Below are 57671 nucleotides of genomic sequence, written 5' to 3' on the forward strand. Positions count from 1 at the left end.
TAATGAACGGCCTTTATATCCAAACGCACGCGCCAATGTTGCGCGTCGCGGTGCCTTACGGATTGCTGTCGTCTCGACAATTACGCAAACTTGCGTCGGTGGCGCGCGACTATGATCGCGGCTATTGCCATTTTACGACACGCCAAAACGTTCAATACAACTGGCCGGAACTTTCCCGAGTACCCGATTTACTCGCAGAGCTCGCGACCGTGCAAATGCATGCGATTCAAACCAGCGGCAACTGCCTGCGCAACACCACCTCGGATCATTTGGCAGGCATATGCCGGGACGAGATAGAAGATCCGCGCCCTTATTGCGAACTTATTCGGCAATGGACAACCTTGCACCCGGAGTTCGCCTATTTACCGCGTAAATTCAAGATCGCGGTCAGCGGCGCGGGCCATGATCGCGCCGCCGTGCAATTCCACGATATCGGGGTCTACCTGATAAAAAATGAGCAGGGTGAAACCGGCTTTAGAATTTTGGCGGGTGGCGGCTTGGGCAGAACGCCGATTATCGGTCAAACCGTCAAAGGCTTTCTGGAGAAAAAGCATTTGCTGTCCTACCTGGAAGCCATTGTGCGGATTTACAACTTGTTTGGTCGGCGCGACAACAAATACAAGGCCCGCATCAAGATCCTGGTCAAGGAAACCGGATTGGAAAAATTTACGGCGATGGTCGAGGAGGAATGGCTCAGAATCCGCGATTCCTTGGTGCTCGGCGACGAGCGTATCGAGGAAATCAAGGCCCAATTCGCGCCGCCACTCTACCGCGACTTTACCGGCGACGATACCGGCTTTTCGGCGAAACAAGCCGAGGACGGCCGTTTTGCGAAGTGGGTGAAGCACAATACCGTCGAGCACAAAATCCCTGGCTATCGCGGGGTTTACGTGTCGTTGAAAGCGCCGGATTCGCCACCCGGCGACATTACCTCGGAACAACTGGACGCACTGGCCGAGCTTGCCGATCGCTACAGCTTCGGCGAAATCAGAAGCACGCACCGGCAAAATCTGGTGCTGGCCGATGTCGAGCAAGCCAGTCTGTACCAACTCTGGCGGCAATTGGACGCGCTTAAGCTAGCCACGCCGAATATCGGCACCGTCACCGATATGATCTGCTGCCCAGGACTGGACTTTTGCTCGCTGGCCAACGCCGGATCGATCGGCGTGGCCAAGGAAATCAACGAAGCCCTGGATGATATCGATTACATCCACGACATCGGCGACCTGAAGATCAATATGTCCGGCTGCATGAACGGCTGCGCCCATCAAAGCGTCGGCCACATCGGCATTCTAGGCGTCGACAAGCATGGCGAAGAGTGGTACCAAATCACGCTCGGCGGCTCGTCGGAAAATGACGCGGCGATCGGCGAACGCCTGGGTCCGGCAATCGCCAAAGCCCAAATTACGGCCGCGATCACAACGATACTCGATGTCTACTTGCAACTGCGTCAGGAAAACGAAGCTTTTCTGCAAACCGTCTACCGCGTTGGCCTAGAACCATTCAAAGCAAAAGTTTATGCAAATCATTAAAGACCGTACATTAACCACGGACGCCTGGCGGTTTCTCGCTGACGATGCCGAGATCCCCGGCGATAGCGACGTCACCGTGACTCTTCAACGCTGGCTGAATGATAAAGCCGTCCTTTCCGGCCGGACAGGTCAAACCGGCGTGCGCATCGAGCCCGATGACAATATCGGCGACCTCGCCGGCGACCTACCCAATTTGTCGCTGATCGAGGTGGATTTCCCAACCTTCACGGACGGCCGAGGCTTTTCCCTGGTCCGGTTGTTGCGCGATAAATACGGGTACAGGAGCGAAATCAGGGCTGTCGGCCAATTTTCGGCGGATCAGGTTTTTTACCTTTCCCGCGTGGGCGTTGACACTTTCGCGCTAGCGGATGAAGCGCAAGCCCAAGTCGCCTTGGCAGCGTTTAACGATTTTAGCGTTACCTATCAACCCTCGGCTCGTTGAAGCCACCCACACTACTACTCGGGGCGGACGTTTAAACGCCGCGCCGTAAACAAACAAAAACCCGGCGACCTCTCGGCCAGCCGGGTTTTTTATGCGACTACGCAGCCGCCTACTTCTTGATGATGGCGATGCCTTTCAGCAAATTCAGCGCCTCATGCAACGGATAGTCACGCACTTCGGTTTCAGTGTCGCTACCGTCTTTTTGCAATACGTCCTTGGCGTCTTCCTTATCGTCCTCGTCCGCTTTTTTATCCGGTTTCGCATTCCCGTTGGTCAAATGGTGGGTCAAATCAGCCTCCTTGATCGACTCCAATTTGGCCTTATCCAACGCCTCCAGCTTGAAGCGGGCCAGCGTGACGTCGGGTTCGATACCTTCCGCCTGGATGGATCGACCCGAAGGCGTGAAGTAACGGGCCGTTGTCAGCTTCACCGCCGCGCCATTGCTGGTAGGCAATATGGTTTGCACGGAACCCTTGCCGAACGATTTTTCACCCATGATGATCGCGCGCTTATGGTCTTGCAGCGCTCCTGCGACAATTTCGGATGCCGAAGCCGAGCCGCCGTTAATTAGCACGACGATGGGCGCGCCGTTAATAACGTCATCCGGCGTCGCATTAAAACGCATTTCAGAATTCTTGATTCGGCCTTCGGTATAGACGATCAGACCGGATTCTATAAAGGCATCGCTGACATCGACCGCGGCGTTCAACACGCCGCCGGGGTTATTGCGCAAATCCAACACCAAGCCTTTCAGCGGGCCTTCGTTTTCTTTCTTCAATTCGTCCAGTGCGTCCAGCAGGCCTTGGCCGGTGCCCGATTGAAAACTGCTGATCCGCAAGTAGCCGTAGTTTTTCTCCAGCAAACGGTTTTTGACGCTTTTAACCTTAATGATGTCGCGGGTCAGCGTAAATTTCAACGGTGCTTCCTCTCCTTCGCGGATGACCGTTAGCACGATGTCGGTGCCCGGTTCGCCGCGCATCACTTTCACGGCATCCGCCAACGTCATTCCCTTGACCGGCTTGTCATCCAAGCGAACGATCAAATCGCCCGCCTTGATGCCGGCCTTTTGAGCCGGCGTGTCGTCGATCGGCGAAACCACTTTGACAAATCCGTTCTCCATCCCGACCTCGATGCCCAGCCCACCGAATTGACCGGTCGTGCCCTCTTGCAGCTCTTTATATTCCTCGCTGGCCAGATAAGCCGAATGCGGATCGAGGCCGGACAACATGCCGCGAATCGCATCCTCCAGTAACTTTTTATCGGATACCGGTTCGACGTAATCCTGTTTAATCCGCCCGAAAATCTCGGTGAAGGTTCTCAACTCGTCGAACGGCAACGATTGCAGGTCGTCGGCCTTGGCCGCCGCCGGCGCGGGCTTTTCCGCCCAAACGCTGCTGCACAAGCTAATCGCCGAACCTAAGATAAAGCCGACCAGTAAAATTAAAAGATTTCTGTTATTTAACATTTGTATTAAAGCTCCAACGACCTGATTCCTGTAAATAGATTAACCCTTGGCTGGCTTCCGGCACCACTGTGCTGGGTCGACGGGCCGGCCTTGCTTCCTGATCCCAAAATACAACGCCGCCTGAGAACGTCCGCCGCTGCGCCCAACCGAAGCCAAGACTTCGCCGGATTTGACATGATCGCCAACACTCTTGTGCAAACTTTGGTTGAACGCGTACAAGCTTAAATAGCCGTGCCCGTGATCGATGATGATCATCAATCCGTAACCGCGCAGCCAATCGGCATAAACAACCCGGCCGGCGGTAATTGCCCGAATTTCGGCGCCTTCGGGCGCACTGATTACCACGCCATCCCAGGTGGTTTCGTACCGACGTGACCCGAAATGCTCGACGACCGCGCCTTGCACCGGCCAAGGCAACCGACCTTGCAACTCCGGGAAGGGTTGACGCCCCGCCTCCGGTTCCTTGACGGAGCGAATCTGCTCCGGAGGTTTTCCAGGCTGTTTGAGTGGGCTTGGTGCCGGAGGTTCCGGCGCTGGCGGGGCAACTCTCTCGGCATTATCATCAGTTTTTTGCAACGATGCCACCAACGCCTGTAATTTTTTCTCGTCGCCGATTAAACGATCCAATAAATGCCGCTTTTCGGCGTGTTCTTTTTCCAGGCTCGCCAATAATTGCTCGCGCTGGACTTTCAGCGTCCGCATGGACTCGGCCTCCTCCTGTTTCTTCTCGAGCGAGACTCGCAGCAGTTGGGATTCGGTGTCGTTTCGCGCTTCTAACTGCCCGAGAATCCGGCTATCCTCCTCGATCGCGTGCAGTTTCCGTAAGCGCGCCTTGCCGATATAGTCCGAATACACCCGCATCCTCCCAGACAGAGCCGGGTCACGCTGGTTCAGCACGACTTGTAAGCCTTTACTGTCTCCGCCCATCGCGTAGACCGCACGGATCAATCCCGCCAATCCTTTTTCCTGACTACGCAGATCTCTTTGAGTGTCGGCGAGTTTGGTTCGTATCTCTTGCAGCGATTGTTCATGCGCCTTGATCTCCACGCGAATAGTGCGTAACGCATTGGCAGCCTCGCCATATTGCCGTTCCAGTTTTTGCAGTTGATCTAGCAATCGACTTTTTTCCGCTTCCAGCTCGCGTACGTCGCCGCCAACGTGTTGAATCTTGTCATGGATCTCGGCCAAATCTCGGCTATCGGTATTCTCGGCACAAACCGGAATTGCCAAGCTCAATCCTGCCAGAAGAATCGACAAACGCAGGCAAACACGCATGGTTCAGGCCATAACCCGAAAAAGATAGGACGCTCGCATCAAAACAGGCGCGCTCGGCATATGTTCCCGAATATTAGGCGCCATCCTCGCCCCTTGCCGTCCAACCGGAAGCCAAAATCCCCGCGGTTTTACACTTCACCATTCATGGACCATTTATCTGTAACGAAAAATCGCGCCGCCATTTAACGGATTTGCACGAAGACTATATTTTGGCAGCCATGAGCCAAGGTATTGAATTCGAAGGCTCACTCTGTTAGATTTGCACGCCTTTGACTGCTGCGGTTTCTGGCGATAGGCCAAAGGCTTGTGCTTCGGCATTATACAGCACAGAGATGGTGTCATCGCTTGAAAGCACCTGACTCGCCGCCCAATTCTTAGCTCATTTCGGGATCAATGGAAGAAATAGACCACAGCAATTCCTACGACGACCAGGACATCAGTCGCGCCGCCTGCTGCTTGAAAGCGATGTCTCACCCGTTACGCCTCAAAATTCTTTGCGTGTTGGGCAGCAACTCAATTAGCGTCCAGGATATTGTGGAGCAGGTCGGCACCAGCCAGAGCAACATTTCCCAGCATTTGGCCATTTTGCGGGATAAAGGCATCCTTGATTACAAAAAGGAAGCAAACCGCGTTTACTATTTTATCGACGACGAACGCGTAATACACCTGATCCAAATGATGCGCAGCGTGTTTTGCAGCACTTGAATTTTAGTTTCCGAAACCTCAATAGAATTTAACGATGGACCAATATATCGAATTTGCCACCAACCACTATTTGCTTGCCTTTTCGCTGGTCTGCGTCATTTTTTTGCTGATCCAGGATTTGATTTCCAACTCGTTCAATAAATTCGAAAGCATCTCCCCGCTGATTGCGGTGACCAAGATGGACAATACCAACAGCGTGGTGGTGGATGTCCGGGAGTTGAACGAATTCGGCAAAAGCCACATCGAGAACGCCATTAACATCCCATTAGGCAAACTGGAGGAGAAGCTGGCCTCGCTGGAAAAACACAAACAACACCCGGTAATCGTCACCTGCCAAACCGGCGCGCGTTCGGCGGCGGCATGCAAGACGCTGACCAAGGCGGGTTTCGAACAAGTATTTAACATGACCGGCGGAATGCAATCCTGGGAAGACTATAAACTGCCGGTCAAAATTAGCAAAACTCAATCCTAACCCACAACACCGAAGGGAAACTCATGGCCGAAATCAACGCCCAGACCGACAAGCAGTTCGTCATTCAAAAGATTTATACCAAGGACATTTCTTTTGAAACCCCCAACGCGCCGAAAATCTTTACCCAGAAATGGGAACCCACGCTGGACTTGAACCTGGGCACCCATGTCAACGCGATAGACACCTCGGTTTACGAAGTGTCGCTGACCTTGACGGTTACCGTCAAAGTGGGCGAGGCCACCGCATTTTTAGTTGAAGTCAATCAGTCGGGCATTTTCATGATCGCCGGATTCACCGATCAGGAAATGGGGCCGATGCTAGGCAGCTTCTGTCCCAACATTTTGTTCCCTTACGCTCGAGAAGTCATTTCCGACTTGGTCAGCAAGGGCGGCTTCCCACAATTGATTCTGGCTCCGGTCAATTTCGACGCGCTGTATATGCAGCAATTACAACAAGCTCAAGCTCAGCAAGCTCCTGAAGATAAAACCTTAAACTAAGCCGTTTTAATGCCGCCCGCGATCAGCATATTCGGTGCCGGTTCATGGGGAACGGCTCTGGCGATTCAAGCCGCCAGAAACGGCAGCGCCACCATGCTGTGGGCTCACAATCCACGGCATGTGGCCGACCTAAATACCGATCGGCAAAACCGGCGCTATCTGCCGGACAAACCGTTTCCGGCCAACCTGGCCGTCACCAGTAATCTGAAACAGGCGGTTGAATTCAGCGACATTTTGCTGATATCGGTTCCCAGTCACGCGTTCCGGAACACTTTGACCGCAATCAAGCCGATGCTAGACGAGTCGCCGAAAATTGCCTGGGCGACTAAAGGCTTTGACGGCGCGGAAGGTGCGTTACTCAGCGATGTTGCCGCCGACGTTCTGGGCCATGGCGCGGCGACGGCGGTACTATCGGGCCCAACCTTCGCTCGGGAAGTCGCCGACGACCTACCCACCGCACTCACCGTTGCATCGATTTCCGAACCTTTCGCGGCCGAACTGGCCGGAATTCTCCACAATCAACGCTTTAGAGTTTATACCAGTACCGACATCGTCGGCGTGCAAGTCGGCGGCGCGTGTAAAAATGTCCTGGCGATAGCGGCCGGCATTGCCGACGGCTTGGGTTTTGGAGCGAACACGCGCTCCGCGTTGATTACCCGCGGCCTTAGCGAAATTATCCGCCTCGGCATTCGCTTGGGCGGCCAGCCGGATACCTTCATGGGTTTGGCCGGTCTGGGCGATTTAATTCTAACTTGCACCGACGACCAGTCGCGCAATCGCCGCTTCGGATTAGCCTTGGGACAGGGTAAGAGCCAAAGTCAGGCGCTGGCCGACATTAATCAGGCCGTGGAAGGTATCTCCGCCGCGCGCCTGACCCAGACTCTCGCACAAAAACATCTCGTCGAAATGCCCATCACCGAGCAGGTTTACAACGTATTGTTCAATCAGCTCGCTCCGCTACAAGCCGTTCAAAATCTGCTGGGTCGTAATCCGAAGTCGGAATATTGACCTGTCGCACCGACCTCCCGGTCATCAATACGCAATTCATTTTAAAAACAGGGGTATTACGCCCCACGGATTGTGCGTTGCCTAACAAATTCCCGTTAAGGTTTTGATAAAAATCGAGTTTCACTCGTTTCCCTGGATTTCGGGGTTTTTCCCAGCCAATCCTGTCTAAGTCATTGTAGAAAAAGAAAGAATTTAATCTAAATGCCTCTTGACTAACCCACCGTTGAAAACTATAGTGGTACAAAAGTGCTATAAAGTGGTTTAAAAGGGAATTTTTTGGAAATTTGAGGCGTATCTTGTTTCGAGGCATTAGTTCAATCAGTTTGGATGCGAAAGGGCGCGTTGCGATTCCTACTCGGTACCGGGAGGAGTTACAAGAGTGCTGTGACCGCCAAATGGTTGTGACTGTCGCCGTCGACGACAAATGCATAGGCGAGCCGGGCTGCCTGTGGCTGTACCCGCTTCCCGAGTGGGAAAAACTCGAACAAACCATCAGCAAGCTGCCGACACTTAACAAGATGGCCGGCAAATTGCGCCGATTTGTGATTGGCAACGCTTCCGAATGTGAAATGGATACTCAGGGCCGCTTGTTGCTGCCGGAAAAGCTCAGAGAGTTTGCCGGCATGGAGAAACATATTGTTTTGGTCGGTCAACTGAACAAGTTCGAGATCTGGAACGACGAAGCCTGGAAGGCCAAGGAACAGGAGTGGATGGACGGCAACGACACCGAGGGCCTTGAAGAACTCGGCTCCTTGTCGTTCTGACCGGGATGTCCGGCCACCAGACTGTTTTATACGAAGAAGCCCTGCGGGAACTCCGGATAAAACCTAACGGCGTCTACCTGGACTGCACCTTCGGGAGAGGCGGCCACAGCCGCGGTATCTTGACCCGGCTTGGCGAATCCGGCCGACTATTGGCCACGGACCGCGATTACGATGCGATTGTTAGCGCGACCGCCGACGAACTGAAAGCGGATCCGCGCTTCAGCCTTCATCACGCTTGCTTCTCGGAGCTGGCTGCCGTGGCGGAGCAATCGGGCTGTCACGGCAAATTGGACGGCATCTTGATGGATTTGGGCGTTTCTTCGCCGCAACTGGATAAGGCCGAACGCGGTTTCAGTTTTCTCCGCGACGGCCCGTTGGACATGCGCATGGACTCGCAACGCGGCCCGACGGCCGCCGAATATCTGGCCAAGGTAGAAGAATCGGAACTGGCAAGAATTTTTTTCGAATACGGCGAAGAACGCTATTCGCGCAGAATAGCCAAGGCCATTGTCACCCAGCGGCAATCGCACCCGCTGACGACGACAGCGCAATTGGCCAAACTAATCGAAGACAACGTGCCGTTCCGAGACAAACACAAACACCCGGCCACACGCTGTTTCCAGGCCATCAGGATAGAAATCAATCAGGAATTGGAACAGTTACGCACCGCCCTGCGGCTGGCGTTGGAGGCGTTGGCGCCTGAGGGGCGATTAGTCGTGATTTCGTTTCATTCGCTGGAAGACCGCATTGTGAAGAACTTTATCCGCGACGAGGCCGGCGCGAAGCACGACCCAGGCAAATTACCGGTCCGGGAGCGCGATATTGAGCAAGGCCGACTGCGCAAAATCGGCAAGGCGATCCGCGCCCAGTACGACGAATTGCAAGCCAACGCCCGCGCGCGTAGTGCGGTAATGCGCGTGGCGGAGAAACGCTGATGGCTATCGCTCGAAATATTTTCCTGACAGCGTTAGTGGCGATGTTGCTGATCTCGGCGATAGCAGTGATCTACAGCAAGTACGAATCGCGACTGTTATTCATGGAAATTCAGAAAAAGGAAAAGGAACTTGACGATTACGAAGTGGAATGGGGTCGCTTGCAACTGGAATTGACCACCTTGACCGAGGAAAACCGAGTGGAGATCGCGGCCCGGCAAAGGCTGATGTTGACGTTGCCAGCGCAGGACAAAATCATCTACATAAAACCGTAAATGCGTATTACCACGGGGGCGGTCGGGTTGCCGCAAAGTTCAGATTTTGTGATTCGACGCCGCATGTTGTTGACGTTGATGCTGGTGGCGATGTCGGCCTTGATCGGTCGTGCCGTGTATTTGCAGGTGCTGGACAAGGAGTTCCTGCAAGACAAGGGCGACATGCAGCACATCGACATCGTACCGGTGCCGGCCTATCGCGGCCAAATTCAGGATCGAAACGGCGAACCGCTGGCGATCAGCACGCCGGTGCAATCGATCTGGGTCAATCCGCGACAATTGAAAGACGCCGAACAGGACAAGCTGACGCCGATGGCGAAAATCCTCGGCTATCCGGAAAAGGAATTACGGGCGCAGTTAAAAAAAGAGAAAGACGCCAACAAACGCTTTTTGTATCTCCGCCGGCAGATCAATCCGGATGTGGCTGAAAAAGTCAAGGAACTCGATATTACCGGCGTGTATTTCGAGCGCGAGTTCAAGCGCTATTATCCGGCCGGCGCGGTTTCGGGGCATTTGTTGGGATTCACCAACATTGACGATGTCGGCCAGGAAGGTATGGAGCACGGCTACGAACATATCTTGCGCGGCCAGCCCGGCAAAAAACGGGTGATTAAGGACGGCAAGGGCCAAATTATCAAGGATGTCGAAAATATCGAAGAAGCGGTACCCGGCCGGGATTTGGTCCTGACCATAGACGAGCGCATCCAGTATCTGGCATATCGGGAATTGCAGAACGCCATGCTTCAGAACAAGGCGCATTCGGCCTCGCTGGTCGTGTTGGACGCCAAAAACGGCGACGTGCTGGCCACGGTCAGCCAACCGGCGTTCAACCCGAACAACCGTAAGGAACTGAGCAGCAACCGTTATCGCAACCGGGCGATGGTAGACAGTTTCGAGCCCGGCTCGACGGTCAAGCCTTTCGTCGTCGCGGCGGCTTTGGACGGCGGCTATATCAGCCCGAACGTGATGATAGAAACCCACGGTGCCTATCACCTGGGCCGCAACGTCGTCAAGGACGTGCATAACTACGGCACATTGGATTTGACTCATGTATTGCAAAAATCCAGCAATATCGCGGTCACCCAGATCGCGATGACGATGCCGCCGGAATATTTTTGGGGAATTTACAGCAAACTCGGCTTCGGCACCTCGGCCGGCGTCGGTTTTCCGGGCGAAGCCAGCGGCACGCTATTGGATTATCAGAATTGGCATGAATTCGACCAGGCGACGCTGTCGTTCGGTTACGGCGTTTCGACCTCGGTATTGCAATTGGCCCGCGCCTATACCGCGCTGGCCGACGACGGCGTGCTGCATTCGGTCACCTTGTTGAAGCGCGACGAGGACCCGGACGCCCAACGCGTATTCAAACCGGAAACCGCCCGCCGAGTTCGGGACATGCTGGAACACGTGATCAGCAAGGAAGGCACCGCCTACCAGGCTCGCGTCGAAGGTTACCGCGTTGCCGGCAAGACCGGCACCGTCAAAAAAGCGATGGCCGGCGGCTATACCGAAGACAAATACCTGTCGGTGTTCGTCGGCATGGCGCCGGCCAGCAACCCGCGCTTCATCATCGCGATCGTCGTCGACGAGCCGACCAGCGGCCAATATTACGGCGGTTTGGTCGCCGCCCCGGCGTTTTCGCGGGTGATGGCCGGCGCATTGCGGGTTTACGGGGTCGAACCGGACGGCGTCGACACCATGCATTTACTGTTGAGCAAACGATGAAATTGACCGAGCTACTTTCAGGCTACGCCACCGCCACCGACGATATCGACATCGCCGGTCTGGCCTTGGACAGCCGGCAAGTTCGCCCCGGCGACGCCTTCATCGCGCTGAACGGCTCGAACCAACACGGACTGACTCATGCCGGCCAAGCGCTGATTAACGGTGCTATTGCTATCATTTACGACCCGGCCGGCCGGCCGGAACAAGCGGCCGTTACGCCCGGAATAACCGCCGTCGCGGTCGCCGGATTGAGCGAGAGCCTGGGCGACATCGCCGCACGGTTTTACCAAAAGCCGTCCGACCGCTTGACGGTCATCGGCGTGACCGGCACCAACGGCAAGACCACTTGCAGCCAATTGATCGCCCAAGCGCTCGAAGCTTGCGGTGTGATCGGCACGTTGGGCTGGGGCGAGGTCGATAATTTGCAGCCGACCGCGAACACCACGCCGGACGCATTGGCGGTGCAACAAATGTTGGCCGAACTGCTGCGGCGAAACAAACGCGCGGTGGCAATGGAAGTCTCATCGCACGGACTGGAACAAGGCCGAGTCAACGGCGTGACATTCGCCGGCGCGGTGTTTACCAATTTAAGCCGCGACCACTTGGATTACCACGGCACGATGGCCGACTACCTGCAAGCCAAGTTGAAGTTGTTCGGATGGCCGACGCTGCAATTCGCGGTAGTCAACCTCGACGACGCCTGCAGCGCCGAAGTTTTGGCGAGCATCGCGCCGAGCGCTACGCACTGGACTTACAGCAAATCCGGCAAAACCCTGGCGGACGCACATGGCGTGGTCGCGGAAAACATCGAGTACCACGCCGACGGCATCGCATTCGACGCGGTGTACCAAAAGCAACGCCTACGCGCCGTGACCGGCATCGCCGGCGATTTTAACTTGGAAAACCTGTTGGCGGTGTTGTGCGTATTGCTGGCGACCGGCCATGAGTTTGCAAGCGCGGTCGCCAAACTGGCCGATTTACGCGCGATTGCCGGCCGCATGGAACGCTTCGGCGGCCAGGATAAGCCGACGGTATTCGTCGATTACGCGCACAGCCCCGACGCCTTGGAAAAAGTCTTGCGCGCGGTCAAGGGCGCTCGCCGACTGAAAGTCGTGTTCGGCTGCGGCGGCGATCGCGACAAGGGTAAACGGCCGCAAATGGGGCGTATCGCCGAAACCTGGGCGGATCAGGTCATCGTTACCGACGACAACCCGCGCCACGAAGCGTCGGCCGACATTATCAAAGACATTTTAAGCGGCTGCGAAAGCCAAAAAATTACCGTAATCAACGACAGGGCCACCGCCATCGTCACCACCATTCAACAAGCCCAAGCCGACGACTGCATCGTCGTGGCCGGTAAAGGCCACGAAGACTACCAGGACATCGCCGGCGTCAAATGGCCGTTCAGCGACCAGGCCGTGGTTCGCCAAGCGCTGGCCGAATGGAGGGCGCCGTGAACCTAAACCTAATCGACATCGCGGCGGCCGTGGCCGGCAGCTTGACCGGATCGGATCGAACGATCAGCGGCATCGGCATCGACACCCGTACCTTACAGCCCGGCGATTTATATATCGCGATCAAGGGTCGCCAGTTCGACGGTCACGATTTCACCGCCAATGCGGAAGCGGCCGGCGCGGCGGCATTGTTGGTCGAGCGCCCGGTCGAATCGAGCCTGCCGCAAATCGTCGTCGCCGACAGCCATTTGGCGTTGGCCGAGTTGGCCGGCCACTGGCGCCGGCAATTACCGGTGCGGGTAGCCGGCGTCACCGGCAGCAACGGTAAAACCACGGTCAAGGAAATGCTCGCGGCCATCTTCGCCACCCAAGGCGAAACACTGGCCACCCAGGGCAATTTGAACAACGACATCGGCGTGCCGCTGACCTTGTTGAAATTACGTGAATCCCACCGGTACGCCGTCATCGAAATGGGCGCCAACCACCCCGGCGAAATTGCCTACACCAGCCGGCGTGCCCAGGCCGACGTCAGCGTCATCACCAACGTCGGCCCCGCCCATATCGAAGGTTTCGGCGATACCGACGGCGTGGCCAGAACCAAGGGTGAAATCGTCGAGAATCTAGGCGCGGCGGGCATCGCGGTTTTAAATCGCGATGACGCCTACTACGACTACTGGCTGAGCTTGGCCGGCCAGCGCAAGACCGTGTCGTTCGGCTTGACGCCAGCCGCCGATATTCGCGCCGAACGGATCGAAACCGCGTTGGACCCGGCAGGCTTCGACACCCATTTCGACCTGATCGCCGGCGCCGAGCGCCTGACCATCCACCTAAAGCTGGCCGGCGCCCATAACGTCAAAAACGCGCTGGCCGCTTCCGCCGTGGCCCTGCAATTCGGCATTCCGCTTGCCGACATTCGGCGCGGCCTGGAACAACTGCGGCCCGTGACCGGCCGCATGCAGGCCTTGCAAGGAAAGCTGGGCAATATCGTCATCGACGACACTTACAACGCCAATCCAGCCTCGTTGAAAGCCGCACTAGACGCGGTACCTGTCCGGCAGCGGCCGCTATGGCTGGCGCTGGGCGCTTTCGGCGAACTGGGGCCGGAAAGCCCGCGACTCCACCGCGAGATGGGCGAATTAATCAAAGCCGCGGGCGTGACGCGCCTGTTCGCGACCGGCGAACTGACTCGCCATACCGTCGCCGCGTTCGGCGCCGGCGGCGATTATTTCGACACACAACAACAATTAATCGACGCGCTGACGACCGCGCTGGCCGGTTCCGAAACCGTATTGGTGAAAGGTTCTCGGGCCCAGAAGATGGAAAACGTCGCGGCGGCGCTCACCCACCCCTTTAGAGCAGCCTAATGTTACTTTTACTCGCAGACTACCTCAGCAGTTTGGACAGCGGTTTCCGGGTCTTACACTATCTGACCTTCCGCGCGATTTTGGGCGTGTTGACCGCGTTGGCAATGTCGTTTTTGATCGGTCCGGCGATGATCGAGAGACTAACTCGCCGTAAAATCGGCCAAAGCGTGCGCGACGACGGCCCGCAAAGCCATTTATCTAAATCCGGCACGCCGACGATGGGCGGCACGATGATCTTGTTTTCGGTGGCGATCAGCACCTTGCTGTGCGCCGACCTAAACAACCGTTATGTCTGGGTAGTATTGGTGGTGACCTTGGCGCACGGCGTGATCGGCTTCATCGACGATTATAAAAAAGTGCTGCTCGGCAACAGCGACGGCTTGTCCGCCAGGGCCAAGTATTTCTGGCAATCGGTGGTCGCGCTGGCGGCCGGCATTTATTTGTACAACACCGCGCAAGTCCCCGCCGAAACCCAATTCATCGTACCGTTTTTCAAACACGTCACGCTGGACATGGGGTGGAGTTACGTGGTGCTGACTTATTTCGTCATCGTCGGCTCCAGCAATGCCGTCAATTTAACCGACGGCCTGGACGGCCTGGCCATCATGCCGACCGTGATGATCGCCGCCGCGCTGGCGATCTTCGCCTATTTGTCCGGCCACGCCAATTTCGCTCAATATCTGCAAATCCCGCACATTCCCCGCTCCGGCGAATTGGTGGTATTTTGCGCGGCGCTGATCGGCTCGGGCCTGGGATTTTTGTGGTTTAACGCCTATCCGGCCATGGTCTTCATGGGCGACGTCGGCGCGCTGGCCCTAGGTGCAGCGCTGGGCATCGTGGCGGTCTTGGTGCGTCAGGAAATCGTGCTGGTCATCATGGGCGGCATCTTCGTCGTCGAAACCGTGTCGGTCATCATCCAGGTTGCCTCCTATAAAACCCGCAAGAAACGGGTATTCCTGATGGCACCCATTCATCACCATTACGAACTGAAAGGCTGGCCGGAACCCCGCATCATCGTCCGCTTTTGGATCGTATCGGTCATCCTGGTGCTGATCGGCCTGGCCACCCTGAAACTGAGATAAGCATGGACATCGACGCGTTACTGGCCAAACTTGAACACCACTTCGCGCTGACCGCGGCGAACAGCAAGCTGTTGATCGTCGGACTGGGCGCGACGGGCCTGTCGGTTGCCCAATTCCTGCAAAAAACCCCGTTGAAATTCGCGGTCGTCGACAGCCGGAAAAATCCGCCGCTGATCGACGTCTTGCGCGAACAAATGCCTGACGTGCCGGTGTTCACCGGCGGTTTCGATCAATCGGCCCTGGCCGTCGCCACGCATTTGATCATCAGTCCCGGCGTATCGCTGGCCGAAACAGCGATTCGCCAAGCCATGCAGGCCGGAGTCAACGTCATCAGCGACATCGACTTGTTTGCTTGCGCGACCGACAAGCCGGTCGTCGCGATTACCGGCTCGAACGGTAAAAGCACCGTCACCACGATGCTGGGCGACATGGGCAACGCGGCCGAGATTAAAACCGCGATTGGCGGCAATCTGGGCACGCCGGCGCTGGATTTATTGCAGCAAGACGCCGATTTGTACGTACTGGAACTGTCCAGCTTTCAGTTGGAGCGAACCACCGCGCTGAACGCCACGGCCGCGACGGTGTTGAACGTGACGCCGGATCATCTGGATCGCCACGCCGGCATGGCCGACTACGCCGCCGAAAAACAACGGGTATTCAGGGGCGACGGCGCGATGGTGTTGAATCTCGACGATCCGCTGGTGATGGCGATGCGCGAAGCCGACCGCCCCTGCCTGACCTTCTCGATCCGCGACACCGCCGACTTCTATCTGCGTCGCGGCGAAACCGATTATTTGATGCAGGGCGAGCAAGCCCTGATGGCCGCCAATCGCTTGCGCCTGGAGGGCAGCCACAACCTCGCCAACGCGTTGGCGGCGCTGGCGCTGGGCCAAGCGGTCGGTTTGAGCATGACCGCGATGTGCGACGCATTACGCAAGTTCAAGGGACTGCCGCACCGAATGCAGAAAATCGCCGAAAAAGCCGGCGCGCACTGGGTCAACGATTCCAAGGCCACCAACGTCGGCGCCTGTATCGCCGCGTTGCAAGGCTACGAACGCAAAGTGATTCTAATTGCCGGCGGCGACGCCAAGGGCGCCGACATGAGCGAACTGGCACCGGCCGTTGCCGAAAAAGCCAAGGCGGTCGTCGCGATGGGCAAGGATGCCGATCTGATCGCCGCCGCGTTGCAAGAGCGCGTGCCGGTTCATTTCGCCGGCAATATGAAGGAGGCGGTCCGAATCGCCGCCGGTCTGGCCGGCGAAGGCGACACGGTCTTGCTGTCGCCGGCTTGCGCCAGTCTGGATCAATACCGCAGCTACGTGGATCGCGGCAACAAATTCGCCGAAGCGGTGATGGAACTGCCGTCATGCTGAAACCGACCCCGAAACCCCGCGCGCAAAATCGGCTCCACGTCGATCCGGTGTTAATGCTGGCTTGCTTCAGCCTGCTCGGCGTGGGCTTCATCATGGTCGTGTCCGCCTCGCTACATTTGGGCGTCAAGATGGCGGAAGACATCTCGCATTTTCCGTTTAAGCAATTGGTGCACATCGCGCTGGGCCTGGGTTTTGCCGCCGCTGTATTGAATGTGCCGATGAAAAGTTGGGAAAAAATGGGCCAGCCGCTGTTCATCGCCGGGCTGGTGCTACTGCTGGTGGTACTGGTGCCGGGCGTCGGCGTCCGCGTCAACGGTAGTATTCGCTGGCTATCGATACTCGGCCTGCGGATTCAGGTTTCCGAAGTGGTCAAATTCATTTCGGTCATTTACATGGCCGGCTATATCACTCGGCACGGCGATCATGTCCGACGCTCGATTTTCGGCCTGCTTCGACCGTTGATGCTGTTCTCGGTAGCCTGCATGTTGCTGCTGCTGGAACCGGATTTCGGTTCGGCCGTGGTCATTTTGATCATCGCCATGGGCATGATGTTTCTGGGCGGCGCGCGTTTGTCGCCTTTCGTCGTACTGGTGGCTTCGGTTTCGATGGCCGCCGCGATGCTGGCCTACACCTCGCCGTATCGCTGGAAGCGGGTGATCAGCTTTCTGGACCCGTGGGAACACGCCAGGGACAGTGGCTATCAGCTGACCCAGGCGCTGATTTCGTTCGGCCGCGGCGAGTTTGCCGGGGTTGGCCTCGGGAACGGTCTGCAAAAACTGTTTTATCTGCCCGAAGCCCACACCGACTTCTTGTTTTCGGTATTGGGCGAGGAACTCGGCTTGTTGGGCGTCATTCTGGTGGTTGGCCTGTTCACGGCGTTGTTGATCCGTGCCTTCGCGATCGGCGAGCAAGCCCAACTCGCCGGCCTGCAGTTCTCCGGCCTGGTGGCTTACGGTCTGGGCATTTGGTTCGGCTTTCAAGCCTTCGTCAACATGGGCGTCAACATGGGCATCCTGCCGACCAAGGGCTTGACCTTACCGCTGATGAGTTACGGCGGCGGTAGCATGATCGTCATGTGCGGAGCGGTGGCGGTGTTGTTTCGGATTCATTACGAGGTGACCGAACACAACAAGAACAACGTGAAAGGGCGGCCGGCATGAGCGGGCGCATTTTAATCATGGCCGGCGGCACCGGCGGCCACGTCTTCCCGGCACTGGCCGTCGCCCAAGAGTTGCGCGAACGCGGCTGGCGGGTCAGTTGGCTGGGCACCGAAAAAGGCCTGGAAGCCAAGGTGGTGCCTACTCACGGTTTCGAAATCGATTGGCTGGCCGTGGCCGGCCTACGCGGCAAGGGCTTGCTCGCTAAGCTGGCCGGCGCCTTGCGTTTACTAAAAGCTTGCGGGCAAGCGCGAACCATCTTGCGGCAACGCCATCCCGACCTGGTTTTAGGTATGGGCGGGTTCGTCGCCGGTCCGGGCGGTTTGATGGCGAAATGGTTGGGCATCCCGCTGATAATCCACGAACAAAATCGGGTGCCCGGCACGACCAACCGCTGGCTAGCCCGTTTGGCGGCCCGCGCGGTATTGGAAGCATTTCCGAATAGCTTCGAAAGTGACGTCGGCGCCATCTGTACCGGCAATCCGCTCAGACAGGCTTTCGCCGAAATCGCCGATAAATCCGAATGGACGCCGAGCGCCGGCAGAAATGTCCGGATTCTGGTGTTGGGCGGCAGTCAGGGCGCGAAGGTCTTGAACGAGACGCTGCCGGACGCTCTGGCCGGCCTGGACAAACTGGACGTCAAACACCAAACCGGCGGCGCCATGCAAGCCGAGGTTGCGGCGCGTTACCGCGAGTTGGCAATGAACGCCGAAGCGCTAACCTTTATCGACGACATGGCCGGCGCCTACCAATGGGCGGATCTGATCGTTTGCCGGGCCGGCGCGATGACGGTCAGCGAAGTAGCCGCATGCGGGCTGCCGGCGATTTTCGTGCCGTTGCCGCACGCGATCGACGACCATCAGAACGCCAACGCCCGCTATTTAACCGAGACCGGCGCCGCGCTGCTGCTGCCGCAATCCGAATTGAACGCGCAAAATCTGCGCAAGGCTATCCAACAAGCGATGACCGCATTACCTGAAATGAGCCGCGCCGCCAAGGCCCTCGCCCGCCCCGACGCCACCCGAACCGTCGCCGACTTGTGCGCCGAGTTGCTTAGCCTAGAGGCCGCGTCATGAACCGCCCCAGCATTCCCGCCGCCAATCAGGCGCTCGGCGATATCGACAAAATCCATTTCGTCGGCATCGGCGGCACCGGCATGAGCGGTATCGCCGAAGTGTTGAGCAACCTGGGCTACAGCGTGTCCGGCTCCGACATCAAGGCGTCGCCGGTGACCGATCGCCTGGCAAGCCTGGGCGTCAAAGTCTATTTCGGCCATCGGGCCGAAAACGTCGCCGATGTCGATGTCGTGGTCACGTCGACCGCCGTCGACCGTAAAAACCCGGAAATCGTCACCGCTTACGAAAATCGGGTTCCGGTGATTCCCCGCGCGGAAATGCTGGCCGAACTGATGCGCTTCCGCTTCGGCATCGCCGTCGCCGGCACCCACGGCAAGACCACGACCACCAGTTTGACGACGATGATGCTGGCCGAGGGCGGCCTGGATCCAACTTTCGTGATCGGCGGGCGCTTGAACAGCGCCGGCGCCAACGCCAAGCTCGGTTTGGGAAAATATCTGGTCGCCGAAGCCGACGAAAGCGACGCCTCGTTTTTGTTCCTGCAACCGATGATGGCGATCGTCACCAACATCGACCAGGACCACATGGAAACCTACGGCGGCAGCTACGGCAAACTGAAGGAAACCTTCCTGAAGTTCTTGCACCAACTGCCGTTCTACGGGTTGGCCGTGATGTGCATCGACGACCCCGGCGTTTGCGACGTGCTGCCTAACGTGTCCAAACCGGTGAAAACTTACGGCGTCAGCAGCTACGCCGACGTACGCGCGGTTGACATCCAACAGGACGGTCTGCGCACCCACTTCACGGTACTGCGCTGGGGCAATTTGCCTCCGCTAAAAGTCACGCTGAATTTGCCCGGCTGGCACAACATGCTGAACGCGCTGGCGGCGACCACGATCGCCACCGCGCTGGGCGTGGCCGACGAGGCCATCGTCAAAAGTCTGGCCGAATTCAAGGGCGTAGGTCGGCGGTTTCAAATCAACGGCGACATCGAATTTGCCGGCGGCAAGCTGACGCTGGTCGACGACTACGGTCATCACCCGCGCGAATTGGCCGCGACCTTGGAAGCCCTGCGCCAAGCCTGGCCGACACGCCGCAAAGTGGTGGTATTTCAACCGCACCGCTATACCCGCACCCGCGATCTGTTCGAGGATTTTGTCGAAGTCTTGTCCGGCGTCGACGTGCTGATCTTGCTGGATGTCTATTCCGCCGGGGAAGCGCCGATCACGGGCGCCGACGGCAAGGCTCTGAGCCGTTCGATCCGAACCCGCGGTCAGGTCGATCCGGTGTTCGTGCAAAACCGCGAGGACTTGCCGACGATATTGGCCGGTATCGTTGCCAAGGATGATGTGATTTTGACGATGGGCGCCGGCAACGTCGGCCAGATCGCCGCCGATCTGCCGCAAAAACTGGCCGAGGCGCTGGCCTCCCAGAGGCTGGCGACATGATGGCTACCGCGACCTGGAAAGGCACTTTGCTGACCGACGAGCCGCTGGCCAAGTACACCAGTTGGCGGGTCGGCGGCCCTGCCGAACGCCTGTATGTACCAGAAAACAAAGCCGACCTGATCGCGTTCATCGCCGAGTTGCCGGTCGAAGAACCCTTGTATTGGTTGGGGCTGGGCAGCAATCTTTTGGTGCGCGACGGCGGTGTCAAAGGCACGGTTATCCACACCCGGAATCGATTGAAAGACCTGTATTTGCTCGATTCCGAACGCGTCTACGTCGAAGCCGGCGTGCCCTGTGCCCATGTCGCCCGGTTTTGCAGCGATCTGGGGCTGGTCGGCGCCGAGTTTTTGGCCGGGATTCCCGGCACGATGGGCGGTGCGTTGCGGATGAACGCCGGTGCCTTCGGCGGCGAAACCTGGCGTATCGTCGATAAAGTGGAAACGATCAACCGCGCCGGCGCCGTCGCGTTGCGCAATCACGGCGAATTCGAAGTGGCCTACCGCTCGGTGCAAGGCCTGAGAGACGAATGGTTTTTATCGGCCCAATTGCTGTTGCGTAAGGGCGATAGCGAAGCCAGTCAGCAACACATCAAGAGTTTGCTGGAAAAACGCAACGCCAGCCAGCCGACCAACAAGCCCACCTGCGGCTCGGTGTTCAAAAACCCGCCCGGCGATTACGCGGCGCGGCTGATCGAAGCCTGCGGCCTGAAAGGCTACGCGGTCGGCGGCGCGGTGGTCTCGGAGAAGCACGCCAATTTTATCGAAAACAGCGGCAAGGCCAGTTCGGCGGACATCGAAACGCTGATCGAACTGATCCAAAACCGGGTACAGGCGCAATTCGGCGTTGCGCTGGAAACCGAAGTTTGCCGGATAGGTGAGAAACAATGAAACCCTTGCAAATCAAAAACCCGAGCGAATTCGGCAAGGTCGCGGTGCTGCTGGGCGGCACCGCCGCCGAGCGGGAAGTGTCGCTGAACAGCGGTAATGCGGTTTACCAGGCGTTGAAAGCCGGCGGCGTCGACGCCGTGGCGATCGATGTCACCGCCAGCCCGATCGACGCGTTGGCGGGTCAGCGCTTCGACCGAGTTTTTAACGTGATCCACGGCCGCGGCGGCGAGGACGGCGTGTTGCAAGCGTTGCTGGAAGCATTGGGATTGCCGTATACCGGTTCCGGCGTGCTGGCCTCGGCGTTGGCGATGGACAAACTGCGCACCAAATTGTGCTGGCAAGGCGCCGGTCTACCCACGCCGCGCTGGTTTTTGCTGACCGGCGACCAGGACCTCGACACCTGCATCAATGCGCTGGGTTTTCCTGTCATCGTCAAGCCGGCCCAAGAAGGCTCCAGCATCGGCATGAGCAAGGCCCACAATCGTGAAGAACTGGCTGCCGCGCTGAAACTGGCCAGCCAATACCGTTGCGATGTGTACGCCGAACAATGGATACAAGGCCAGGAATACACGATAGGCATGCTCAACGGCGAGGCGCTGCCGGCGATCCGGCTGGAAACGCCGCACACTTTTTACGATTTCGACGCCAAATACCGTGCTAACACCACTCAATATCACTGCCCTTGCGGCTTGGACAATGAACGGGAAAAAGAACTGCAAGCCCTGGCATTGAAAGCCTGTCAGACCGTCGGCGTCAGCGGCTGGGGCCGGGTCGATGCCTTCATCGACGACAGCGGCCGGCTGCAATTGATCGAAGTCAATACCGTGCCGGGCATGACCGACCACAGCTTGGTACCGATGGCGGCCAAGGCGGTGGGCATCGATTTCCAAGAACTGGTCTGGCGAATTTTGGAAACCAGTATGGTGGCGAGCGGTGATCAGGCTTAGGACTTTATTGCTCGCGGCCTTGCTGTGCGGCGGCGGTTGGTGGGGCTGGCAAAAAGTCAGTACCGGCATGCTGCGCAACCAGCCGATCCGCTACGTGAAGATCGAGGGCGCCTTTCAATATACCGATAAGGAGCGCCTGAAACAGGTGTTGGCGCCGCAAATGAAGCTGGGTTATTACCATGCCGATATGCAGGCGGTTCATCAGGCCATTAAGGATTTGCCGCTGGTGGACAAGGTGGACGTCAAGCGGGTCTGGCCGGACGCGGTGCATATCAAAATCGTCGAGCACAAGCCGGTGGTTCGCTGGGGAAGCAATGCTTTGCTGAACAAGCAGGGCGATGTGCTGACCCCGGACAATATCGAACCGTTTCGGCATCTGCCTTTGATTACCGGTCCGTCCGGTCAAGAGAAGAAACTGCTGGAAATCATGAAGGGCGTTTATATCGTCTTGAAGGATAAATCGTTGCAGCTGGCGGAGTTTCACGTCAACGAGCGGCGCGCCTGGCGGCTCAAGTTGGCCAGCGGCTTGGAAATGCAGTTGGGCCGCAAGGCGCCGCTGGAAAACATGCAACGCTTTTTAAAAACGATGGATTTGTTGGGCGCCGAGCAAGTGGCCATGATGGCCAGCGTCGATACCCGCTATCCGAACGGATACGCGGTGACCTGGAAACCGGAAGTGGCTGCCATCGATTGGAAAGCCATTGTGGAAAAGAATAAGAACTTGATTTAAACGCTTACAGAGCAAACGAAAATGGCCAAAAAGACAGATCGAAATATTTTAGTGGGGCTGGACATCGGCACGTCCAAGGTCGCGGCCATCGTCGGCGAGTACCGGGGCGGCGATGAAATCGAAATCATCGGCATCGGCACGGCACCGTCCAAGGGCCTTAAAAAAGGCATCGTCGTCAATCTGGAATCGACCGTGCACTCGATCCAGCGCGCGGTCGAGGAAGCCGAGCTGATGGCCGGCTGCCAAATCAAATCGGTGTTCGCCGGGATTGCTGGCAGCCATATCAAAAGCCTGAATTCGCACGGCATCGTCGCGATCAAGGAAAAGGAAGTCACCCAGCACGACATCGACCGGGTGATCGATTCGGCGCGGGCGGTGGCGATTCCGGCCGATCAGAAAATCCTGCACATCCTGCCGCAGGAATTCGTGATCGATCAGCAGGAAGGCATCAAGGAGCCGATCGGCATGTCCGGCATCCGTTTGGAAGCCAAGGTACATATGGTGACCAGCAGCGTCAGCGCCGAACAAAACATCGTCAAATGCATCCGCAAATGCGGTTTGGACGTCGACGACATCGTGCTGGAACAACTGGCCTCGTGCTCGGCGGTGTTGACCGACGACGAAAAGGATTTGGGCGTGTGTTTGATCGACATCGGCGGCGGCACCACCGACCTGGCGATTTTTTCGGAAGGCGCGATCAAGCACACCGCGGTGATCCCGATCGCCGGCGACCAGGTCACCAACGACATTGCGGTCGCACTACGTACGCCGACCAAGAACGCCGAGGACATCAAGCGCCAATTCGCCTGCGCGCTGACCCAACTGGCCGATCCGCAGCAAACGATAGACGTGCCCAGCATCGGCGACCGCGAGCCGCGCAAGATCTCGGCGCAAAATCTGGCCGAGATCGTCGAGCCGCGCTACGAGGAATTGATGCTGCTGGTGCAGGCCGAACTGCGCCGCAGCGGTTACGAGGATTTGATCGCCGCCGGCATGGTCATCACCGGCGGCAGTTCGCAAGTGAAGGGTTTGACGGAGTTGGCGGAGGAGATATTCCACATGCCGGTCCGCATGGGTGTTCCGCTGCACGTGTCGGGATTGACCGATGTGGCGGAAAACCCGATTTATTCGACCGCGGTAGGCTTGCTGCTATACGGCAAGGACCATCATGGCCGGGCGTTGGGGTTGAACGAAGAAGGTCTGGATTTGTTTTCGAAAATCAAAAGCTGGTTTCAAGGTAATTTTTAATTGTTTGTCTGGAGGGCGTAAAAATGAAATATGAATTATTGGACAGTAGCGGCACGGCGGTTATCAAAGTCATCGGCGTCGGCGGCGGCGGCGGCAACGCCGTCAATCACATGGTGGAAACCGGCATCGACGGCGTGCAATTCATTTGCGCGAATACCGATGCCCAAGCCCTGAGACAAATGAGCGTGGATACCATCGTGCAACTCGGCGTGGAACTGACCAAGGGTCTGGGCGCCGGCACCCGGCCGGAAGTCGGCCGCGCCGCCGCCGAGGAAACCCGCGAGCGTATTCGCGAAGTCATGGACGGCGCCGACATGGTGTTCTTGACCGCCGGCATGGGCGGCGGCACCGGCACCGGCGCGATCTCGGTCTTCGCCGAAGTCGCCAAGGAACTGGGCGTGTTGACCGTGGCGGTGGTCTCCAAACCCTTCGACTTCGAAGGCACCAAAAAGAAAGCGGTTGCCGAGTCCGGCTTGCGCGACCTGGAAAAACTGGTCGATTCGTTGATCATTATCCCTAACCAAAAACTGCTGCCGACACTGGGCAATAACCGTTCGCTGGTCGATTCGTTCCGGGTCGCCAACGACGTGCTGCTGGACGCGGTACAAGGCATCACCGAGCTGATCACCCATCCGGGTCTGATGAACGTGGACTTCGCCGACGTCCGCACCGTAATGTCCAACATGGGTAGCGCGATCATGGGTACCGGGGTCGCCAGCGGCGAAAACCGTGCCCGTCTGGCCGCCGAAAAAGCCATCGCCTGCCCGCTCTTGGAAGACATCAACCTGCAAGGCGCGCGCGGCATTCTGGTGAACGTCACGTCCAACGGCGATCTGGGCTTGAACGAGTTCGACGAAATCGGCAGCATCATGCATGCCTTCGCGTCCGACGATGCCGACATCAAAATCGGCATGGCGGTCAATCCGGCCATGGGTACCGAAGTTAAGGTCACCGTGGTAGCGACCGGCATGGGCGAAAAAGTCAAGGCGGCCGCGCCGATCAGTCTGGTCAAGAAAGTGGCTGCCGGCGAAGTCGATTACGGTCAATTGGAAAAACCGACCGTGATCCGCCAACAAAAACAGGAATCCGCCCGCGAATCGCGATTCGGCGCTCAACCGCGCAACGATGTCGATCTGGATTACTTGGACGTGCCGGCCTTTTTGAGACGCCAGGCCGACTAAGCAACGCCGGCTTTGCCATGAGGCGACCGGACCGGGGCCAGGGGAGAGCTATCGCATAAACTGTGGTAGACTCCCCGCTTTGTTTTACCTTTTTATCGGCACTTCATGATTAAACAGCGTACCTTAAAAAACACCATCCGGGCCACCGGCGTGGGTTTGCATACCGGCGACAAGGTCTATCTGACTCTGCACCCTTCCGATCCGGACACCGGCATCCGCTTCCGCCGGGTCGATCTGGACCAACCGGTGACAATTTCCGCCCGCCCGGAGAATGTCGGCGAAACCAAATTGTCGACGACGCTGGTACGCGACGGCGTTAAAGTATCCACGGTCGAGCACCTGCTGTCCGCCCTAGCCGGTCTGGGCATCGATAATGCGATCATCGACGTCAGCGCCGCCGAAGTACCGATCATGGACGGCAGCGCCGGTCCCTTCGTGTTTTTGTTGCAATCCGCCGGCGTGGTCGAACAAGACGTGCCCAAGCAATACATTCGCATCAAGCGGGCGATTCGAGTCGAGGAAGGCGATAAATGGGCGGCCTTCGAACCCTTCGAAGGCTTCAAGGTGACATTCACGATCGATTTCGAGCACCCGGCGTTTTCCGAACACTTGAAAACGGCGGTGATGGATTTTTCTTCGACCACCTTCGTCAAGGAAGTTAGCCGCGCCCGTACCTTCGGCTTCATGAAGGACATCGAATTTCTGCGCGAAAACAATCTGGCGCTGGGCGGCAGTCTGGATAACGCCATCGTCGTCGACGACGATAAAGTGTTGAACGAAGACGGTCTGCGCTATGCCGACGAATTCGTCAAACACAAAATCCTCGATGCGATCGGCGACCTGTACTTGCTCGGTCACAGCCTAATTGGCGAATACCAAGGCTTCAAGTCCGGTCATGCGTTAAATAATAAATTGTTGTTGAGCTTGCTCAACGACCGGGATGCTTGGGAAATGGTCACCTTCGACAGTGTCGAGGAAGCGCCGATTTCGTTCATGCACTCCGCTCAGCCATCCGCCCGCGCGGCCGGCTAAATCTCCGCCAATCGGCGGCGGTCAGCGCTCGCGCAACCGCCGCCGCAAGGTCGCTCCCAGGCGGTTTAACGCCGCCGCCAGTTCGTCCCCTTCCGCTCCGCTTTCCGCGGCAATCCGTTCCGCCGTTTCCGGCGTCGGCAAGTTAGCTCGCCGCACGCGCTCAACCGCCTCGGCTTGCAGTATCCTGAGTTGCACGTCGTTGACCGATTGCCGACCGGCTTGCAGACCCAGCGCCAGTATCGCGTCCCGAAAAAACCGAATTTGCGATGCCCAGGCCGCGCTATCCACGTACAGCAACAAACGGCTACCGGACAGCACGGTATGAAGGATGTGCCCCGCCAAGGCCTCCGGCAACGCCGTCCTGACTTTAGCCAACAGAGCCTGCTGCTCGCCGAGCCGGGCAAGACACATCGCCAACGGGCCGATGTCGTATTCGTGAATCGCTTTAAACGCGGGAGCGGGTTTCTTCATGCCGGCGGATACCTCTTGGAATCATTGGCGGAGATAGTAACCGGCCCGGCGCGATCCGCCAAACCGGCGGACAGAATCGAGCTGTCCCAAGCTCGGCGTTATGATACGCTGTCAGCATGAGGGTTGGCCGCCGGTGATGGCCGACCGCCGAACCGAAACCACACGTTCAGGAGATTCGAATCATGAAGTCCGCCGTCCGTTTTTTGCTGGCCGTCTGTGTGGCGCTGGCAACGACCCAGCCGGCCGCCGCCGCCGACCTGACCCGGGCCGAAGTTCAACAGCTGTTGGCCAAGGCCGACCGGCAACACCCCGCCGACTTACGCCGCAAGGATTTGAAGGGCGTCGATTTGTCCCATCTGGATTTTCGCCATGCCGACCTGTGGGGCGCCGATCTGCGCCGCGCCGATTTCAATCACAGCAATCTGGCCGGTTTGACGCTGGATTTGACCGTGATGACCGGTATTAACCTAAACGGCGCCAACCTGAGCCGAACCAGCATCTTCGGCGTCAGCCTGATGCATGCAGATCTGCGCGGCGCCGACCTGAGCGGTAGCCGGGTGGTCGCGATCATGGACGGCGCGAACTTGAGCGGCGCCAACATCAGCGGCGCCGATTGGGCCGCCGACATGAAAAACCAATCCATGGGTCTGATGCGCGCCAGCCTGAAAGGTGCCAACCTGAGCGGCGCCAATCTCAGCCAGGCCAAACTCGGCCGAGCCATGCTCAAGCACGCCAAACTGATGCAAGCCAATCTGCGCGGCGCCGATCTCTATTCGGCCGACATGGACGGCGCCGACCTGAGCGGCGCCGACCTGACCGATGCCAATTTTTCGGCGACCAAACTGCACGATGCCATTTTTACCGGCGCTGTCACCGATGGTGCCCGCTTCGACGGCGCCCAACATAAACCCGATTTCCAATAACCGACGAGCTCCGATATGCCAATTCCCGCGCAACTCACCCGGCGTAAATCCGTCGACGCCCTGACCTGCGTCGAGCATGGACTGAAGCAGACCCTGACAGCAAAGGACTTGACGCTGCTCGGCATCGGCGCGGTGATCGGTGCCGGGATTTTCGTGTTGACCGGCATCGCCGCCGCCAAATACGCCGGCCCAGCCATCGTGGTATCGTTCATCCTGGCCGGCATCGCCTGCGGGCTGGCGGCGATGTGCTACAGCGAACTGGCGGCGATGATTCCGGTGTCCGGCAGCGCCTACAGCTACGCCTACGCGACGATGGGCGAATTGATGGCTTGGATCATCGGCTGGGATTTGGTATTGGAATATGCGTTGGCCAGCAGCACGGTGGCGATAGGCTGGGCCGGTTATCTGACCAGTTTTCTGGATGCGCTGGGGTTGCATCTACCCACTTATCTGACCACGGCCTACTTGGCTAATCCCGAGGCCGGTTTCATTAACTTGCCAGCAGTCTCCGTGATCTTGCTACTGACCGGGCTGCTGGTGACCGGTATCCGCCAATCGGCGATCTTCAACTTCGTGATGGTGTTGATTAAGCTTTCGGTGATCGTGGTATTCATCATTGCCGGTTCCGGACATATTCAAACTCAGAACTGGGCCGACTTCACGCCGTTCGGTTTCGGCGGCGTACTGACCGGCGCCGGCGTGATTTTCTTCGCCTACATCGGCTTCGACGCGGTATCCACCGCCGCCCAGGAAGCCATCAACCCGCAGCGCGACGTGCCGATCGGCATCATCGGCTCGTTGGCGGTCTGCACCTTGCTTTATATTTTGGTGGCTGGGGTGTTGACCGGCATCATTCCGTACACCGAGCTGAACGTGCCGGCGCCGATTGCACTGGCGGTAGATCATGTCGGCATGAGTTGGTTGTCGCCGATTATTAAAATCGCCGCCATCGCCGGGCTGACTTCGGTGATGCTGGTGTTGTTGATGGGGCAAAGCCGAATTTTCTTCTCGATGGCCAAGGATCAACTGCTACCCCCACTGTTCGCCCAAGTACACCCTAAATTTCAAACCCCGTATTTATCGACGATTCTGGTCGGCATCGCGGTCTCCTTGCTGGCCGGCTTCATGCCGATCGAGAAACTCGGCGAATTGGTCAGTATCGGCACGCTGTTCGCGTTCGTGCTGGTGTGCGGCGGAGTCTGGATTTTGCGGAACAGTCATCCGGAAATGGAACGTCATTTTAAATGCCCGGCGGTACCGTACGTGCCGATTGCCGGTATTTTGGTGTGCTTGAGTTTGATGGCAGGCCTGCCGGTCGACACTTGGATCAGGTTGGTGGTGTGGTTGCTGATCGGGTTTTTGATTTATTTCGGTTACGGCATAAAACACAGCCAATTACGCCGCTAGGCTGGGGCGCCGGCCGTGCAATCCCGGAGGAATGTGGGCAAACGCTACGTCCACCGCCAGGAATTCCGACTATATTGTTAGTGCCGAAAGCGCTTCGGTATCGGCCGTCCGCCGCAGTCGATCGGCCGATACCGCAATGCGGGCATCCGTCAGCCCAGGAGTCGTTTATGTTGCAAAGTTTCGGCTACGCCGCCTTCGATCCCCAGTCGCCGTTGCGGCCGTTCGCCTTTCAACGCCGGGAACCGGGCCCTAGCGATGTGTTGATCGACATCGCCTACTGCGGCGTCTGCCACAGCGACTTGCACCAAGTGCGCAACGAGTGGCAAGGTACGACCTTCCCTATCGTACCCGGCCATGAGATCGTCGGCCATGTCGTCGACGTCGGAACCGAGGCCGGGGATTTTAAGCCCGGCGACCGGGTAGGCGTCGGCTGCATGGTGGACTCGTGCGGCACCTGTCCGGATTGCCTGGACCATCAAGAACAGTTTTGCAACGCGACCGTGTTTACCTATAACAGTCCGGACCCGCATACCGGCGCGATGACTTATGGCGGCTACTCGAATCGGATCGTGGTCGACCGGCGTTTTGTGTTGCGGGTGTCGGATACACTGGCGCTAGCCGGCGTTGCGCCACTGCTGTGCGCCGGCATCACCACCTATTCGCCGCTGCGGCATTGGCGGGTCGGAGCCGGCCACAAGGTCGGCATCGTCGGTTTGGGCGGGTTGGGGCATATGGGCGTTAAATTCGCGCACGCCTTCGGCGCCGAGACCGTGTTATTCACCACCACGCCGGAAAAGGCCGCCGACGCGCAACGTTTAGGCGCCCATCAGGTGGTTGTTTCCAAGGACCCGGAAGCGATGCGCCGACATCTCGGCAGCTTCGATTTCATTCTGGATACCGTCGCCGCCGCCCACGACCTGGATGCGTATCTGAGTCTTTTAAAGCGTGACGGTACCTTGTGTCTGGTCGGCGTGCCGGAGCGCCCGCATCCGTCGCCCAACGTCGGCAACCTGATTTTCAAACGCCGTTCGCTGGTCGGTTCCTTGATCGGCGGCATCCGCGAAACCCAGGAAATGCTGGATTTTTGCGCCGAACACCGTATCGTCGCCGATATCGAATTGATCGCAATGCCTGATATCGACGCGGCTTATCGGCGCATGCTGAACAACGACGTAAAATATCGCTTCGTGATCGACATGGCGACGCTGCCCGTCCAATAAGCGCGGAGACGGCCATAGCCAATCGTTGCTCCGCGGAACTTTTCGGGCCGAAAATACCGGCCACTTTTATGCCGTTTCCACTCGCGAATTGCCAATGCCGACATCGCCTCGCGCGCTAGCCGCGACCTTGTTTCGCCGTTTCGTATTGACCGCCGCGATCGCGGCCTCGGGTTGGCTTGGTCTGGTTCTGGCGGTACCGCCCGGCTACGCCAGTCCGATCTGGCCGCCGGCGGGTATCGGACTGGCGGCGCTGTTGATTTGGGGAAATCGCGATTGGCCGGCGATTTGGGTGGCGGCTCTGCTCATCAATCTCGGTCACGCCAGCGAGACCCTGGGCCATTTTTCGCCGCAGGTCGGTTACGCCGCGATATCGGTTGCCTGCGGCACCACCTTGCAAACGCTGTTGGCGGCCCAGTTATCGCGACGCTGGCTCTGCCCCGGTGTTCCGGCCTTGAACCGGGGCGGGCAAATTCTCCGCTACACCTTGTTGGCCGGACCGTTGTCTTGCTGGCTGGCACCCAGCGTGGGCGTGACCAGTCTGTGGTATTTCGGTCTGCTGACCGAACAGGCCGCGCCGGCGAGTTGGTGGAATTGGTTTGTCGGCGATTGCTTCGGCGCGGTGATTTTGTCGCCGCTGATGTTTTGCCTGTTTGCCCGGCCCCAACCGTTTTGGCGCGGCCGCTTGGTAACGATAGGACTACCGACCCTGAGTCTGTTAGCTGGGCTGGTCGTGGTTTTCTTTCAGGTGCAGCGGGTCGAGGAACAGCGGCTGCGCCAGCAATTCGAGGCGAGCGCCGCGGCAATCGGCAAAGCGCTGGCCGAACACCTCAATCAGGCCGTCACGGCTTCGTTGTCGCTACACAGTCTATTTCGGGCCTCGAGTTCGGTGGAAGCCGACGAATTCGCGATATTCGCCGATGGCGTACTGGCGCGGAATCCGGATATTCTGGCCCTAGCTTGGGCGCCGCGAGTTGGCGCGGCCAACCGCGCGGCGTTCGAAGCCAAGCTACGGCTTCGAGCGCCGGCCGCCGCCGGCATTCAGGATTTGCAAGCCGACGGCGCGTTGACGCCTGCCGGCACGCGCGATGAATATTACCCGATGTTGTACGTCGAGCCGGCAGCCCCAAATGCCGACCTGAAGGGGATGGATCTCGGCTCCGAACCGAAACGCCGGCAAACTTTGGCCCGAGCCCGGGCCAGCGGCGATCTGAGCGCCGCGACCAACGTGGGTCTGGCGCAATTCGGCGGTCAGGAAAACGGCATGCTATTGGTGATGCCTCTGTTCGAACCCGGCGAAAACGGCGAGCTGGCCGGCTATACCTACACCGTGGTGCGTACCGGCGCGCTGGTCGCGGCCGCGTTGCGGGGCCTGCAAACGCACGGTTTGAATGTGGTGCTTAATGACCCGGACGGCGACGAGGGGGCCTCGGATCTGTTTGGCGTCGCGCACCGCACGATCTCCATGCTGACCGATATTCGACAAAGCCTGACGCTCGGCGATCGCCGTCTGGAAATCGTCGTACAAGCCGACGCCGACTTTATTTCGGAACAATCGTCCTGGCTACCCTGGACCGTCTTGATGGGCGGGGTGTTGTTCGCCGGGTTGTTGAACATCTATCTACTCTCCTCGACCGGACGCGCCGAATTCGTCGAAGCCTTGGTCGAAGCCCGTACCGCCGAATTGGACATCGCCAACGCCAATCTGAAAAAAGCCTTCGCGGATCTGGCCGAACAAGAAGGTAAATTACGCGGACTTTACGAACTGTCGCCGCTGGGTATCGCGCTGCTTGACCCCGCTGGCAACTTGCGGGAGTTCAACGAAGCGTTTCGGGATATCACCGGATACACCAGCGAGGAACTTAACCGCACCGCGCTACCCATGCTGCTTCCCGCCGACCTGACGATAGGCCCCGCCGATAGCAAGCGCTTCAGCCCCTACGAAATCGGGTTTTTACGGCCGGACGGGCGCGAACGGCTATTGCGTTTGAACGGGATGCGGCTGGCGAGCCGCGACGATGCGCCCGCCCTCTGGACCATCGTCGAAGACATCACCGAGGCGCACGCCGGCGCGGAAGTCCTGAGGCAGAGCGAATTGAAGTACCGAGAGTTGTTCAACGTTTCGCACGAAGCAGTGATGGTCGTAACGCCCGCCGGATTCGTGGATTGCAATCCGGCCACGCTGGCTCTGTTTGGATACGATAACGCCGCGACCTTTTGCGGTCTGCATCCGGCCCAAGTCTCGCCGCCATTCCAGCCGGACGGTCGTCACTCCTACCCGGCCGCCAACCAGATCATGGCACAAGCCTTGACCCACGGTTTTCAAGAATTCGAATGGGAACACCTACGCGCCGACGGTACTGCGTTTCCGGCGCAAGTCACCTTGTCCGCGATCTCACTGGACGGTCAGACCGCGTTACAGGCCGTGGTCCGTGACCTTAGCGAGCGAAAGCGCGTGGAGCGCGCATTAATTGCCGCCAAGGAATCCGCCGAAGCAATGGCGCAGTCAAAATCGGCGTTTTTGGCCAATATGTCGCACGAAATCCGCACCCCGATGAATGCCATTCTCGGAATGTCGCTGCTGGCCCTGAACAAACCGGTCAGCGACGAGATTCGCGATTATCTGGAAAAAATCCACGCTTCCGCCGACAGTCTGCTCGGCATACTCAACGACATTTTGGATTTTTCCAAAATCGAAGCCGGCAAATTGGCGATACAGCCGGCACCGTTCAGCCTGCCGACCTTGGTTGAAACCTTGAGAACGCTGTTTGCCGGCAGCGCGGCCGGTAAACAATTGGGTTTCCAGGTGGACTTGGAAGCCGATCTGCCGACGATGGTGATAGGCGACGCACTGCGCGTGCAGCAAGTACTGGCCAATTTGCTCGGCAACGCCGTCAAATTCAGCTACCACGGCGACATCGCGCTACGCTTGCGCCGCGCCGGAACCGCAGGGGAATTGATTCGTTTCGAAGTCGAGGACCACGGAATCGGCATCGCCGAGCAGGATCTGGACAAATTGTTTACACCGTTTTCGCAAATCGACAATTCGATCACCCGCGATTTCGGCGGCACCGGCCTCGGACTGGCGATCAGTCGACAATTGTTAATGTTGATGGGCAGCGATTTTGACGTCCGCAGCAGGCTGGGTAGCGGCACGGTGTTCGGGTTCGAGCTGAATCTGCCTATCGCCGAGACCCTGCCGCCCCCAGCTGTCCCGGAAGCCGGCGCTCGGCATCAAACCGGTCTGGCCGCCGAAATGCGGGCGCGCGGCGCGGCGTTGCGCGGGGCGCGCATCCTGGTGGCGGAAGACAATCCGGTCAATCAACGCGTGGTGTCCGAGTTCCTGCAGCTGGCCGGGATCGCGGTGGATCTGGCCGGCAACGGCCAGCAGGCTGTCGACCTAGTGCGTCAACATCGCTACGATGCTGTTTTGATGGACATCCACATGCCCTTGGTCAGCGGCTTGGAAGCGACGGCCCGCATTCGAGCCGAATCAAACCAAGCAGACGTTCCGATCATTGCGCTGACCGCCGGCGTGACTAGGGTCGAACAGGAGCGGTGTGCCGCCGCCGGCATGAACGCCTTCATCGCCAAACCGGTCAAGCCGCTCGAGTTGATCGAACGGCTTTGCGAAGCGTTGGGGCGCACCCCAGCGCTGGAAACCGGGATGGCGTCGATCCCGGTGCCGCAAGCGCCGGAGTTGCTGGAATTGACCGCCGCCGGTTTCGATTTCGGCCCGGTATTGACCTTATTAGGCGGCGACGAATCCAGCGTGTTGGAGATGCTGCGCGCCTTTAAAACTCACGCCGAAACCGATATGGCGCGGATCGAGCGGACTGTGGAACGAGGTGATTTGGCTGAAGCTCATCGCTTGTTGCATGCGCTGAAAGGCTCTGCCGGCAATCTAGGCGCCACGGCACTTTACCAAGCGGCGGTCACCTTGGACCAGGGCTTGAGCCGTGGGCTATTGCGGGAATTCGACTATCGGCGGTATCGGCTGGCCGGGCGGGAAACGCTGACGGCTCTCGCGAGGTTGGATGCGGGACGGGACGGATAGGCGGCGCGGCTGGCGCACCGCCCAAGCCTTGCGGATTAACGGGCCTTGATCAGTTCGACATCGAAAATCAGCGCCGAATTGGGGCCGATGTCGCGACCGGCGCCGCGCTCGCCGTACGCCAGTTTAGCCGGGATGAACAAACGGTATTTGGCGCCTTCCTTCATCAATTGCAGACCTTCTGTCCAACCGGGAATCACCCGATTCAACGGGAACGAGGCCGGTGCGCCGCGTTTGTAGGAACTGTCGAATTCCTTGCCGTCTATTGTCGTGCCTTGGTAATGGACGGTGACGTTGTCGGTTGGGCCGGGTTGCGCGCCGCTGCCTTCGGTAACGACTTGATATTGCAAGCCGCTGGCCGTGGTGACAATGCCGGGCTTTTTAGCGTTTTCGGCCAAAAAGGCTTCGCCGGCGGCGAGATTTTCGGCGGGGGTAGTGGCGTTGGCCATCGAGAACATGACGAATCCTATAATAAATGCGGTTAAAGTAGCGACGACGCGCTGTTTTACGGTTTTCACGATAACTCCCTGCGGTTTGGTGAACGGTTTAGTTTATCAGTTTTCGGCGTTCAGCTCCTGTCGGCAACCGCTTAATTGCGCGTCGTAATTGAGCGCGCGACGGTGAACTTTTTGCGCGGTATTCAATAGCCAAGGTTTCTGCAAATAGCTGCTACGCCGGTATCCGCCCTGGCCTTCGTGATAAGCCAGATAAAGATGGTGGGTGTCGGACGCGGATATGCCCAGCATGTCGCGAGTGGTGGCGCAGTACCAGGCCACGAAATCGCAACTGTCGGCAAAGTCTTCGCGATCGGCCCAGCCTTTCCCGGTTTTTCTCCGATAATCGGCCCAGGTTTCGTCCTTGGCTTGCGGGTAACCGTAGGCGCTGCTGGACCGGAACCAGGGAATAAATCCTAAAATCGTCGGCCTAGGCGGTTCAGCGTCCGCGACGAAGCGGCTTTCCTGATGAATGATGGCCATTTGCACCGCGATGGGCACGCCCCAACGCCGCGCCGAATCGAGCGAGGCCTGGTACCAGTCCTCCTTTTCCCGAAAAATTTCACACAGATTTTCGGTGTTTTTCGGCGGCAGACTGGCGCAGGCCGAGAAAAGCGTTAGACTAACGAAACCGATTAGTTTATTTTTCATGCCCTAATACCCCTAAGTCACTCAGGACTCCCGACCGGAAGCCCCCGCTATCAAAAAGGACAGGCCATGCCCATCGTTGAAAACCGCGCCTACCGAAAAAACCTGACCAGCCAGGGCTTGCTCTATCTCGGGTATCAGGAACATCCGATCAAAATCGTCAATCTCTCGCTGACCGGGCTATTGGCGGAATTGGTGGATACGCCGCCGGGAAACGGCATCAAGGACATATTCAGCGCCCTGCAAGTTTCGCCTATCGTCGATATTTATTTACCGGAAATGCGCGTCGTGGGCGAAGCGGAAGTGGTTAGAGCCGAAGCGACCGAGCAGGGCTTTCAGATTGCGATCGAGTTTCGCCATTTATCCTACGATGCCGACCAGCTGCTGTATTCCCGGCGTGCCTACCGCAAGTCGATGACCGAGCCGGGGCATATTGTGCTGGACGGCGTCGATTATGCGTTTAGCACCGAAAACGTTTCGGTCGACGGTTTGATGATCAGGATGTTCGGATTGGTAAAAGTGCAACCGAACAGCATCGCCGACTTCGATTTCAAACATCTGGAACTGCAGGGCCAGGCCAAGGTGATCTGGGTGGAACACGACGAGTTTTCGACGCTGATCGGTCTGCAATACCAACATCTGGCGCGCGGCGATTTCAAGGGTATCCCGAATTTTTCCGTCGCCGGTTTACAAGCCGCGGGCTAGATCGCGCTTGCGCCAGTAGTCCTTGGCAAGCTGTTCGGCCTCCGCTTGACTGCCAGCGCGGCCGAGCAGCTTTAGCGCCACTGCCGCGGTGCCGGTGATCGAGGCCACCGCGAATTCGTCGTCAATCTCGCCGCGCCAGACTCGGGCCAATAATTGCGGGTCCAGTTCTTCGGCTTTCATATGCCGACGCTCGAACAACGCCGGCCAGACCTCGTCGCTCAGCTCGTCGCCATGCACGCTTTGCACCAAACATTCGACATCCGGGTTACGCTCGGTCTCGCCGCCTTCGCCTTTTAATACCGCCATGTGCGCTTGGTTTAACAACAACGCCGCTTTTTGATGGACCTGGCGATAGCTCGGATGAAATATGCCCTGGATACTGTGACTGGCGTCGAACGGGTTCAGCAATCTGACCAAGGTATGCACCGGCGAGCGCAAGCCCATGACCGGCCGTAGATTGATCATGTCGAACAACTTGGGGCAGATGTGTTCCAACGACAAATAGCTGAAATTACCCCGTTGCAGTTGGTCGGCGGCCTCGGCTATCGACGCCGCCGGCGGTAAGCCCAACGCGTTCAAGACGTTTTCGGTATACAGCCGGCCCTGGGTGTGACCGCCGGCACCGTGCATGAACACCTTGATGCCGTTATCGGCCAGCAGCAAGGTCGACAGCAAAAACCACGGTAAGTGTCGGCGCTTGCCGGCGTAGGACGACCAGTCCAGGTCCACGCTGACTTCGTGCCGAAATTGGAAGGTCTCCCTAGCGGCCGCGACGAAACCGGCCAGTTCCTCGCAGGTTTCTTCCTTGACCCGCATCAGCATCAAAAACGCGCCGAGCTGGATGGGCTCGACCTGACCGTCGGCCAAAATCATTTTCATCGCCCGATAGGCTTCGTCCTGAGTTAACGGCCGGGCGCCTTTCTTGCCCTTGCCGAGAATTTTGATGAATTCGGCGAACGGGTGTTCTTCGGTAGTCAGCGTCATGACAGGGAAAGCGGGAAGTAGTGGTCGATTAACAACGCGGCGAAGATCAGCATCAAGTAAACGATCGAGTAGCCGAAGGTGCGCATCGCGGTCTTATTGTCCTTCTTGCGCATCATCTGCACCGCGTAATACAAAAAGCCCAGGCCCAACAATACCGCCGACGCCAGGTAAATCAAGCCGGTCATGCCGGTCAGATAGGGCAGCAGCGTGGTGATCAGCAGCAATATCGTGTATAGCAAGATTTGCAGGCGGGTGAATTCGACGCCGTGGGTAACCGGCAGCATCGGAATGGAAACCTTGGCGTATTCTTCGCGCTTGGCGATCGCCAACGCCCAGAAGTGCGGCGGGGTCCAGACGAAAATAATCAAGAACAGCAACAGCGCGTGCGGATGTACGTTACCGGTCATCGCCGCCCAGCCCAACACCGGCGGAGCCGCGCCGGCCGCGCCGCCGATCACGATGTTCTGCGGCGTGGCTTTTTTCAGATAGATGGTATAAACAAAGGCATAACCGATTAAGGACAGAAACGTCAGGACCGCCGTCAATACGTTAACCAGTCCCGCCAACAAGCCCATTGCGAACAAACCGATCGCCGCCGCGAACAGCAGTACCTGACGGGAATTCAGCTCGCCGGTCGGCAGCGGCCGGTTGCGGGTACGGGCCATTTCGGCATCGGCCTCTTGGTCGATGAAGTGATTGATCGCCGCCGCCGACGAAGCCGCCAAGCCAATGCCAATCGTGGCATAAACGAACAAGGCCAGCGGCGGCATGCCGGGTACGGCCAGCAACATGCCGACGATCGCGGTAAACACGATCAATGCCACGACTCTGGGCTTGCAGAGTTCCAAATAGTTCTTCCAGGATAACGCGGGTTTGTCCGTCATTCGGCTGCGGATGGATTTCGGTTTCGGCAAACATATAGAATAACAGTGAACCTCTGATTATTAAAACAATCACAGGCGCTCACCATTCCAAGCAACGAGGGAACTATGAAACACAGGCTCGCAGCGTTAGCGCTGCTTTGCCCTGCCATCCTGGCGAGGGCCGAGGACAGCAAGGTACACGAACACGTATTCGGCAATGGCTTGAAACTACTGGTAAAGGAAGACCACCGCTCGCCGGTGGTGGTTTCGCAGGTGTGGTACAAGGTCGGCGCCAGTTACGAACCCGGCGGCATCACCGGTATTTCGCACATGTTGGAACACATGATGTTCAAGGGTACCGAACAATATCCGGCCGGCGAATTCTCCCGGATCATCGCCGCCAACGGCGGCAGCGAGAACGCCTTCACCGGCCAGGATTACACGGCGTATTTTCAGACCTTGGAAAAATCCCGGCTGGAAATCAGTTTTAAGCTGGAAAGCGACCGGATGCGCAACCTGAATCTGAAAGCCGACGAGTTAAAAAAGGAATTGGAAGTCGTCACCGAAGAACGGCGGATGCGCACCGACGATCAGCCGCGCGCCAAAGTCCACGAGCAATTCATGGCGGCCGCGTTTACCAACAGCCCCTACCAAAATCCGGTGATCGGTTGGCCGTCCGACATCGCCAATTACCAGATCGAAGACCTGCAAGCCTGGTACCAACAATGGTATGCGCCGAATAACGCGACTTTAGTGGTGGTCGGCGATGTCGACGCCAAGCAAGTCGAGCAACTGGCCGAGCAATACTTCGCCCCGCTAAAACCCAGCACGATCAAGCCGGTCAAGCCGCAAGCCGAATCCGAACAGCGCGGCGTGCGCCGTATCACCGTCAAGGCGCCGGCCAAATTGCCTTACGTGATGCTGGGCTACAAAGTGCCGGTCCTGAACACGGCCAAGCCCGAATGGGAAGCTTACGCGCTGGAAGTGCTGTCCGGCATCCTCGACGGCGGCGACAGCGCCCGCTTGCCGGCCCGTTTGATCAGGGGCAAGCAGGTCGCGGTATCGGCCGGAGCCGGTTACGACCTGACCTCGCGCTTGTCGGACTTGTTCCTGCTGGAAGGTACCCCGGCCGAAGGTAAAACCGTATACGACTTGGAATACGCCCTGCTCGACGAGGTGTATCAATTGAAGAACGAGCTGATCGGCAAGGACGAATTGCAGCGCATCAAGGCTCAGGTACTGGCCAGTTCGGTCTACCAAAAAGACTCCAATTTCTATCAGGCCATGCAGCTCGGCACGCTGGAAACCGCCGGCATCGGCTGGCAAAAGTCCGACGACTACGTTGCCAAGATCAATCAGGTCACCGCCGAACAGGTGCGCGAAGTCGCGCGTAAATATTTGATCGAAGACACCTTGACCGTCGCCTACCTCGATCCGCAGCCGATCACCGAATCGGCCAAACCGAAAAAACTGTCAGGAGCCCGTCATGCGTTTTAATTTATTCGGTCTGATTCTGCTGCTGCTCAGCCAGTCGGCTTGGGCCGCCGCCAAAATCGAACATTGGCAAACCGCGCAAGGCAGCCGGGTTTACTTTGTACATACCGGCGGCCTGCCGATGGCCGACATTCGGGTGGTGTTCGACGCCGGCAGCGCCCGCGACGGCGCGCAATTCGGCATCGCCTCCTTGACCTCGGCCTTGCTCGACAGCGGTGCGGGAAACTTGAGCGCGGACGACATCGCCCAGCGTTTCGAGTCGGTCGGCGCGCAGTACGGCGCCGGCGTCAACGAAGACATGGCCTGGCTGTCGGTGCGCACCCTGACCGACCGAGCGTTATTCGACAAGGCATTGGCGACTTTCGAAACCGTGCTCAGCCAACCGGCGTTCAACGAAGCCGATTTTCAGCGCGAAAAAGCCCGCACCCTGGCCGGCCTGAAACATCGAGAGGAATCGCCCGGCGAAATTGCCGGCATCGCGTTCAACAAAGCGGTTTTTGGCGACCACCCCTACGCGCATCCGGAAGCCGGTTTGATCGAAACAGTCGCGCCGTTGACCGCAGCCGATTTGAAAGCCTTTTACCAGCGCTATTACGTCGCCGCCAACGCGATGGTCGTGATCGTTGGCGATTTGAATCGGCAACAAGCCGAGCAAACCGCGAATGCGGTGCTGGCAAAGTTGCCGAAAGGCGAAAAACCGGCCGAAATTCCGCCGGTAACCATGCCCAGCCAGACCAGCGAACAACACATCGAATTTCCGTCGACCCAAACCCACGTGTTGGTCGGCCTGCCAGGTACTTATCGCAAAGACCCGGATTACTTCGCGCTTTACGTTGGTAATCACATCCTGGGCGGCGGCAGCATGGTGTCGCGTTTGTTCGAAGAAGTCCGGGAAAAACGCGGCCTGGCCTACGGCGCCTACAGCGTGTTCGCGCCAATGTATCGGCAGGGACCGTTCATGATGAGCTTGCAAACCCGCAACGATCAGACCGGGCAGGCCTTGCAGGTGCTGCGGCAAACCTTCGCCGAGTTTTTGGCGAAAGGCCCTAGCGATGCCGAACTGACCGCCGCGAAGCAGAACATTACCGGCGGCTTCGCGCTACGCCTGGATACCAACGCCAAGCTTAGCGACTACGTGGCGATGATAGGCTTTTACCAACAACCCTTGGATTATCTGGATACTTTCCAGAGTAAGGTCGAAGCGGTGAGCGTCGAGCAGATCAAGGATGCCTTCGCGCGCCGGGTGAAACCGGAGTTGCTGCAAACCGTTACGGTCGGCGGCGCGGCCGCCAAACCCACGCCCGCGAAGCAAGCCAAAGCAACCGAGGCCGAGGCCGGCGAATAAGCATGGCGAACCGGATACGCATCATCGGCGGCCAGTGGCGCGGCCGGCAAATCCTGTTCGAGGACGCGCCGGGCTTGCGGCCGACGCCGTCCCGGATTCGGGAAACCTTGTTCAATTGGTTGCAGCTTGATGTCGCCGGCAGCCGCTGCCTGGATTTATATGCCGGTAGCGGCGCGCTGGGTTTCGAAGCGGCCTCGCGAGGCGCCAAGGAAGTCTGGCAAGTGGAAAACCATCCGAACGCCTGCCGCTGGATCAGAGACAACGCCGGCACGCTCGCGGCCAGCTCGATCAACTTGGTCGAGCGGGACGTGTCGACCTTTTTGCAAGGCCCCGCGCGGGCCTTCGATCTGGCGTTTCTCGATCCGCCATTCGGCCGTGACTTGGCCGGCCCAACTTGCGAGTTGCTGGAAACCGCCGGCTGGTTGAGCGTTTATGCAAAAATCTACGTCGAAACAGAAAGCAATCGACCGCTGCCGGTCTGGCCAGACGGTTGGCGGTTATTGAAGGCCAAGACGGCCGGCGAAGTCGCCTACAGCCTGTTGCAACGCTGCTAAGGCTTTCGCGATCCGGATGGGTTAAAATGCGCGCCTTTTTCCTATGGCCCCAAATCCATGAACATTACCGCGATTTACCCGGGTACCTTCGATCCGGTTACCAACGGCCATCTGGATCTGATCGCCAGAGCCTCCCGACTGTATCGGCAAGTCATCGTCGCGGTGGCGGTCAGCAAGGGGAAGAATCCACTATTCTCGTTGGACGAGCGGGTGGCCTTGATTCGCGAGGTCGCCAGCGAATTCCCGAACGTCACCGTGATCGGCTTCGACACCTTGTTGGTCGATTGCGCCCGTAAGCACAAAGCCAGCGTCATCATTCGCGGCTTGCGGGCCGTTTCGGACTTCGAATACGAATTTCAATTGGCGGGAATGAACCGCCGGCTCAATCCGGATATCGAAACCGTATTCCTGACCCCGGCCGAACAATACGAGTTCATCTCGTCGAGCATGATCCGCGAGATCGCCCAATTGCACGGCGACGTGTCCAGTTTCGTGCCCGAGCCGGTCAAACAACGTTTAATCGCAAAATTTAAATCGGAGTAACCATGGCACTGCTTATTAGCGATGAATGCATCAACTGCGACGTCTGCGAACCGGAATGCCCAAACGGCGCCATTTCGCAAGGCGAGGAAATCTACATCATCAACCCCAGCTTGTGTACCGAATGCGTCGGCCACCACGACAAGCCGCAATGCATGGAAGTCTGTCCGGTGGACTGCATTTCCAAGGACCCCGGCGTCGTCGAGGATCAGGACAGTCTTTACCGCAAGTATTTGAAGCTGACCCGTTAATTTCGGCCGACTCGACGTCCGCTCGCGACCACTAAGTGGACGATGCGGCGCCGAGAAACGGCCGAGTACTAGAGGGCAATGGCGTCGATACCGTCACAATCGCCGACAAGCGCGAGGTTTTATTGTTGGACACCGACGGCATCGAAGCCTTGACTTTGGCGAAGCTGGAAATGCCGACACCGGGTGCGACGTTTACCGACCAAGCGTTTTTGAATAACTTAATTGGCGGCCTGAGCCACGGCCCTCGGTGTGTCTGTAAACGCCGAGGGAAAAATCTATACGATCTTAATCTTGAACGATTGCGCGGCTTAGCGTGGCGCCGGGGCGGCGCGATTACCCCGCCCCAGCGATACCGACCATTTAGCGCCCGATCGCGTAATAGCCCAAACCGAACTGTTTGACCAACCGGGGTTCGTACATATTCCGGCCGTCGAAGATCACTTTATCCTTCAATTGCTTGCTCAGATCGTCGAAATCCGGGCTGCGGAACTGTTTCCACTCGGTAACGATGATCAGCGCGTCGGCGTCGTTTAAGGTATCGGTCTGTTTAGGGCAATAAACCAGTCCGGCTTTGTCGCCGTAGATGCGGTGGGCTTCTTCCATCGCTTCCGGGTCGTAAGCTCGTACCGTGGCGCCAGCCGCGATCAGGGCTTCCAGCAGGACCCGGCTGGGCGCTTCGCGCATGTCGTCGGTGTTGGGCTTGAAGGCCAGGCCCCACAACGCGAAGGTTTTGCCCTTGACGCCGTCGGGATAGTGCGCGGAGATTTTTTCGAACAAGCGGTGCTTTTGCCGGTCGTTGACATTTTCGACGGCGCTCAACAATTCGGCATGATAGCCGTAGTCGCGAGCGGTGCGTTCCAGCGCCTTGACGTCTTTGGGAAAGCAAGAGCCGCCGTAGCCGCAGCCGGGATAAATGAAGCTGTAACCGATCCGGCTGTCCGAGCCGATGCCGTGACGAACGTGCTCGATGTCGGCGCCCAGACGCTCGGCCAGGTTGGCTAGTTCGTTCATGAAACTGATTTTGGTGGCCAGCATCGCGTTGGCGGCGTATTTGGTCAGTTCGGCGGAGCGAATGTCCATATTGATGACCCGCTCGCGGCTACGGTTGAACGGCGCGTACAAGGCTTTCAGCAACTCGGCGGTGCGCGGATTGTCGGTGCCGATGATGATGCGGTCCGGCTTCATGAAGTCGTCCAGCGCCGAACCCTCTTTCAGGAATTCCGGATTGGATACCACGTCGAATTCCAAGGCTTCGCCGCGTTGCGCCAGGACATCGACCACGACTTGCTTGACTTTGTCGGCGGTACCGACCGGCACCGTGGACTTATCGACGACGATTTTGTAATCGGTCATGTGCTCGGCAACGCTTTTGGCCACCGCCAACACGTATTTCAAGTCGGCGGAGCCGTCTTCGTCCGGCGGCGTGCCGACCGCGATGAATTGAAATAAACCGAAATCCACGGCTTCCTTGACGTCGGTGGTGAAGCTCAAGCGGCCGGCAGCCATGTTGTCCTTAACCATTTCTTCCAGACCCGGCTCGTAAATCGGGATAATGCCTTGTTTCAAACGTTCGATTTTGCTGGCATCGACATCCATGCACATCACTTGGTTACCGACCTCGGCCAAGCAAGCACCCGTTACCAAACCTACATAACCGCTGCCAAACACTGTAATTTTCATTGTTACACCTTGTAAACTAATTGGAATTTCGCTGTTGTTTCAATCGGTACAGCGCCGAAATATCTTCGTCGCCATAACCCTTAGCCATTAACTTGGCGTAGTCCGCCAAGGTCATTACCGTCAACGGACTGGCCATGCCGGCATGCTGCGCCATCTGCTGGGCGATCTTCAGATCCTTGTGATGCAGGGCGAGTTTGAAGCCCGGCGGGAACAAGCCTTGCGTCATCGTTTTGCCCCGGTGATCCAAAAACCAGTTGCCGGCGGCACCACCGGCGATGACGTCGATCACTTTATCCATCGGCAAATCCTGAGCGTCGGCAAACGCCAGCGCTTCGGTCACGGCCTGATTAATGCCCGCCACCATGATTTGATTGACCGCCTTACAGGCTTGGCCGGCACCGACTCCGCCCAGATGTTCGATGCGCTTGGTCATGGCCGCCAATAGCGGGCGAACCTGCTCCAGCACCTGGGCATCGCCCCCCACCATCATCGCCAAGCTGGCGTTACGGGCGCCTTCGACACCGCCGGACACCGGGGCGTCGAGGAAGTCGGCGTGCCGGGCCGCTAGCCTTTGCGCGGCCTGACGCGCGGTATCACCGGACACCGTGGACATGTCGACCACCACACTCCCGGCCCGCACGGTTTTACAAATCGCGTCGACCACCGCCAATACGTCTTTGTCGGCCGATACGCACACAAACAGCACTTCGACCCGCGCCGCCATTTGCTCGATGCTCTCGCAGGCTTCGATGCCGAGTTCGGCGGCCAGCGCCGAGGCTTTGTCGCCGCTACGATTATAAACCGCCGCCAAGTGGCCGGCCTTGGCGAGGTTAATCGCCATGCCCCGCCCCATGGCGCCCAAACCGATAAAACCCGCTTTCATTCTTACTCCGTTGGCTTGCGTCGGCTAACGCCGTTATTTATCCAGATAAGTATAGGCGTTTAGTCCGGCCAGCAATTCTTGCTCGAAAGCGTGCTTTTGCCCGGCGCTTAACGGGGCCTGGTCCAGTTTGCGCCGGTAGGCCGCTTTCAATGCGGTGGTATCGATATGCACGTAATCGAGCAATTCGCTGACATCCTCGCCTTCCATGAATTCGCCGAAGCGGTAACCGTCGCCGTCCAGTTCGACGTTAATCGAATGGGTGTCGCCAAACAGATTATGCATGTCGCCCAGAATTTCCTGGTAGGCGCCAACCATGAAAAAGCCGATCAAATAATCGTCGCCGGCGGCGATGGCATGCAGCGGCAGCGTGTTAGCGATGTTTTGGCAATCGACGTATTGATCGATACGGCCGTCCGAGTCGCAGGTCAAATCCTGCAACACCGCGCGCCGGGAAGGCGGCTCGCTCAAACGATGAATCGGCATGATCGGGAAAATCTGGTCGATACCCCATATGTCCGGCATCGATTGAAACAGTGAGAAATTGCAAAACACCTTGTCGGCCAGCTTCTCGTCGAGTTCCTGCAAAATTTCGCGGTGATGGTGGTTATCCAAATTCAACTGCGCCTGGATTTGTTGGCACAAACCGACATAGCGCTTTTCGGCGTCGGCCAGTTCGGCCAGACCGATGTCGCCCTGCACGAAACGGGCGCGGGCTTCGGCCATGTCGAACTGAGCGTTGTGATAAGCCTCGCTGACGTTGCCGAAGCGCCCGACCGCGGGCGCCGCGCCGTGCAAGGTTTCGACCTCGGTGACGTTGGTAATCAGCACCGCATGGTGAGCGGTGATGGCGCGGCCGGACTCGGTAATAATGTCGGGTTGCGGCAGACCGTAAGCGCGGCTGGTTTCGGCAAAGGCGCGGACGATATTGTCGGCGTATTCGCGCATGCTGTAATTGATCGAACATTCCCTACGCGAGCCGCTGCCGTCGTAATCGACGCCCAAACCGCCGCCGGCATCGACGGAGGTGATGTTGGCGCCCAAGTCGCGCAATTGTCGGTAAAACTGGCCGGCTTCCTTCAATGCCAGTTTGATGTCGTGGATGTTGGCGATTTGCGAACCCATGTGAAAATGCATCAAGCGCAGGCAATCGAGCATGCCGACCTGCTCCAGGCGGGCCACCAATTGCAGGACCTCGTTGGCGTGCAAACCGAATTTGGACTTTTCGCCGCCGCTGTTCTGCCATTTGCCGGCGCTGATCGTGGATAGCCGCACCCGCAGGCCGATCAGCGGCTGAACTTGCAACTTGGCGGCTTCTTCCAGAATCAGTTCCAGTTCGGACGGTTTTTCGATGACGATGAACACCGCCAAGCCCATCAATTGGCCCATTAGCGCCATCCGGATATAAAACCGATCCTTGTAGCCGTTGCAGACGATGGTGCCGTTGGGCTTGGCCAAACCCAAAATCGCCAACAACTCCGGCTTGCTGCCGGCTTCCAGGCCGATATGCTCGGCCGACACGATGCTTTCGACGACATTGCCCTGTTGATTGACCTTGATCGGATACACCGGCGTATAGCGGCCGGCATAGTCGTGATGGGCACGGGCCTGATCGAAAGCTTGTTGCAGCCGGCGGATGCGGTCCGGCAGAATATCGGTGAATCTGATCAGCACCGGTAGACTCAAGCCTTTGTCCAGCAAGGCTCCGGCTACCTCGAACAAGTCGATTTCCACCTGACTAGCGCCGCTCGGTTTGACGCTGACATGCCCCCGGTCGTTAATCGAAAAATAGCCGTCGCCCCATTGTTGGATCGCGTATAGCTGTTTGGCCTGTTCAATCGACCATGCGGATGTCGGCACCTAAGCTCCCCGTGCTGTCATAAAGTGGTGGCAATTCTAAAGTATAATGCCGCGAATTTTATGACTTTTTGAGGACAACACATGCTCGACGCCACCTGGTTCAGCGAAGCGCAAGAGCCATCCGGCTCCGCCTTTTCATTGAAAATCAAACGCAAGCTGCACGAGGAGCAATCCGAGTTTCAGTTTCTGGAAATCTACGAGACCGAACAATTCGGTAATCTGATGGTCATCGACGGCTGCACGATGGTCTCGACCCGCGACAATTTTTTCTACCACGAGATGATGAGTCACCCGGTGCTCTACACCCATCCCAACCCGAAAAGAGTCTGGATCATCGGCGGCGGCGATTGCGGAACTTTGCGCGAGGTGTTGAAGCACCCGAATGTCGAGCAAGCAGTGCAAATCGACATCGACGAACGCGTTACCCGCTTGGCGGAGATTTATTTCCCGGAACTTTGCGAATCCAACCAAGACCCCCGCGCCGATTTGAAATTCATCGACGGCATTAAATGGGTCAAGGACGCCGAGCCCGGCAGCGTGGACATCATTATCGTCGATAGTACCGACCCGGTCGGTCCGGCCGAAGGCTTGTTCTGCGCCGATTTTTACAGGGATTGTTTCAGGGCCTTGAGCGAGAATGGTATTGTCGTTCAACAAAGCGAATCGGCCTTGTTGCACATGAAAATCCTGAAAGAAATGCGTGCGGAAATGCAGGCCGGCGGTTTCGGCAGTCTGCAAACCATTTTCTTTCCGCAATGTATTTATCCGTCCGGTTGGTGGAGCGCGACGATGGCCGGCAAGGGCGATCTAGCCAAGTTCCGTGAAGCGGACGCCGCCGCCAAGCCGTTCGAGACCATTTATTACAACAGCGACATCCACCAAGCCAGCCTGGCCTGCCCCGAGTTTTTCAAGAAAGCCTTGGCCTAACACCGGCCGGCATCCGCCATTCCGCGCCGGTCCCCAATGGGGCCGGCCGCTGAAATCTCCGCGAATCAACGCCCAGCACCATGACTGGATGCGAAGCTAGACCTCCCTCCCTTGCCAACCAACAAGCCGCGTCGGTTGAAACCTGCTCGTCCACCGCCAGTGGAAATTGCTTGAGTCGCGTGTCGGCCGTCGGCCGATATGTGTGTTAACGTACCGATCCACCGTAATGACCGTGTTAAGTTCTGCCATTGTTTCGGGCGGGTGACTAAAAGAGTTTGCGAGCTTTACAAACAGCTATCGCCGGACTCGCGCAAAGGGATCACGGCAATGTAGTATCTGACCCTTCTGCATTCATCTATTTCCAAGCGAGCTAAAACATGGCCGACACTCCCGGAACCAATTCAGGTGCCGATGCGTTGACGCGAGCCGTCAGCCATGGCCCGGCGCCCAAAACCCCGCCAAGTGCCGATAGCGGCGGCACGCCGCCTATCGTTGCGGTCGGTGCGTCGGCGGGGGGGCTGGAAGCCTTGGAACAATTTTTCGCTGAGGTTCCGGCCGCCTGCGGCGTGGCCTTTGTCGTCGTCCAACATCTCGATCCCCATCATCAAGGCATGCTCCCGGCATTGTTGCAGCGCGCCTCGCAGTTGACCGTCATTCAGGCCGGCGACCATATGCCCGTCAAGCCCGATTGGGTATACGTGATTCCGCCCAACAAGGATTTGTCGATCCAGCGCGGGAAACTGCGTTTGCTCGAACCTCGGGTGCTAAGGGGCTTGCGATTGCCGATCGACGCGTTTTTCAAGGCGCTGGCGGACGATCAGCACGAGCGGGCGATCGGCGTGATTTTGTCGGGCATGGGGTCGGACGGTACGCTAGGCTTACGCGCGATCAAGGAGAATGCCGGCTTGGCAGTCGCGCAGTCGCCGGAATCCGCTCAATTCGACTCGATGCCGCGTAGCGCCATCGACGCCGGTTTGGCGGATATCGTGGCGCCGCCGCGAGTACTGTGGGAAAAGATCCTGGCTTATCTAAAGCACAGTCCGCGCGGTTTGCACGCAACGCCTGAAACGGCGCCGGCCTCAAAGAGCCGCAGCTCGCTGGAACAAATCCTGATTCTGCTGCGCGATCGTACCGGTAACGATTTTTCTCTGTATAAAAAAAATACTATGTATCGCCGTATCGAACGGCGCATGGGTTTGCGCCAAATCGACGCGATCGCCGGATATGCGGACTATCTGCGCGAGAATCCTCAAGAGTTGGATTTATTGTTCAAGGAATTGCTGATCGGCGTCACCAGCTTTTTCCGCGATCCGGAGGTTTGGGCGTCGCTAAAGACCGAGGTCATTCCGGCGCTGTTGGCCGAATATCCGGCCGGCAAGGCCTTGCGGGCCTGGGTGCCGGCTTGCTCGACCGGCGAGGAAGCGTATTCGCTGGCGATGATCTTCAAGGAAGTGTTAGCGGAAAGCCAGAGCCCGCGTCCGTTCAAGCTGCAAATCTTTGCCACCGATCTGGATCAGGATGCCATCGACAAGGCGCGGCAAGGCTTCTTTCCCGCGACTATCGCCGGCGAGGTGTCCGAGGATAGGCTTAGCCGCTTCTTTAATGTGGACGGCGGCGGCTACCGCATCAAAAAGGACATTCGCGAGATGGTGATTTTCGCGCCGCACAACGTGATCATGGATCCGCCGTTTACCAAGCTGGATCTGCTTTGCTGCCGAAATCTACTGATTTACCTGAGTCAGGAATTGCAGCAAAAACTGATTTTGCTGTTCCACTATACGCTCGCCAGCCACGGGATATTGACGCTCGGCAACGCCGAAACGATCGGGAATGCCAGTCATTTGTTCAGCGCGACCGACCATAAATTAAGACTTTATCGGCGCATCGATACGCCTTTTCCGTTGAACGTCGATTTCCCGACCAAATATTTCCCCGTCGCATCCATGATCGAAGATACCGAAAAACACCCGCCTATCGCCAATTTGCAAACCTTGGCGGATCAATTGCTGTTGCAACACTTCGCTCCGGCGGCGGTCTTGGTTAACGCCGACGGCGACATTCTTTACATCAGCGGACGCACCGGAAAATATCTGGAGCCGGCCGCCGGCAAGGCCAATTGGAATATCCACGCGATGGCCCGCGACGGTTTGCGGCACGAACTGATCGGCGCGCTCAAAAAAGCCAGAACCCAAACCGACGTAGTGCAGGTCGCCGGCCTAACGGTCGCTAACGACGGCGGCGGCCAAACCGTGAATTTGTCGGTGCAGGCCATCCACAAACCCGATGCGTTAAAGGGCATGTTGATGGTGGTGTTTACCGACGTTGCCGCTGCGCCGGCCGGTAAAGTGTCGCGCAAATCGCCGAACGCGGCGCAGACCTTGCTTCAGGCGGAGCTACAGCACACCCAGGAAGATTTACAAACCCTGCGCGAGGAAATGCAGACCTCGCAGGAAGAACTGAAATCCGCCAACGAAGAACTGCAATCGACCAACGAAGAATTGCAGTCCACCAACGAGGAATTGACCACCTCCAAGGAAGAGATGCAGTCGTTAAACGAGGAGCTGCAAACGGTCAATGCCGAGTTGCAAATCAAGGTCGACGATTTGTCGCGCGCCAGCAATGACATGAACAATCTGCTAAATAGCATGGAAATCGCCACGGTGTTCCTGGACGGCACGCTGAATATCCGCCGTTTTACCAGTCACATCGGCCATTTGTTTAAGTTGATCGCCGCCGATGTGGGGCGGCCGTTGTCCGACATCGTCACCGATCTGGACTATCCCGATCTACAACAGGATGCGCGGGAAGTGTTGCGAACCTTGGTGTTCGTGGAAAAGCAGATCAGAGCGAGCGACGAACGTTGGTTCAAGGTGAGGATCATGCCGTACCGGACCCAGGACAATTTGATCGACGGCGTGGTTATTACCTTTATCGATATCTCCGAAACCAAGAAGCTGGAAGCCGAATTAAGGAACAGCCATGAAAAATCGGAATGACACGATTCGCACGAAAGTCGAGCTGCGCCAACGAGCCGAACGGCAGTTGGCCAATACCGCGCCGGCCATGCCGGTTGATCCGCAAGACCGCTCGCTGCACGAGTTACAAGTGCATCAGATCGAACTGGAAATTCAAAACGAAGCGTTGCGGGAAGCCCGCGGCCTTGCCGAACAAGCGTTGGAGCGCTACGCGGAATTGTTCGATTTCGCGCCGATCGCCTATTTTACGTTAGGCGACGACGGCGGCATCCAGCAAGCCAATTTCAAGGGCGAACAATTATTGAAGCTGCAGCGCTTCACGGTTGACGGGCGACGCTTCGCAGATTTCGTTGCCGGCGAATTTCGGTCGGCGTTCGATCAATTTCTGGAGCAGGTGTTTGCCGGAATCGCCGCGCGGCATTGCGAGATCGTTCTGGCAGCGGCCGGAACTTCCCGTTGGGTGACTATCGAGGCGATTGCCGATCGGAAAAATCGAACCTGTCTGGCGGCGGTCATCGACATCACCGAGCGCAAACGCAACGAACAAGAAGTACAGTTGGCCGCGACAATTTACCTGGCGCTCTCGGAGGCGATTATGGTGGCCGACGCCGACAATCGCATTGTCGCGATCAATCCGGCGTTTAGCTCGCTGACGGGATATTCCGCCGACGAAGCCATCGGGCAATCCACCTCATTGCTGAAATCCGGTCGCCAAGATCAGGCGTTTTTTCAGGCGATGTGGCACAGCTTGCATCAAACCGGCCAATGGCAAGGCGAGCTTTGGAACCGCCGCAAAAACGGCGAGGAATTTCTGGCGCGTTTATCGATCAGCACCGTCTACGGCGACAGCGGCCAAATCGTTCGCCGGGTGGCGATGTCGTCCGACATCACCGAACAACGCCGAGCGGAAGAAATCATTCACAGACAGGCCAACGTCGATCCTTTGACCGGCCTGCCTAACCGGCGTCTGTTTCTAGATCGCTTGCAACGCGCGATTGGAAAATCCCGCCGCGGCCACCAAAAATTGGCGCTGATGTTCCTGGATCTGGATCACTTTAAGGATATTAACGATACCTTGGGACACGACGTGGGCGACCGTTTGCTCGAGGAAACCACGCATCGTCTGATGGCCTGCATCCGCGAGACCGATACCCTGGCGCGGCCGGGCGGGGATGAATTCACGCTGATCATGGGGGAATTGCAAGACCTTAACAGCATCGATCGGGTGGCGCAGGCGATTCTGCGGACCATGACGGCGCCGTTCAAATTGAAGGATGAACGTTGCTACATCTCCGTCAGCATCGGCATCGCCCTGTATCCGGACGATGCCGACTCATTGGAGGATTTACTGAAAAAAGCCGATCAAGCCATGTATGCCGCCAAGAAGCTGGGCCGCAGCCGGTTTTGTTACTTTACGCCGGCAATGCAGGAAGCCGCCGAAATTCGCTTGCGGCTGACCAACGACCTTCGCCACGCGTTGGCCGACCAACAAATCTGGGTGGCGTATCAACCGATCGTGGATTTGGCTACCGGAGAAATCCGCAAAGCCGAAGTGCTGATCCGCTGGGAACATCCCACTCGCGGCCTCGTCAATCCCGCCGAGTTTATTCCCATCGCCGAAGACACCGGGCTGATCACCGAGATCGGCTCCTGGGTGTTTCATCAAGTGGCCGAGCAAGTCGCGGTTTGGCGCAATCGTCACAGTGCCCAATTCCAGATCAGTATCAATAAATCCCCCGCCCAGTTTCACAACAATAGCGACAAGTTGGGCGACTGGTTCGAGCATTTGCAGCGTCTGGGTTTGCCGGGCGGATGCATCGCGGTGGAAATTACCGAAGGTTTGTTGCTGGACGCCTCCAATACCGTTACCGAGAAACTGCTGGCTTTTAAAAACGCCGGGATGCAGACGTCGTTGGACGATTTCGGCACCGGCTATTCGTCGCTATCCTATCTGAAAAAATACCAGATCGATTTCTTGAAGATCGATCAGGCTTTCGTCTCCGGTTTGACCGCGCATTCCACCGATATGGCCTTGTGCGAGGCAATTATCATGCTGGCGCACGTATTGGGCATGAAAGTGATCGCCGAAGGCGTGGAAACCGAGGTGCAGCGCGATTTATTAATGCAGGCCGGCTGCGATTACGGGCAAGGTTACCTTTTCTCGAAACCGGTGCCGGCGGCGGACTTCGAAAAGCTGTTCAGCTCGACTCGGGCCGATGGTGGACCGCGATTTCAACAGCGTTGAACCTAAAAAGAGCAGTTTGGCGATGAAAAATCCCGTTCGTCCTGAGCTTGTCGAAGGGCGCGCGGGACTTTTCATTCACCCGTTTGGTGAGTGTATTGCGAGCCGTCCATGCTTCGACAGGGCTCTCCTGAGCGCAGCCGAAGGGCTCAGCACGAACGGCCCGCAATACACGCCAACTGCCCTTTTTAGGTTGAAGGACTCTCGATGACAATCTCATCGGCGTTTTCGACCCATTTTCCGGTTTCGCTAGCCCGCTGCAGGGTAGGTTGACCGGATATGGCTACTAGGCTCGCGGTGCGACGGACAATATCGCGGCGCAGTTTCAAACCGGGCGAGCGGCCAAACCGACTTTTTCAAAATGGGTGCTGCCTGTCAGTGTAAGCGTTGGCGCCAATACCCTACCCGCCATCGTGTCGGCGCGCTCGCTATCGGCGCGGCCTCCGCAGCTCCACCGTTTCAGGCAAATGCAGACACCAAACGCCGGAGGTTTTACAATATTGGCCTATGCTTGACTACACCCTTAAACACTAACGACGGAACAGGGTTACAATGCCGCCATGACCAGCACTCCCCCGGATAAGACCCAGCAAGACTCGGCGAACACGCTGGTGACCAAACTGTCGGAAGCCGGCAGGACCAGAACCGAGCTGGAGCCTTACCTGATCATGCTGTCGGGGCATCATCAAGGCAAACAGTACAAACTGGACAAGCCGCAAATCAGTTTGGGGAGGGGGGCGGATGCCGACATCTGCGTGCCGGACCCGAAAATCTCCCGCCAACATTGCGCCTTCATCCGCTATCCCGGCTACATCGTAATCGCCGACCTCAACTCCACCAACGGCACCTTCGTCAACGGTAAACGCATTCAAAAGCAACGCATCGATTTGCTGGACCGGGTCCGGGTCGGCGATTTATACCTGAAGATCGATTATAAGCGCTTCATAGAAGCCCGCTCCGAGGAGGAACTATACCAAGCCGCCAATATCGACGCGCTGACCGGCATCCTGAACCGCAATGCTTTTATGATGCGGGCTCAACAAGAATTGGCGTTTTGCAAACGTGCCGACGCTCGAATGACCATCGTCATGTGCGACGCCGATCATTTCAAACAGAAAAACGACACCTACGGCCATTTGGCCGGCGACCAGATTCTCAGGGAATTGGCGAATATCCTCGGCGCGGAAATGCGCGAGGAAGACTTGGTGGCCCGCTACGGCGGCGAGGAATTCATCATGCTGCTACGCGAATCCAGCGTTGCAGCCTCGGTCGCCTGGGCCGAGCGTATTCGTTTAACCGTGATGAACCATAGTTTCCGTTTCCAAAACCGCTACATACCGACGACCATATCGATCGGTATCTGCAGCCGCCCCATCGATCCGTTCCTGACGCTGGAAGCCATCATCCAAGCCGCCGACGATGCGTTGTATCTCGCCAAGAAAAACGGCCGCAATCGGGTCGAAGTTGCTGGCGACTGAGCTGAAAAGAAGGCCCCCTGGCAACCGCTAAACCCTAAATATCCGTTGCCCCGGATGCTTTTCCGGTGATCGCTGCTATGCTTAAGCGGCTATGCGGAATTACCTTATGCAACATAACGGGAGCACTGTCATGAAAATCCATCCATTTCTCACCACCTGCCTGCTTGCCGGTTTCCTGTTGACACCGGCGGCAAACGCACACGAAAACGGTTATTTGCACGACTTTACCGACAAAATTAATCAGGGCTTTTTTAATATGGCGCTGGGCGTCGGCGAGCTGCCGAAAAACATCGTCAATATCAGCAGCGAACAGAATATTCTGGTCGGCATGAGCTGGGGTTTGTTGCGCGGCGTTGCCCACACCGTCGGCCGAACCTTGGTCGGTACCGTCGAATTCATCAGCGCGCCGATCCCGAGCGACGAGTTCATCTCCCCGGCCTACGTCTGGGAACGCTACAGCGAAGACACCCGCTATTTCGGTCTGCACCTGCCCGGCTATTGGACCCATTACGGTCCGATGGACGACGGCGAGTAACGGCGCACCACCACGACGAGGAGAACACCATGAAAACGCAATCAGTTTACTTGCCACTCGCGGTTTTAGCCGCGTCCTTGACGGCCTGTACCACACCGAAACAAGATACCTCGGAATTAAAAGCACAAATCGACGCCTCCATGGCCGGCCATTACGGACAATCTATCCTCCACGAGGAAAAAGCCGAAGAAAACCTGGAAACCGCCAATCACATTCTGGAGCATTGGGAGAAAGGCTACTATTGGAATATCGACGAGAAGCAACAGGCTCAGGCCGCCGCGCGAGCCGCCGCCGAGCATAAATTGCAGTCAGAGAAGGAACTGTGCGCTTGGTTGACCGAAGTTCACGGCCACAACCATCACCAGAACGAGCCGATCCACCACGTCGCAGCCTATTTCAAAACCGGCAGCGCGGTACCGTTCAAAACGGATCACGGCGGCATCGGCCATCTCGGTCACTACCTTGGCGCGCATCCGGATGCCAAGGCGGCGGTCACTGCATCGGCCGACACGGTCGGCAAATCCAACGACAACATGGCGCTGTCCAAACGCCGCGCCGATACCGTGGTCAAGTTATTGATCGATCACGGCGCCAAGGCCGAGCAATTGACCGTCAGCGCCACCGGTGAAGGCCAAGGTCCAGACAATACGCCCAACCAGGATTATCGGGTCGCCACGATTACCACCAGCCATCCCAAATACCTCGATTGTCCCAATCTGAAATAAGCCTTTGACTCTCCCGACCCGCGCCCGCTGGGCGCGGGCTCGGCCTATATCACATCTGGTCGGCCGCCTGCTTTTGGCGTTCGGCACTTTCGAAAATTTGTTTTTCCGCGTCCCTGGCTTGTTCGACCGGCTTTTGCAGCGCCTCGGCGACCGCTCGGCCATCGCCGCCGGCGCGTGGCTCGTCCGACGGCTGATCGGCAGAACCGCAACCGGCGATAACCAGCATCAGCGTCGAGCAGACCACTGTCCTAGCCGACCGTCTCACGAGGCCTCCCGGTCGCTTCGCGGCCTATCGAGCACCTGTTTAACGGCTTCGGCAATCGCCGCCTCGACGTTGGCGGTCATTTTTTGATATTGGCTGTCGTCAACGTGTATCCCCTTGTCGATCGGATTGCGCACGTAACACGGCGTTAATCGGTTCAAGGCTAGGCAAGCCACGTCTTCCCGCAAGCCGCCCCCCTCCGGCAATTCGCCGGATTCGGCCATTTTCCATAACCGGTCGACGACCAATTGCTCGTAATAATTGACGATGTTGAGCATACAAACTCCTGACTGAAAACAAATGCAGGTTAACCATAGCCCAGATTCGGACGAGCGCGGTTCATTGCACGATTTCCGCCATTCGCAACAATTTGGAACTGAGTTTCAAACCGGCGTCCCTGACCGCCGGCAAATTCACCACCAACTTTAATTTATTGTCGCGCAACGTAAATTGCACCATGCCGCCGCGGCGGGCGAAATCCTCGACATCGCTGACCAGCAGTACGTGGCGGATGCGGGCATATTCGCTGACCGCCTTCGACAATACGTGGAGATCGCTTAAAAACAGGATGCGGCAATTGTCGATGTTATCGCCCAGCGACACGTGTACGACGCGGTTATCGATTTGCCAGCCTTCCAAAACCGGTAAATAGTCGCGTAGCGGACTGTCGCCCAACAGACAAATATTGACCGGCGCCGATTCCGGCCATTCCGCCAATTCCGCGAAATGAAACAAATAGGCCGTCTTTAGCTGATACTCCTGATTGGATGGCACGCTGTCGCTGGCCGCGACCCACGAAATCGCCGCCACGGCCAACAGCGAGATCCAGCCGATTCGCCAGCGCGCCAGCACGCCCAAGGCCGACCGGCTAAAACCGCCAGGATACTTGGGCAAAATAACCACGCTGCAATTGACTGACCGATTGTATGTACAGAATGTCGCTAAACTCGGGATGGTAGGCGTCCAGCAAATTTTGGCCGCTGACCGAAAACTCCAAATTCCGGTGCGGATGCCAACCCAGGCGCAAATCGAGGGTAATGTAATCCGGTATTTCGCGTTGATCCACATAAAGCCTATCGACATAGCGCGCCCAGGCGTCCAGTTCGATTTCGCTGGTCAGGTTGAACAGCGAGCGCAGCGACAACTGATGACTGGGATTGAAGTGCTGCTCGGTCAGCGGATCGCGCAGCCAGGATTGGCTGCGATCGTATTCGATATCGAATTGATTGGCGCTGTATGAGGCTTGCAGGCGCCAATCGTGGTTGACTCGATAGTTGGCCGACACTTCCAGTCCGTAGCTTTTGACTTGCCGCTCGTTGCCGACCGTGGCTTCCAAGGTGCCGGGAATGGGATCGTTGAAAACTTGGCCGGTAAATCGGGTGCCCTGCATCCGATCGTAGATGTTGTAAAACAGCGCGGTATCGATATCGAAGGTATCGGTCGCCTGCCAGCGCCAACCCAACTCGTAGGCCATCAAGTTCTCGGTCAACATATGCGGATTGGCAATGGCTTCGAAAAACCGGTCGGTACCGGGAATCGTCTTGTACAGCCGAATGCTGTGCTGGGCTCGATTCGGCAAAACCACCGCCCGCGATATCGCCGCCCACAGGCTGTGGCGACGGTCCGGCGTCCAAATCAAACGGGCATTCGGTTCGGTTTCCCACCCGGTGTAAGTGAAATGCTCGACCCGGTTGGCTAGCGTCAATTTGACGTCTTCGCCCAAATCGATTTGATCCTGCAGAAACAGACCGACGTTGTGCTGAGTGAATTCGGCCGGCAAAAAGCTCAAGGTCAGGGTATTATCGAAACGATCGTTGATCATTTGATAGTTCAAACCCCACAGCCAATGGTGGGCGCCGTCGGAGGGCAGGCTGTCCTGCCAATCCAGCACGTATTGCGATCGACTCATTCGGTTCATCGCCAACGTCCACTCGGTTTGGGTGAACGCCATGTTCAGGCGCCAATCGTGGCCGCTCTCGGCCCGGTGTCGCCAATCGCCCTGCAGACTGCCGGTCACGCCGTCGCGGCCGAAGTCGTCGGAACGCCAGGTCGGCGGGTCAACGCTGGTTACGCCGATGTAGTCACC

53 protein-coding genes (2 of these 53 only partly in view) are annotated in these 57671 nt (G+C 57.8%); 39 read left to right on the top strand and 14 right to left on the bottom strand.

Annotated features, from left to right (window positions below):
• Both ACQE3E_RS21470 and ACQE3E_RS21475 read left to right on the top strand, forming a co-directional pair.
• Positions 1-1532, top strand: the 3' portion of a protein-coding gene (locus ACQE3E_RS21470; RefSeq protein WP_427501047.1) for a nitrite/sulfite reductase. It extends 121 nt beyond the left edge of the window; 1532 of the gene's 1653 nt are visible here — the last part of the coding sequence; its start codon lies off the left edge, out of view; its stop codon occupies positions 1530-1532.
• Entirely contained in the window at positions 1519-1974 is a 456-nt protein-coding gene (locus tag ACQE3E_RS21475) for a DUF934 domain-containing protein (RefSeq protein WP_064029180.1), read from the top strand. Before ACQE3E_RS21470 ends, ACQE3E_RS21475 begins: the two co-directional genes overlap by 14 nt.
• Positions 1975-2083: 109 nt before the next feature.
• On the opposite strand, the gene ACQE3E_RS21480 is transcribed toward ACQE3E_RS21475, so the two are convergent.
• Complete coding sequence (locus ACQE3E_RS21480; RefSeq protein ID WP_071159051.1) at positions 2084-3439, bottom strand: S41 family peptidase; 1356 nt, start codon at positions 3437-3439, stop codon at positions 2084-2086.
• Positions 3440-3478: 39 nt separating this feature from the next.
• The gene (locus ACQE3E_RS21485; protein ID WP_427501048.1) at positions 3479-4714 is read right to left on the bottom strand and encodes a murein hydrolase activator EnvC family protein; all 1236 of its coding nucleotides are present in this window, start codon (positions 4712-4714) and stop codon (positions 3479-3481) included.
• A gap of 393 nt (positions 4715-5107) precedes the next feature.
• Between ACQE3E_RS21485 and ACQE3E_RS21490 the strand changes: the two genes are divergently transcribed.
• From ACQE3E_RS21490 to lpxC, 21 genes are all read left to right on the top strand, one after another.
• Positions 5108-5419 carry an ArsR/SmtB family transcription factor gene (locus tag ACQE3E_RS21490; protein ID WP_064028508.1) on the top strand — a complete coding sequence of 104 codons (312 nt, stop codon included), beginning with the start codon at positions 5108-5110 and terminating at the stop codon, positions 5417-5419.
• 34 nt (positions 5420-5453) lie between these two features.
• A complete protein-coding gene (locus ACQE3E_RS21495) occupies positions 5454-5891 on the top strand; it encodes a rhodanese-like domain-containing protein (protein ID WP_064028506.1) in 438 nt (145 codons plus the stop codon).
• A 23-nt stretch (positions 5892-5914) separates the two neighbouring features.
• Positions 5915-6388: a protein-export chaperone SecB gene (gene secB, locus ACQE3E_RS21500; protein WP_064028504.1), complete on the top strand. Its 474-nt coding sequence runs from the start codon at positions 5915-5917 to the stop codon at positions 6386-6388.
• A 9-nt stretch (positions 6389-6397) separates the two neighbouring features.
• Positions 6398-7396, top strand: coding sequence for an NAD(P)H-dependent glycerol-3-phosphate dehydrogenase (locus ACQE3E_RS21505; RefSeq protein ID WP_426992044.1), 999 nt, complete (start codon positions 6398-6400; stop codon positions 7394-7396).
• A 296-nt stretch (positions 7397-7692) separates the two neighbouring features.
• Entirely contained in the window at positions 7693-8160 is a 468-nt protein-coding gene (gene mraZ / locus ACQE3E_RS21510) for a division/cell wall cluster transcriptional repressor MraZ (protein ID WP_064028500.1), read from the top strand.
• A 5-nt stretch (positions 8161-8165) separates the two neighbouring features.
• Positions 8166-9095 (top strand): 16S rRNA (cytosine(1402)-N(4))-methyltransferase RsmH, encoded by a 930-nt coding sequence (gene rsmH, locus ACQE3E_RS21515; RefSeq protein WP_281021667.1) that lies wholly within the window; start codon positions 8166-8168, stop codon positions 9093-9095.
• Complete coding sequence (gene ftsL, locus ACQE3E_RS21520) at positions 9095-9367, top strand: cell division protein FtsL (RefSeq protein WP_064028496.1); 273 nt, start codon at positions 9095-9097, stop codon at positions 9365-9367. The genes rsmH and ftsL overlap by 1 nt, the downstream gene beginning before the upstream one ends.
• On the top strand, positions 9368-11092 hold the full coding sequence (locus ACQE3E_RS21525) for a peptidoglycan D,D-transpeptidase FtsI family protein (RefSeq protein WP_064028494.1): 1725 nt from the start codon (positions 9368-9370) through the stop codon (positions 11090-11092). It abuts the gene before it with no gap.
• Positions 11089-12549 (top strand): UDP-N-acetylmuramoyl-L-alanyl-D-glutamate--2,6-diaminopimelate ligase, encoded by a 1461-nt coding sequence (locus ACQE3E_RS21530; protein ID WP_168028364.1) that lies wholly within the window; start codon positions 11089-11091, stop codon positions 12547-12549. Before ACQE3E_RS21525 ends, ACQE3E_RS21530 begins: the two co-directional genes overlap by 4 nt.
• Positions 12546-13910, top strand: a complete 1365-nt coding sequence (locus ACQE3E_RS21535; RefSeq protein ID WP_313730335.1) for a UDP-N-acetylmuramoyl-tripeptide--D-alanyl-D-alanine ligase — start codon at positions 12546-12548, stop codon at positions 13908-13910. The genes ACQE3E_RS21530 and ACQE3E_RS21535 overlap by 4 nt, the downstream gene beginning before the upstream one ends.
• Complete coding sequence (gene mraY, locus ACQE3E_RS21540) at positions 13910-14992, top strand: phospho-N-acetylmuramoyl-pentapeptide-transferase (protein WP_064028490.1); 1083 nt, start codon at positions 13910-13912, stop codon at positions 14990-14992. Before ACQE3E_RS21535 ends, mraY begins: the two co-directional genes overlap by 1 nt.
• A 2-nt stretch (positions 14993-14994) precedes the next feature.
• Complete coding sequence (gene murD / locus ACQE3E_RS21545) at positions 14995-16365, top strand: UDP-N-acetylmuramoyl-L-alanine--D-glutamate ligase (protein WP_313730334.1); 1371 nt, start codon at positions 14995-14997, stop codon at positions 16363-16365.
• Entirely contained in the window at positions 16359-17525 is a 1167-nt protein-coding gene (ftsW, locus tag ACQE3E_RS21550; RefSeq protein ID WP_064028486.1) for a putative lipid II flippase FtsW, read from the top strand. The genes murD and ftsW overlap by 7 nt, the downstream gene beginning before the upstream one ends.
• On the top strand, positions 17522-18598 hold the full coding sequence (gene murG / locus ACQE3E_RS21555; protein WP_313730333.1) for an undecaprenyldiphospho-muramoylpentapeptide beta-N-acetylglucosaminyltransferase: 1077 nt from the start codon (positions 17522-17524) through the stop codon (positions 18596-18598). The genes ftsW and murG overlap by 4 nt, the downstream gene beginning before the upstream one ends.
• Positions 18595-20046, top strand: coding sequence for a UDP-N-acetylmuramate--L-alanine ligase (murC, locus tag ACQE3E_RS21560; RefSeq protein ID WP_313730332.1), 1452 nt, complete (start codon positions 18595-18597; stop codon positions 20044-20046). The genes murG and murC overlap by 4 nt, the downstream gene beginning before the upstream one ends.
• Positions 20043-20933 carry a UDP-N-acetylmuramate dehydrogenase gene (gene murB, locus ACQE3E_RS21565; RefSeq protein WP_313730331.1) on the top strand — a complete coding sequence of 297 codons (891 nt, stop codon included), beginning with the start codon at positions 20043-20045 and terminating at the stop codon, positions 20931-20933. The genes murC and murB overlap by 4 nt, the downstream gene beginning before the upstream one ends.
• A complete protein-coding gene (locus ACQE3E_RS21570) occupies positions 20930-21880 on the top strand; it encodes a D-alanine--D-alanine ligase (protein ID WP_313730330.1) in 951 nt (316 codons plus the stop codon). The genes murB and ACQE3E_RS21570 overlap by 4 nt, the downstream gene beginning before the upstream one ends.
• On the top strand, positions 21867-22610 hold the full coding sequence (locus ACQE3E_RS21575) for a cell division protein FtsQ/DivIB (protein ID WP_064028476.1): 744 nt from the start codon (positions 21867-21869) through the stop codon (positions 22608-22610). The genes ACQE3E_RS21570 and ACQE3E_RS21575 overlap by 14 nt, the downstream gene beginning before the upstream one ends.
• Positions 22611-22631: 21 nt before the next feature.
• The gene (gene ftsA, locus ACQE3E_RS21580; protein ID WP_064028474.1) at positions 22632-23858 is read left to right on the top strand and encodes a cell division protein FtsA; all 1227 of its coding nucleotides are present in this window, start codon (positions 22632-22634) and stop codon (positions 23856-23858) included.
• 23 nt (positions 23859-23881) lie between these two features.
• Positions 23882-25039: a cell division protein FtsZ gene (ftsZ, locus tag ACQE3E_RS21585; protein ID WP_064028472.1), complete on the top strand. Its 1158-nt coding sequence runs from the start codon at positions 23882-23884 to the stop codon at positions 25037-25039.
• A gap of 105 nt (positions 25040-25144) precedes the next feature.
• Entirely contained in the window at positions 25145-26071 is a 927-nt protein-coding gene (gene lpxC / locus ACQE3E_RS21590) for a UDP-3-O-acyl-N-acetylglucosamine deacetylase (RefSeq protein WP_064028470.1), read from the top strand.
• A 21-nt stretch (positions 26072-26092) separates the two neighbouring features.
• On the opposite strand, the gene ACQE3E_RS21595 is transcribed toward lpxC, so the two are convergent.
• Positions 26093-26542, bottom strand: a complete 450-nt coding sequence (locus ACQE3E_RS21595) for a DciA family protein (RefSeq protein ID WP_427501049.1) — start codon at positions 26540-26542, stop codon at positions 26093-26095.
• A gap of 182 nt (positions 26543-26724) precedes the next feature.
• Between ACQE3E_RS21595 and ACQE3E_RS21600 the strand changes: the two genes are divergently transcribed.
• The 4 genes from ACQE3E_RS21600 (at position 26725) to ACQE3E_RS21615 (ending at position 34146) form a co-directional block, all read left to right on the top strand.
• The gene (locus ACQE3E_RS21600) at positions 26725-27465 is read left to right on the top strand and encodes a pentapeptide repeat-containing protein (protein ID WP_427501050.1); all 741 of its coding nucleotides are present in this window, start codon (positions 26725-26727) and stop codon (positions 27463-27465) included.
• A 15-nt stretch (positions 27466-27480) separates the two neighbouring features.
• Positions 27481-28872, top strand: a complete 1392-nt coding sequence (locus tag ACQE3E_RS21605) for an amino acid permease (RefSeq protein WP_071159073.1) — start codon at positions 27481-27483, stop codon at positions 28870-28872.
• Between the two features lie 167 nt (positions 28873-29039).
• On the top strand, positions 29040-30092 hold the full coding sequence (locus ACQE3E_RS21610; protein ID WP_313730327.1) for an NAD(P)-dependent alcohol dehydrogenase: 1053 nt from the start codon (positions 29040-29042) through the stop codon (positions 30090-30092).
• Positions 30093-30186: 94 nt separating this feature from the next.
• The gene (locus tag ACQE3E_RS21615; RefSeq protein WP_313730326.1) at positions 30187-34146 is read left to right on the top strand and encodes a CHASE domain-containing protein; all 3960 of its coding nucleotides are present in this window, start codon (positions 30187-30189) and stop codon (positions 34144-34146) included.
• Between the two features lie 35 nt (positions 34147-34181).
• Here ACQE3E_RS21615 and ACQE3E_RS21620 read toward each other — a convergent pair whose 3' ends face one another.
• Positions 34182-34601: an FKBP-type peptidyl-prolyl cis-trans isomerase gene (locus tag ACQE3E_RS21620; protein WP_302848351.1), complete on the bottom strand. Its 420-nt coding sequence runs from the start codon at positions 34599-34601 to the stop codon at positions 34182-34184.
• A gap of 96 nt (positions 34602-34697) precedes the next feature.
• Positions 34698-35288, bottom strand: coding sequence for a hypothetical protein (locus ACQE3E_RS21625; protein ID WP_168028379.1), 591 nt, complete (start codon positions 35286-35288; stop codon positions 34698-34700).
• 66 nt (positions 35289-35354) lie between these two features.
• On the opposite strand from ACQE3E_RS21625, the gene ACQE3E_RS21630 reads away from it, so the two are divergent.
• Positions 35355-35990 carry a PilZ domain-containing protein gene (locus ACQE3E_RS21630; protein ID WP_064028454.1) on the top strand — a complete coding sequence of 212 codons (636 nt, stop codon included), beginning with the start codon at positions 35355-35357 and terminating at the stop codon, positions 35988-35990.
• On the opposite strand, the gene ACQE3E_RS21635 is transcribed toward ACQE3E_RS21630, so the two are convergent.
• On the bottom strand, positions 35973-36974 hold the full coding sequence (locus ACQE3E_RS21635) for a glycosyl transferase family protein (protein ID WP_427501051.1): 1002 nt from the start codon (positions 36972-36974) through the stop codon (positions 35973-35975). The genes ACQE3E_RS21630 and ACQE3E_RS21635 overlap by 18 nt on opposite strands.
• Entirely contained in the window at positions 36971-37870 is a 900-nt protein-coding gene (cyoE, locus tag ACQE3E_RS21640; RefSeq protein WP_064028512.1) for a heme o synthase, read from the bottom strand. The genes ACQE3E_RS21635 and cyoE overlap by 4 nt, the downstream gene beginning before the upstream one ends.
• Positions 37871-37963: 93 nt before the next feature.
• Between cyoE and ACQE3E_RS21645 the strand changes: the two genes are divergently transcribed.
• The 5 genes from ACQE3E_RS21645 to ACQE3E_RS21665 are packed head-to-tail and all read left to right on the top strand — an operon-like array spanning position 37964 to position 42021.
• Positions 37964-39334, top strand: coding sequence for a M16 family metallopeptidase (locus tag ACQE3E_RS21645; protein WP_427501052.1), 1371 nt, complete (start codon positions 37964-37966; stop codon positions 39332-39334).
• A complete protein-coding gene (locus ACQE3E_RS21650) occupies positions 39324-40676 on the top strand; it encodes a M16 family metallopeptidase (protein WP_427501053.1) in 1353 nt (450 codons plus the stop codon). Before ACQE3E_RS21645 ends, ACQE3E_RS21650 begins: the two co-directional genes overlap by 11 nt.
• Before the next feature lie 2 nt (positions 40677-40678).
• Complete coding sequence (gene rsmD / locus ACQE3E_RS21655) at positions 40679-41230, top strand: 16S rRNA (guanine(966)-N(2))-methyltransferase RsmD (RefSeq protein ID WP_313730322.1); 552 nt, start codon at positions 40679-40681, stop codon at positions 41228-41230.
• A gap of 57 nt (positions 41231-41287) precedes the next feature.
• Positions 41288-41773 carry a pantetheine-phosphate adenylyltransferase gene (gene coaD / locus ACQE3E_RS21660; protein ID WP_071159082.1) on the top strand — a complete coding sequence of 162 codons (486 nt, stop codon included), beginning with the start codon at positions 41288-41290 and terminating at the stop codon, positions 41771-41773.
• Positions 41774-41775: 2 nt separating this feature from the next.
• Entirely contained in the window at positions 41776-42021 is a 246-nt protein-coding gene (locus tag ACQE3E_RS21665) for a YfhL family 4Fe-4S dicluster ferredoxin (protein WP_064028440.1), read from the top strand.
• 360 nt (positions 42022-42381) lie between these two features.
• Here the strand turns inward: ACQE3E_RS21665 and ACQE3E_RS21670 are convergent, their stop codons facing one another.
• The 3 genes from ACQE3E_RS21670 to speA are packed head-to-tail and all read right to left on the bottom strand — an operon-like array spanning position 42382 to position 46441.
• Positions 42382-43701: a UDP-glucose dehydrogenase family protein gene (locus tag ACQE3E_RS21670; protein WP_064028436.1), complete on the bottom strand. Its 1320-nt coding sequence runs from the start codon at positions 43699-43701 to the stop codon at positions 42382-42384.
• A gap of 16 nt (positions 43702-43717) precedes the next feature.
• Positions 43718-44584 carry an NAD(P)-dependent oxidoreductase gene (locus tag ACQE3E_RS21675; RefSeq protein WP_071159088.1) on the bottom strand — a complete coding sequence of 289 codons (867 nt, stop codon included), beginning with the start codon at positions 44582-44584 and terminating at the stop codon, positions 43718-43720.
• Positions 44585-44617: 33 nt separating this feature from the next.
• Entirely contained in the window at positions 44618-46441 is a 1824-nt protein-coding gene (gene speA, locus ACQE3E_RS21680) for a biosynthetic arginine decarboxylase (RefSeq protein ID WP_427501054.1), read from the bottom strand.
• A gap of 81 nt (positions 46442-46522) precedes the next feature.
• Here speA and speE point away from each other — a divergent pair, with 81 nt between their 5' ends.
• The 6 genes from speE to ACQE3E_RS21710 all read left to right on the top strand — a co-directional run bounded on the left by speE (position 46523) and on the right by ACQE3E_RS21710 (position 55323).
• Positions 46523-47368 carry a polyamine aminopropyltransferase gene (speE, locus tag ACQE3E_RS21685; RefSeq protein WP_427501055.1) on the top strand — a complete coding sequence of 282 codons (846 nt, stop codon included), beginning with the start codon at positions 46523-46525 and terminating at the stop codon, positions 47366-47368.
• 377 nt (positions 47369-47745) lie between these two features.
• Complete coding sequence (locus ACQE3E_RS21690; RefSeq protein ID WP_313730319.1) at positions 47746-50364, top strand: chemotaxis protein CheB; 2619 nt, start codon at positions 47746-47748, stop codon at positions 50362-50364.
• The gene (locus ACQE3E_RS21695; RefSeq protein WP_313730318.1) at positions 50348-52588 is read left to right on the top strand and encodes a putative bifunctional diguanylate cyclase/phosphodiesterase; all 2241 of its coding nucleotides are present in this window, start codon (positions 50348-50350) and stop codon (positions 52586-52588) included. The genes ACQE3E_RS21690 and ACQE3E_RS21695 overlap by 17 nt, the downstream gene beginning before the upstream one ends.
• A gap of 557 nt (positions 52589-53145) precedes the next feature.
• Positions 53146-54063, top strand: a complete 918-nt coding sequence (locus ACQE3E_RS21700; protein ID WP_064026728.1) for a GGDEF domain-containing protein — start codon at positions 53146-53148, stop codon at positions 54061-54063.
• A gap of 130 nt (positions 54064-54193) precedes the next feature.
• On the top strand, positions 54194-54598 hold the full coding sequence (locus ACQE3E_RS21705) for an exosortase system-associated protein, TIGR04073 family (protein WP_427501056.1): 405 nt from the start codon (positions 54194-54196) through the stop codon (positions 54596-54598).
• A gap of 29 nt (positions 54599-54627) precedes the next feature.
• On the top strand, positions 54628-55323 hold the full coding sequence (locus ACQE3E_RS21710) for an OmpA family protein (RefSeq protein WP_427501057.1): 696 nt from the start codon (positions 54628-54630) through the stop codon (positions 55321-55323).
• 49 nt (positions 55324-55372) lie between these two features.
• Here the strand turns inward: ACQE3E_RS21710 and ACQE3E_RS21715 are convergent, their stop codons facing one another.
• From ACQE3E_RS21715 to ACQE3E_RS21730, 4 genes are all read right to left on the bottom strand, one after another.
• Positions 55373-55588, bottom strand: a complete 216-nt coding sequence (locus tag ACQE3E_RS21715; protein WP_157197795.1) for a hypothetical protein — start codon at positions 55586-55588, stop codon at positions 55373-55375.
• Complete coding sequence (locus ACQE3E_RS21720; RefSeq protein ID WP_427501058.1) at positions 55585-55863, bottom strand: late competence development ComFB family protein; 279 nt, start codon at positions 55861-55863, stop codon at positions 55585-55587. Before ACQE3E_RS21720 ends, ACQE3E_RS21715 begins: the two co-directional genes overlap by 4 nt.
• A gap of 61 nt (positions 55864-55924) precedes the next feature.
• Positions 55925-56479 carry a YfiR family protein gene (locus tag ACQE3E_RS21725; RefSeq protein WP_427501059.1) on the bottom strand — a complete coding sequence of 185 codons (555 nt, stop codon included), beginning with the start codon at positions 56477-56479 and terminating at the stop codon, positions 55925-55927.
• Positions 56454-57671, bottom strand: partial view of a TonB-dependent receptor plug domain-containing protein gene (locus ACQE3E_RS21730; protein WP_427501060.1) — the 3' portion only. The gene runs 807 nt beyond the window's last position; 1218 of the gene's 2025 nt are visible here — the last part of the coding sequence; its start codon lies beyond the right edge, outside the window — the gene reads right to left on this strand; its stop codon occupies positions 56454-56456. The genes ACQE3E_RS21725 and ACQE3E_RS21730 overlap by 26 nt, the downstream gene beginning before the upstream one ends.

It is taken from the genome of Methylomonas sp. MED-D, assembly GCF_050276835.1.
In the GTDB taxonomy this organism is placed as follows: domain Bacteria; phylum Pseudomonadota; class Gammaproteobacteria; order Methylococcales; family Methylomonadaceae; genus Methylomonas; species Methylomonas koyamae_A.

What these genes read in the sequence shown, in the direction of transcription:
- ACQE3E_RS21635 (WP_427501051.1), bottom strand. Translation starts at nt 36,974, where the DNA reads ATGACGCTGACTACCGAAGAACACCCGTTCGCCGAATTCATCAAAATT.
- ACQE3E_RS21505 (WP_426992044.1), top strand. Translation starts at nt 6,398, where the DNA reads ATGCCGCCCGCGATCAGCATATTCGGTGCCGGTTCATGGGGAACGGCT.
- ACQE3E_RS21595 (WP_427501049.1), bottom strand. Translation starts at nt 26,542, where the DNA reads ATGAAGAAACCCGCTCCCGCGTTTAAAGCGATTCACGAATACGACATC.
- murB (WP_313730331.1), top strand. Translation starts at nt 20,043, where the DNA reads ATGATGGCTACCGCGACCTGGAAAGGCACTTTGCTGACCGACGAGCCG.
- mraY (WP_064028490.1), top strand. Translation starts at nt 13,910, where the DNA reads ATGTTACTTTTACTCGCAGACTACCTCAGCAGTTTGGACAGCGGTTTC.
- ACQE3E_RS21480 (WP_071159051.1), bottom strand. Translation starts at nt 3,439, where the DNA reads ATGTTAAATAACAGAAATCTTTTAATTTTACTGGTCGGCTTTATCTTA.
- ACQE3E_RS21720 (WP_427501058.1), bottom strand. Translation starts at nt 55,863, where the DNA reads ATGCTCAACATCGTCAATTATTACGAGCAATTGGTCGTCGACCGGTTA.
- ACQE3E_RS21475 (WP_064029180.1), top strand. Translation starts at nt 1,519, where the DNA reads ATGCAAATCATTAAAGACCGTACATTAACCACGGACGCCTGGCGGTTT.
- ACQE3E_RS21530 (WP_168028364.1), top strand. Translation starts at nt 11,089, where the DNA reads ATGAAATTGACCGAGCTACTTTCAGGCTACGCCACCGCCACCGACGAT.
- ACQE3E_RS21645 (WP_427501052.1), top strand. Translation starts at nt 37,964, where the DNA reads ATGAAACACAGGCTCGCAGCGTTAGCGCTGCTTTGCCCTGCCATCCTG.
- ACQE3E_RS21670 (WP_064028436.1), bottom strand. Translation starts at nt 43,701, where the DNA reads ATGAAAATTACAGTGTTTGGCAGCGGTTATGTAGGTTTGGTAACGGGT.
- ACQE3E_RS21610 (WP_313730327.1), top strand. Translation starts at nt 29,040, where the DNA reads ATGTTGCAAAGTTTCGGCTACGCCGCCTTCGATCCCCAGTCGCCGTTG.
- ACQE3E_RS21605 (WP_071159073.1), top strand. Translation starts at nt 27,481, where the DNA reads ATGCCAATTCCCGCGCAACTCACCCGGCGTAAATCCGTCGACGCCCTG.
- coaD (WP_071159082.1), top strand. Translation starts at nt 41,288, where the DNA reads ATGAACATTACCGCGATTTACCCGGGTACCTTCGATCCGGTTACCAAC.
- ACQE3E_RS21525 (WP_064028494.1), top strand. Translation starts at nt 9,368, where the DNA reads ATGCGTATTACCACGGGGGCGGTCGGGTTGCCGCAAAGTTCAGATTTT.
- murC (WP_313730332.1), top strand. Translation starts at nt 18,595, where the DNA reads ATGAACCGCCCCAGCATTCCCGCCGCCAATCAGGCGCTCGGCGATATC.
- ACQE3E_RS21690 (WP_313730319.1), top strand. Translation starts at nt 47,746, where the DNA reads ATGGCCGACACTCCCGGAACCAATTCAGGTGCCGATGCGTTGACGCGA.
- ACQE3E_RS21600 (WP_427501050.1), top strand. Translation starts at nt 26,725, where the DNA reads ATGAAGTCCGCCGTCCGTTTTTTGCTGGCCGTCTGTGTGGCGCTGGCA.
- ACQE3E_RS21570 (WP_313730330.1), top strand. Translation starts at nt 20,930, where the DNA reads ATGAAACCCTTGCAAATCAAAAACCCGAGCGAATTCGGCAAGGTCGCG.
- ACQE3E_RS21705 (WP_427501056.1), top strand. Translation starts at nt 54,194, where the DNA reads ATGAAAATCCATCCATTTCTCACCACCTGCCTGCTTGCCGGTTTCCTG.
- ftsA (WP_064028474.1), top strand. Translation starts at nt 22,632, where the DNA reads ATGGCCAAAAAGACAGATCGAAATATTTTAGTGGGGCTGGACATCGGC.
- lpxC (WP_064028470.1), top strand. Translation starts at nt 25,145, where the DNA reads ATGATTAAACAGCGTACCTTAAAAAACACCATCCGGGCCACCGGCGTG.
- rsmH (WP_281021667.1), top strand. Translation starts at nt 8,166, where the DNA reads ATGTCCGGCCACCAGACTGTTTTATACGAAGAAGCCCTGCGGGAACTC.
- ACQE3E_RS21615 (WP_313730326.1), top strand. Translation starts at nt 30,187, where the DNA reads ATGCCGACATCGCCTCGCGCGCTAGCCGCGACCTTGTTTCGCCGTTTC.
- murG (WP_313730333.1), top strand. Translation starts at nt 17,522, where the DNA reads ATGAGCGGGCGCATTTTAATCATGGCCGGCGGCACCGGCGGCCACGTC.
- ftsZ (WP_064028472.1), top strand. Translation starts at nt 23,882, where the DNA reads ATGAAATATGAATTATTGGACAGTAGCGGCACGGCGGTTATCAAAGTC.
- ACQE3E_RS21630 (WP_064028454.1), top strand. Translation starts at nt 35,355, where the DNA reads ATGCCCATCGTTGAAAACCGCGCCTACCGAAAAAACCTGACCAGCCAG.
- ACQE3E_RS21490 (WP_064028508.1), top strand. Translation starts at nt 5,108, where the DNA reads ATGGAAGAAATAGACCACAGCAATTCCTACGACGACCAGGACATCAGT.
- ACQE3E_RS21700 (WP_064026728.1), top strand. Translation starts at nt 53,146, where the DNA reads ATGACCAGCACTCCCCCGGATAAGACCCAGCAAGACTCGGCGAACACG.
- ACQE3E_RS21710 (WP_427501057.1), top strand. Translation starts at nt 54,628, where the DNA reads ATGAAAACGCAATCAGTTTACTTGCCACTCGCGGTTTTAGCCGCGTCC.
- ACQE3E_RS21695 (WP_313730318.1), top strand. Translation starts at nt 50,348, where the DNA reads ATGAAAAATCGGAATGACACGATTCGCACGAAAGTCGAGCTGCGCCAA.
- ACQE3E_RS21495 (WP_064028506.1), top strand. Translation starts at nt 5,454, where the DNA reads ATGGACCAATATATCGAATTTGCCACCAACCACTATTTGCTTGCCTTT.
- ACQE3E_RS21485 (WP_427501048.1), bottom strand. Translation starts at nt 4,714, where the DNA reads ATGCGTGTTTGCCTGCGTTTGTCGATTCTTCTGGCAGGATTGAGCTTG.
- murD (WP_313730334.1), top strand. Translation starts at nt 14,995, where the DNA reads ATGGACATCGACGCGTTACTGGCCAAACTTGAACACCACTTCGCGCTG.
- ACQE3E_RS21620 (WP_302848351.1), bottom strand. Translation starts at nt 34,601, where the DNA reads ATGTTCTCGATGGCCAACGCCACTACCCCCGCCGAAAATCTCGCCGCC.
- rsmD (WP_313730322.1), top strand. Translation starts at nt 40,679, where the DNA reads ATGGCGAACCGGATACGCATCATCGGCGGCCAGTGGCGCGGCCGGCAA.
- ACQE3E_RS21625 (WP_168028379.1), bottom strand. Translation starts at nt 35,288, where the DNA reads ATGAAAAATAAACTAATCGGTTTCGTTAGTCTAACGCTTTTCTCGGCC.
- ftsW (WP_064028486.1), top strand. Translation starts at nt 16,359, where the DNA reads ATGCTGAAACCGACCCCGAAACCCCGCGCGCAAAATCGGCTCCACGTC.
- ftsL (WP_064028496.1), top strand. Translation starts at nt 9,095, where the DNA reads ATGGCTATCGCTCGAAATATTTTCCTGACAGCGTTAGTGGCGATGTTG.
- ACQE3E_RS21665 (WP_064028440.1), top strand. Translation starts at nt 41,776, where the DNA reads ATGGCACTGCTTATTAGCGATGAATGCATCAACTGCGACGTCTGCGAA.
- speE (WP_427501055.1), top strand. Translation starts at nt 46,523, where the DNA reads ATGCTCGACGCCACCTGGTTCAGCGAAGCGCAAGAGCCATCCGGCTCC.
- secB (WP_064028504.1), top strand. Translation starts at nt 5,915, where the DNA reads ATGGCCGAAATCAACGCCCAGACCGACAAGCAGTTCGTCATTCAAAAG.
- ACQE3E_RS21650 (WP_427501053.1), top strand. Translation starts at nt 39,324, where the DNA reads ATGCGTTTTAATTTATTCGGTCTGATTCTGCTGCTGCTCAGCCAGTCG.
- ACQE3E_RS21675 (WP_071159088.1), bottom strand. Translation starts at nt 44,584, where the DNA reads ATGAAAGCGGGTTTTATCGGTTTGGGCGCCATGGGGCGGGGCATGGCG.